At 74.9% G+C, this 57,671-nt stretch carries 53 protein-coding genes (1 of these 53 running past the window's edge); 10 read left to right on the plus strand and 43 right to left on the minus strand.

Annotation, left to right across the window (positions count from 1 at the left end):
• Positions 1-201 precede the first annotated feature (201 nt).
• From ACYVG5_RS11425 to ACYVG5_RS11510, 18 genes are all read right to left on the minus strand, one after another.
• Positions 202-1,455, minus strand: coding sequence for a PQQ-dependent sugar dehydrogenase (locus ACYVG5_RS11425; protein ID WP_246630592.1), 1,254 nt, complete (start codon positions 1,453-1,455; stop codon positions 202-204).
• A gap of 300 nt (positions 1,456-1,755) precedes the next feature.
• Positions 1,756-2,823, minus strand: a complete 1,068-nt coding sequence (locus ACYVG5_RS11430) for a polyprenyl synthetase family protein (protein ID WP_222049457.1) — start codon at positions 2,821-2,823, stop codon at positions 1,756-1,758.
• A 56-nt stretch (positions 2,824-2,879) separates the two neighbouring features.
• Positions 2,880-4,424, minus strand: coding sequence for an NADH-quinone oxidoreductase subunit NuoN (gene nuoN / locus ACYVG5_RS11435; protein WP_222049434.1), 1,545 nt, complete (start codon positions 4,422-4,424; stop codon positions 2,880-2,882).
• Positions 4,424-6,100, minus strand: a complete 1,677-nt coding sequence (locus ACYVG5_RS11440) for an NADH-quinone oxidoreductase subunit M (protein ID WP_222049433.1) — start codon at positions 6,098-6,100, stop codon at positions 4,424-4,426. The genes nuoN and ACYVG5_RS11440 overlap by 1 nt, the downstream gene beginning before the upstream one ends.
• On the minus strand, positions 6,097-8,010 hold the full coding sequence (nuoL, locus tag ACYVG5_RS11445; RefSeq protein ID WP_460683189.1) for an NADH-quinone oxidoreductase subunit L: 1,914 nt from the start codon (positions 8,008-8,010) through the stop codon (positions 6,097-6,099). Before nuoL ends, ACYVG5_RS11440 begins: the two co-directional genes overlap by 4 nt.
• A 21-nt stretch (positions 8,011-8,031) precedes the next feature.
• Positions 8,032-8,331, minus strand: a complete 300-nt coding sequence (gene nuoK, locus ACYVG5_RS11450; protein ID WP_222049432.1) for an NADH-quinone oxidoreductase subunit NuoK — start codon at positions 8,329-8,331, stop codon at positions 8,032-8,034.
• A 97-nt stretch (positions 8,332-8,428) separates the two neighbouring features.
• Positions 8,429-9,322 carry an NADH-quinone oxidoreductase subunit J gene (locus ACYVG5_RS11455; RefSeq protein ID WP_222049431.1) on the minus strand — a complete coding sequence of 298 codons (894 nt, stop codon included), beginning with the start codon at positions 9,320-9,322 and terminating at the stop codon, positions 8,429-8,431.
• On the minus strand, positions 9,319-9,945 hold the full coding sequence (gene nuoI / locus ACYVG5_RS11460) for an NADH-quinone oxidoreductase subunit NuoI (RefSeq protein WP_222049430.1): 627 nt from the start codon (positions 9,943-9,945) through the stop codon (positions 9,319-9,321). Before nuoI ends, ACYVG5_RS11455 begins: the two co-directional genes overlap by 4 nt.
• Positions 9,938-11,416, minus strand: a complete 1,479-nt coding sequence (nuoH, locus tag ACYVG5_RS11465) for an NADH-quinone oxidoreductase subunit NuoH (protein WP_222049429.1) — start codon at positions 11,414-11,416, stop codon at positions 9,938-9,940. Before nuoH ends, nuoI begins: the two co-directional genes overlap by 8 nt.
• A complete protein-coding gene (locus tag ACYVG5_RS11470; RefSeq protein ID WP_222049428.1) occupies positions 11,413-13,893 on the minus strand; it encodes an NADH-quinone oxidoreductase subunit G in 2,481 nt (826 codons plus the stop codon). Before ACYVG5_RS11470 ends, nuoH begins: the two co-directional genes overlap by 4 nt.
• A gap of 73 nt (positions 13,894-13,966) precedes the next feature.
• Positions 13,967-15,295, minus strand: a complete 1,329-nt coding sequence (gene nuoF, locus ACYVG5_RS11475; protein WP_222049427.1) for an NADH-quinone oxidoreductase subunit NuoF — start codon at positions 15,293-15,295, stop codon at positions 13,967-13,969.
• A 3-nt stretch (positions 15,296-15,298) separates the two neighbouring features.
• A complete protein-coding gene (nuoE, locus tag ACYVG5_RS11480; RefSeq protein WP_222049426.1) occupies positions 15,299-16,354 on the minus strand; it encodes an NADH-quinone oxidoreductase subunit NuoE in 1,056 nt (351 codons plus the stop codon).
• Positions 16,355-16,430: 76 nt separating this feature from the next.
• Positions 16,431-17,753, minus strand: a complete 1,323-nt coding sequence (locus tag ACYVG5_RS11485; RefSeq protein WP_222049425.1) for an NADH-quinone oxidoreductase subunit D — start codon at positions 17,751-17,753, stop codon at positions 16,431-16,433.
• Between the two features lie 16 nt (positions 17,754-17,769).
• Entirely contained in the window at positions 17,770-18,495 is a 726-nt protein-coding gene (locus ACYVG5_RS11490) for an NADH-quinone oxidoreductase subunit C (protein WP_222049424.1), read from the minus strand.
• Positions 18,492-19,166, minus strand: coding sequence for a NuoB/complex I 20 kDa subunit family protein (locus ACYVG5_RS11495; protein WP_222049423.1), 675 nt, complete (start codon positions 19,164-19,166; stop codon positions 18,492-18,494). Before ACYVG5_RS11495 ends, ACYVG5_RS11490 begins: the two co-directional genes overlap by 4 nt.
• Before the next feature lie 45 nt (positions 19,167-19,211).
• The gene (locus ACYVG5_RS11500; protein ID WP_222049422.1) at positions 19,212-19,574 is read right to left on the minus strand and encodes an NADH-quinone oxidoreductase subunit A; all 363 of its coding nucleotides are present in this window, start codon (positions 19,572-19,574) and stop codon (positions 19,212-19,214) included.
• A 73-nt stretch (positions 19,575-19,647) separates the two neighbouring features.
• On the minus strand, positions 19,648-20,937 hold the full coding sequence (locus tag ACYVG5_RS11505) for a geranylgeranyl reductase family protein (RefSeq protein ID WP_460683190.1): 1,290 nt from the start codon (positions 20,935-20,937) through the stop codon (positions 19,648-19,650).
• Between the two features lie 320 nt (positions 20,938-21,257).
• Complete coding sequence (locus tag ACYVG5_RS11510) at positions 21,258-21,974, minus strand: demethylmenaquinone methyltransferase (protein WP_460683191.1); 717 nt, start codon at positions 21,972-21,974, stop codon at positions 21,258-21,260.
• A gap of 38 nt (positions 21,975-22,012) precedes the next feature.
• Between ACYVG5_RS11510 and ACYVG5_RS11515 the strand changes: the two genes are divergently transcribed.
• Complete coding sequence (locus tag ACYVG5_RS11515) at positions 22,013-23,287, plus strand: isochorismate synthase (protein WP_460683192.1); 1,275 nt, start codon at positions 22,013-22,015, stop codon at positions 23,285-23,287.
• 70 nt (positions 23,288-23,357) lie between these two features.
• Positions 23,358-26,066 carry an EAL domain-containing protein gene (locus ACYVG5_RS11520; RefSeq protein WP_222049421.1) on the plus strand — a complete coding sequence of 903 codons (2,709 nt, stop codon included), beginning with the start codon at positions 23,358-23,360 and terminating at the stop codon, positions 26,064-26,066.
• Positions 26,067-26,076: 10 nt separating this feature from the next.
• Here ACYVG5_RS11520 and menD read toward each other — a convergent pair whose 3' ends face one another.
• A complete protein-coding gene (gene menD, locus ACYVG5_RS11525) occupies positions 26,077-27,759 on the minus strand; it encodes a 2-succinyl-5-enolpyruvyl-6-hydroxy-3-cyclohexene-1-carboxylic-acid synthase (RefSeq protein WP_222049420.1) in 1,683 nt (560 codons plus the stop codon).
• On the minus strand, positions 27,756-28,730 hold the full coding sequence (locus ACYVG5_RS11530) for an o-succinylbenzoate synthase (protein WP_222049419.1): 975 nt from the start codon (positions 28,728-28,730) through the stop codon (positions 27,756-27,758). The genes menD and ACYVG5_RS11530 overlap by 4 nt, the downstream gene beginning before the upstream one ends.
• 61 nt (positions 28,731-28,791) lie before the next feature.
• On the opposite strand from ACYVG5_RS11530, the gene menE reads away from it, so the two are divergent.
• The 3 genes from menE (at position 28,792) to ACYVG5_RS11545 (ending at position 31,578) form a co-directional block, all read left to right on the plus strand.
• Complete coding sequence (menE, locus tag ACYVG5_RS11535) at positions 28,792-29,958, plus strand: o-succinylbenzoate--CoA ligase (RefSeq protein WP_460683193.1); 1,167 nt, start codon at positions 28,792-28,794, stop codon at positions 29,956-29,958.
• Positions 29,958-30,827 carry a 1,4-dihydroxy-2-naphthoate polyprenyltransferase gene (locus ACYVG5_RS11540; protein ID WP_222049418.1) on the plus strand — a complete coding sequence of 290 codons (870 nt, stop codon included), beginning with the start codon at positions 29,958-29,960 and terminating at the stop codon, positions 30,825-30,827. Before menE ends, ACYVG5_RS11540 begins: the two co-directional genes overlap by 1 nt.
• A 118-nt stretch (positions 30,828-30,945) precedes the next feature.
• Complete coding sequence (locus ACYVG5_RS11545) at positions 30,946-31,578, plus strand: LysE family translocator (RefSeq protein WP_222049417.1); 633 nt, start codon at positions 30,946-30,948, stop codon at positions 31,576-31,578.
• Between the two features lie 66 nt (positions 31,579-31,644).
• Here ACYVG5_RS11545 and ACYVG5_RS11550 read toward each other — a convergent pair whose 3' ends face one another.
• A complete protein-coding gene (locus tag ACYVG5_RS11550; RefSeq protein WP_222049416.1) occupies positions 31,645-31,965 on the minus strand; it encodes a DUF4229 domain-containing protein in 321 nt (106 codons plus the stop codon).
• A complete protein-coding gene (locus tag ACYVG5_RS11555; protein WP_222049415.1) occupies positions 31,958-32,386 on the minus strand; it encodes an Lrp/AsnC family transcriptional regulator in 429 nt (142 codons plus the stop codon). The genes ACYVG5_RS11550 and ACYVG5_RS11555 overlap by 8 nt, the downstream gene beginning before the upstream one ends.
• A gap of 119 nt (positions 32,387-32,505) precedes the next feature.
• On the opposite strand from ACYVG5_RS11555, the gene ACYVG5_RS11560 reads away from it, so the two are divergent.
• Complete coding sequence (locus ACYVG5_RS11560; RefSeq protein ID WP_222049414.1) at positions 32,506-32,727, plus strand: hypothetical protein; 222 nt, start codon at positions 32,506-32,508, stop codon at positions 32,725-32,727.
• Between the two features lie 106 nt (positions 32,728-32,833).
• Here the strand turns inward: ACYVG5_RS11560 and ACYVG5_RS11565 are convergent, their stop codons facing one another.
• The 14 genes from ACYVG5_RS11565 to ACYVG5_RS11630 all read right to left on the minus strand — a co-directional run bounded on the left by ACYVG5_RS11565 (position 32,834) and on the right by ACYVG5_RS11630 (position 47,251).
• On the minus strand, positions 32,834-33,148 hold the full coding sequence (locus ACYVG5_RS11565) for a hypothetical protein (protein WP_460683194.1): 315 nt from the start codon (positions 33,146-33,148) through the stop codon (positions 32,834-32,836).
• Positions 33,149-33,268: 120 nt separating this feature from the next.
• The gene (ccsB, locus tag ACYVG5_RS11570) at positions 33,269-34,222 is read right to left on the minus strand and encodes a c-type cytochrome biogenesis protein CcsB (RefSeq protein ID WP_222049412.1); all 954 of its coding nucleotides are present in this window, start codon (positions 34,220-34,222) and stop codon (positions 33,269-33,271) included.
• Entirely contained in the window at positions 34,219-35,910 is a 1,692-nt protein-coding gene (gene resB, locus ACYVG5_RS11575; protein WP_460683195.1) for a cytochrome c biogenesis protein ResB, read from the minus strand. Before resB ends, ccsB begins: the two co-directional genes overlap by 4 nt.
• Positions 35,907-36,743: a cytochrome c biogenesis CcdA family protein gene (locus ACYVG5_RS11580; RefSeq protein ID WP_222049411.1), complete on the minus strand. Its 837-nt coding sequence runs from the start codon at positions 36,741-36,743 to the stop codon at positions 35,907-35,909. The genes resB and ACYVG5_RS11580 overlap by 4 nt, the downstream gene beginning before the upstream one ends.
• Before the next feature lie 3 nt (positions 36,744-36,746).
• Complete coding sequence (locus tag ACYVG5_RS11585; protein ID WP_222049410.1) at positions 36,747-37,328, minus strand: TlpA family protein disulfide reductase; 582 nt, start codon at positions 37,326-37,328, stop codon at positions 36,747-36,749.
• Entirely contained in the window at positions 37,321-37,992 is a 672-nt protein-coding gene (locus tag ACYVG5_RS11590; protein WP_460683196.1) for a histidine phosphatase family protein, read from the minus strand. The genes ACYVG5_RS11585 and ACYVG5_RS11590 overlap by 8 nt, the downstream gene beginning before the upstream one ends.
• Positions 37,989-39,353, minus strand: a complete 1,365-nt coding sequence (gene hemL, locus ACYVG5_RS11595; RefSeq protein ID WP_222049409.1) for a glutamate-1-semialdehyde 2,1-aminomutase — start codon at positions 39,351-39,353, stop codon at positions 37,989-37,991. The genes ACYVG5_RS11590 and hemL overlap by 4 nt, the downstream gene beginning before the upstream one ends.
• Before the next feature lie 45 nt (positions 39,354-39,398).
• Positions 39,399-40,421 (minus strand): porphobilinogen synthase, encoded by a 1,023-nt coding sequence (gene hemB, locus ACYVG5_RS11600; RefSeq protein WP_222049408.1) that lies wholly within the window; start codon positions 40,419-40,421, stop codon positions 39,399-39,401.
• Complete coding sequence (locus ACYVG5_RS11605) at positions 40,418-41,995, minus strand: uroporphyrinogen-III synthase (RefSeq protein ID WP_222049407.1); 1,578 nt, start codon at positions 41,993-41,995, stop codon at positions 40,418-40,420. Before ACYVG5_RS11605 ends, hemB begins: the two co-directional genes overlap by 4 nt.
• A gap of 88 nt (positions 41,996-42,083) precedes the next feature.
• On the minus strand, positions 42,084-43,055 hold the full coding sequence (gene hemC / locus ACYVG5_RS11610) for a hydroxymethylbilane synthase (protein WP_460683197.1): 972 nt from the start codon (positions 43,053-43,055) through the stop codon (positions 42,084-42,086).
• Positions 43,052-44,461 (minus strand): glutamyl-tRNA reductase, encoded by a 1,410-nt coding sequence (locus ACYVG5_RS11615; RefSeq protein ID WP_222049406.1) that lies wholly within the window; start codon positions 44,459-44,461, stop codon positions 43,052-43,054. The genes hemC and ACYVG5_RS11615 overlap by 4 nt, the downstream gene beginning before the upstream one ends.
• Positions 44,458-45,150, minus strand: a complete 693-nt coding sequence (locus ACYVG5_RS11620; RefSeq protein WP_222049405.1) for a redox-sensing transcriptional repressor Rex — start codon at positions 45,148-45,150, stop codon at positions 44,458-44,460. Before ACYVG5_RS11620 ends, ACYVG5_RS11615 begins: the two co-directional genes overlap by 4 nt.
• Before the next feature lie 204 nt (positions 45,151-45,354).
• Entirely contained in the window at positions 45,355-45,600 is a 246-nt protein-coding gene (locus ACYVG5_RS11625; protein WP_222049404.1) for a glutaredoxin family protein, read from the minus strand.
• Positions 45,593-47,251, minus strand: a complete 1,659-nt coding sequence (locus ACYVG5_RS11630) for an AMP-binding protein (protein WP_460683198.1) — start codon at positions 47,249-47,251, stop codon at positions 45,593-45,595. The genes ACYVG5_RS11625 and ACYVG5_RS11630 overlap by 8 nt, the downstream gene beginning before the upstream one ends.
• Positions 47,252-47,599: 348 nt before the next feature.
• Between ACYVG5_RS11630 and ACYVG5_RS11635 the strand changes: the two genes are divergently transcribed.
• The 3 genes from ACYVG5_RS11635 (at position 47,600) to ACYVG5_RS11645 (ending at position 50,682) form a co-directional block, all read left to right on the plus strand.
• Positions 47,600-48,184, plus strand: coding sequence for a sigma-70 family RNA polymerase sigma factor (locus tag ACYVG5_RS11635; RefSeq protein WP_460683199.1), 585 nt, complete (start codon positions 47,600-47,602; stop codon positions 48,182-48,184).
• 151 nt (positions 48,185-48,335) lie between these two features.
• Positions 48,336-49,679, plus strand: a complete 1,344-nt coding sequence (locus tag ACYVG5_RS11640) for a DUF5667 domain-containing protein (protein ID WP_222049402.1) — start codon at positions 48,336-48,338, stop codon at positions 49,677-49,679.
• 97 nt (positions 49,680-49,776) lie between these two features.
• Positions 49,777-50,682 (plus strand): HAD family hydrolase, encoded by a 906-nt coding sequence (locus tag ACYVG5_RS11645; protein WP_460683200.1) that lies wholly within the window; start codon positions 49,777-49,779, stop codon positions 50,680-50,682.
• Positions 50,683-50,867: 185 nt separating this feature from the next.
• Here the strand turns inward: ACYVG5_RS11645 and ACYVG5_RS11650 are convergent, their stop codons facing one another.
• From ACYVG5_RS11650 to ACYVG5_RS11680, 7 genes are all read right to left on the minus strand, one after another.
• Positions 50,868-51,773 (minus strand): lysophospholipid acyltransferase family protein, encoded by a 906-nt coding sequence (locus ACYVG5_RS11650; RefSeq protein ID WP_460683201.1) that lies wholly within the window; start codon positions 51,771-51,773, stop codon positions 50,868-50,870.
• 42 nt (positions 51,774-51,815) lie between these two features.
• Positions 51,816-52,946 carry an NAD-dependent epimerase/dehydratase family protein gene (locus ACYVG5_RS11655; RefSeq protein ID WP_222049400.1) on the minus strand — a complete coding sequence of 377 codons (1,131 nt, stop codon included), beginning with the start codon at positions 52,944-52,946 and terminating at the stop codon, positions 51,816-51,818.
• A gap of 10 nt (positions 52,947-52,956) precedes the next feature.
• On the minus strand, positions 52,957-53,055 hold the full coding sequence (locus ACYVG5_RS11660) for a 30S ribosomal protein bS22 (RefSeq protein ID WP_012854759.1): 99 nt from the start codon (positions 53,053-53,055) through the stop codon (positions 52,957-52,959).
• Between the two features lie 266 nt (positions 53,056-53,321).
• Complete coding sequence (locus ACYVG5_RS11665; RefSeq protein ID WP_246630591.1) at positions 53,322-53,666, minus strand: helix-turn-helix domain-containing protein; 345 nt, start codon at positions 53,664-53,666, stop codon at positions 53,322-53,324.
• Between the two features lie 361 nt (positions 53,667-54,027).
• Positions 54,028-54,858, minus strand: coding sequence for a pyrroline-5-carboxylate reductase (proC, locus tag ACYVG5_RS11670; RefSeq protein ID WP_222049399.1), 831 nt, complete (start codon positions 54,856-54,858; stop codon positions 54,028-54,030).
• 74 nt (positions 54,859-54,932) lie between these two features.
• Positions 54,933-55,295: a hypothetical protein gene (locus ACYVG5_RS11675; protein WP_460683202.1), complete on the minus strand. Its 363-nt coding sequence runs from the start codon at positions 55,293-55,295 to the stop codon at positions 54,933-54,935.
• A gap of 728 nt (positions 55,296-56,023) precedes the next feature.
• Positions 56,024-56,968 (minus strand): Ppx/GppA phosphatase family protein, encoded by a 945-nt coding sequence (locus ACYVG5_RS11680; protein ID WP_222049397.1) that lies wholly within the window; start codon positions 56,966-56,968, stop codon positions 56,024-56,026.
• Positions 56,969-57,007: 39 nt separating this feature from the next.
• Here ACYVG5_RS11680 and ACYVG5_RS11685 point away from each other — a divergent pair, with 39 nt between their 5' ends.
• Positions 57,008-57,671: the 5' portion of a hypothetical protein gene (locus ACYVG5_RS11685; protein WP_222049396.1), read on the plus strand. Its footprint extends 185 nt past the window's final position; the window shows 664 of its 849 coding nt (coding positions 1-664); the start codon lies at positions 57,008-57,010; the stop codon falls past the right edge of the window.

The following is a 57,671-nucleotide window of genomic DNA, read 5'->3' on the forward strand; positions in this document are numbered from 1 at the left end:
CCCGGCTGTCCTCCCACGACCTCCGCTACACCCCCATGGGCGTCTTCCGCTCCGTCGACAAGCCGGTCTACGACCGGATGATGGCCGACCAGCTCGACGACGCCCGCGCCCAGAACCCCGCCCACCTCGACACCCTCCTCACCGGCACCGACAGCTGGACCGTCCAGTAACCCGACCCCCTGCACCGAGAACCAACCCGGCTCAAGACGCCGGGGTCACCCGCAGCAGCTGGTCCTCGCCCCCGCCGTTGTCGGTGAGGACGTACAGCACGCCGTCCGCACCGGCCTGGGGGGTGCGGATCCGCCCGTAGCGGTCCTCCAGCTCGGGCAGGCGGAAGGCCTCGACCAGCTCGCCGGCCTCGCCCAGGCGCAGCGCGAGGACACCGGTGTCCTTCTGTACCCCGGCCAGGAGCAGGCCCTCGTAGCCGCCCCACGCCGGGCCGTCGAGGAAGGTGATCCCCGATGTGGCGATCGTGGGCTCCCCGGAGCTCCACACCGCGGGTACGGCCCCGGGCAGCTCGAGGTCGGTCATCGGCACGGATTCGTCGTAGCCGCCGTCGTCCCCCTCGGGGTCGTAGCCGTAGTTGCCGCCGGGAACCGAGACGTTGACCTCGTCGTCGCGCCGGGTGCCCTGCTCGGCGGTGTAGACGCTGCCCGTGCCGGGTTGGACGGCGATGCCCTGCACGTTGCGGTGCCCGTAGCTCAGCACGAGCCGGGTGAGCGGGTCGTCCGCCTCGAGGAACGGGTTGCCCTCGGCCGGTCCCCCGGTGTCCGCGTCGATGCGCAGCACCTTGCCGGCGAGGGTGCCGAGGTCCTGCGGGTGGCTGCCGACGGCGTTGTCGCCGGTGCCGACCAGCAGCGCTCCGGTGGGGTCGAAACGCAGCCGGCACCCGCCGTGCCGGCCCGAGGACTCGTTGACCGGGATCTCGCCGAGCAGCGGGTCGTCGACCCGGGTGGCCTCCCGCCACTGCGCATCGACGGTCCAGCTGACGACCTCGATGGCCGGTCCTCCGTCCGCGGCGCCGTCCTCGGCGCCCTGGCAGGTGTAGAGGCGACGGTTGTCGGCGAAGTCAGGGTCCAGCACCAACCCCATGAGCCCGGTCTCGCCCTCGGCGAAGAGGTCACCGAAGTCGGCCTCGAGCTCGCGGACCGTGCCGTCGGGCAGCACTGCGGTCAGCCCGCCTCCCCGCTCGTCGAGCACCAGCGTGCCGTCCGGGGCGCGGGCGACGTCCCACGGGTGGTCCAGCCCGTCGGCGAGCACCTCCACCTCGAGGGCGGGCGTCGCGGGAGCAGGCGGTGCCGGGCTGGTGGCCTCGTCCGGTACGTCGGTCGCGGCCGACCCGCCCTGCTGCCCGGGGGATGAGCTGCACCCGCCCGCCAGCAGCGCGACCAGCAGGGCGGCCGCCATGGCCCCCTTGCCGGGTCCCGCCGCGAGCTCGCGAGTGGTGGGGGGCATGGCCCCCTCGCAGGGTCCCGCCGCGAGCTCGCCAGTGGTGGGGGGCATGGCCCCCTTGCAGGGCTCCGCCACGAGCTCGCCAGTGGTGGGGGGCATGGCCCCCTTGCAGGGCTCCGCCACGAGCTCGCCAGTGGTGGGGGGCATGGCCCCCTTGCAGGGCCCCGCCACGAGCTCGCCAGTGGTGGGGGGCATGGCCCCCTTGCAGGGCCCCGCCACGAGCTCGCCAGTGGTGGGGGGCATGGCCCCCTTGCAGGGCCCCGCCACGAGCTTGCGAGTGGTGGGGGGCAAGGGGGTCCTTCCTCAGCTGGTGCGGGTGACCACGTAGGTGCACAGCGCGGACAGCGCCTCGCGCACCGGCCCGTCGGGAACCCCATCGAGCCGTGCGCGCGCCCGGTCGGCGTACTCGCCGAGGACCTCGGTGGCCCGGGCCAGCGAGGCGCTCGTGCGCAGCAGGGCCAGCGCTTCGGCGTGCTCGTCGTCGTCCACGACCGGTCGGCCGACGAGCTCCCGCAGCCGCGCCTCGGCCGGATCGTCCCCGGCCAGGGCGAACAGCGCGGGCAGGGTGGCGATCCCCTCGCGCAGGTCGGTGCCCGGCGACTTTCCCGACTCGCCGCCCTCGCTGACGATGTCCAGCAGGTCGTCGGAGAGCTGGAAGGCGACCCCCACCTCCTCACCGAACGCGGTGAGAGCGGTGACCAGCCCCGGCTCCACGCCGGCGAACGAGGCCCCGAACCGCGCGGAGGTGGCGACCAGCGACCCGGTCTTGTCGGCCAGCACCCCCAGGTAGTGGGCGACGGCGTCCTCCCCGGGGGCGGCACCGACGGTCTCCCGCAGCTGGCCGGTCACCAGCCGCTCGAAGGTGCGGGCCTGCACCCGCACGGCCTCGGGTCCCAGGTCGGCGAGCAGGTCGGATGCCCGGGCGAAGAGGAAGTCGCCGGTGAGGATGGCGACGCTGTTGCCCCACCGGCTGTTCGCGCTCGGCGCGCCACGCCGCACGGCCGCCTCGTCCATGACGTCGTCGTGGTACAGCGTCGCGAGGTGGGTCAGCTCGCAGACGACGGCGGACTCGGTGACGCCGGGGGCCTCCGGGTCGCCCAGCTGGGCGGCGAGCAGCGCCAGCATCGGCCGGAACCGCTTGCCGCCGGCGGCCATCAGGTGGCCGGCCGCCTCGCTGACGAACGGGTGGTCGCTGGTGACCGACGCCGTGAGGGCGTCCTCGACCCGGGTGAGCCCGTCGGCGAGGGACTCGCCGAGCTCACCATCGGGCAGCCAGGCGCCGATCGTCGATGCGGGCGTGGACGGCCGGTGCCACAGCTGCGTGTCGCCCCCGCCGCCGCTCCGTGCGCTGGTGGTGCCGGCTCCGGTCATCAACCGTCGAAGATAGCCGCCGCGCTGCGGCCTCCGGGCACCGGGCTCCGGACCCGTCACCCCACCAGCACCGCGGCGGACTCCGCGATGTCCAGCACCGCCCCCGGCACGACGCCCAGCACCAGCGTCGCGGCGGCGGTCACGGCCAGGACCGTGGTGGTCGGCAGCCCCGCGACGCCGACGGTGGGCCCGTCCGGCGCCGCGTCGGAGAAGTACATGAGCACGACCAGCCGCAGGTAGAAGAACGCCGCGATCGCGCTGGCGAGCACCGCCACCACCACCAGCGGCCACGCCCCGTCCTCGATGGCGGCCCGGAAGACGGCGAACTTCCCGGTGAATCCGCTGGTCAGCGGGATACCGGCGAGCGCGAGCAGGAAGAAGGTCATCAGTGCGGCGGTCAGCGGCGACCGCTGCGCCAGGCCGGCCCACTGCGACAGGTGGGTCGCCTCACCGTCGCCCTCCCGCACCAGGGTGACGACGGCGAACGCACCGAGCGTGGTGAGCCCGTAGGCGAGCAGGTAGAACATCGTCGCGGACAGCCCCGAGCCGGTGCCGCCCGGGCCCAGCCCGATGACGCCGGTGAGCAGGAACCCGGCGTGCGCGATGGAGGAGTAGGCGAGCATCCGCTTCACGTCGGTCTGGGTCAGCCCCAGCACCGCGCCCACCAGCATGGAGACGATGGCCAGGCCGTAGACGAGCGGCCGCCAGGTCCAGTCGGCGGTGCCGAAGGCGACGTAGAGCAGCCGCAGGATGGCACCGAACGCCGCGACCTTGGTCGCGGCGCCCATGAAGGCGGTGACCGCGGTGGGGGCACCCTGGTAGACGTCCGGCGTCCAGGTGTGGAACGGCGCGACGCTGGCCTTGAACATCAGCCCGACGATCAGCAGCCCCAGCCCCAGCACGAGCAGCCCGCCGGTGCCCGAGACGCTGACCGCCTCGCGGATCTCCGAGAGCCGCACGCTGCCGGTGGCGCCGTACACCAGGGCCAGCCCGTACAGGAAGAAGGCCGAGGCGAAGGCGCCGAGCAGGAAGTACTTCACCGCCGCCTCCTGCGAGAGCAGGCGGCGCCGCCGGGCCATGCCCGCCATCAGGTACAGCGGGAGGCTCAGCACCTCCAGCGCGATGAACATGACCAGCAGGTCGTTCGCCGCGGTGAACAGCATCATCCCGGCGACGGCGAAGGACGCCAGCGGGTAGATCTCGGTCTGCACGTGCTCCGACGTCGCGAGTTCGGCATCCCGGGCGCTGCCGGCCGGCACCGCCGCCGAGGCGACGAACGCCGACCGTGCCGGGTCCAGCGACCGCTCGGCGAACAGCAGCACCGACAAGGCGCCCAGCCCGGCGATGGTGGCCTGCAGGAACAGCGCGGCCCCGTCGACGGCCAGCGCTCCCGCGGCGGTGACCTCCCGGGTGCCGGCCAGCAGCAGCGTCGAGACGAAGGCCCCGACCATGCCGACCAGGGCGATGACCACCTGCACGGGATGGCGGCTGTCGCGCGGGGCGAAGGCCTCGACGAGCACACCCACCGCGGCGGCACCGAAGACGAACAGCAACGGGGTCAGCGCGGCCAGCGAGAGGTCCGGGGCCTCGATCGCACCCATCAGTCGTTCCCCTTCCGGTCGGCGGTCGGCTGGCCGGCGGACGGCGTCGTCCCGTCCGGGTCGGCACCGACGTCGCTCATCGTCGCCTCCACCGCGGGGGTGACCAACTCGATCAGCGGCTGCGGGTAGAAGCCCAGCACCAGGACCAGGGCGACCAGCGGTGCGACGACGGCGAGCTCCCGCCGGTCCAGGTCACGCACGCGGAGCGTGCGGGTCGCCGCCGGCGCCGGTGCGTCGAGGACTGCCGTGGCCCCGCCCGCGCCGGATCCCCCGGGGACCGGGTCGGCGTCGGGTGCCGGGTCGGCGTCGGATGCTGGGGCGTCGTTCTCCAGCAGCACGCCGCGGGGCGGACCGTGCATGGTGCGCTGGTACATCAGCAGGATGTACAGCGCGGCCAGCACGATGCCCACCGTGGCCAGGATCGTGAAGACCGGCCGGGTCGGGAACGAGCCGATCAGCACCATGAACTCGCTGACGAAGCTGTTGGTGCCCGGCAGGGCGAGCGTGGCCAGGGCGGCGATCAGGAAGACCCCGGCCAGCACCGGCGCCTTGGCCGCCACCCCGCCGTAGTCGCGGACCTGACGCGAGCCGCCGCGGGCGATGAGCATGCCCACGATGAGGAACAGCAGCCCGGTCGCGATGCCGTGGTTGACCATGTAGAGCACCGCGCCGGTGGCCGCCTCGGTGGTGAACGCGAAGATGCCCAGCGCGATGAAGCCGAAGTGCGCGATCGACGTGTAGGACACCAAGCGCTTCATGTCGCTCTGCCCCATCGCCAGCAGCGCGGCGTAGAGGATCCCGACGACGGCGAGCACCAGCACCCAGGGCGCGAGGTCGCGGGCGGCGTCGGGGAACAGTGGCAGGCAGTAGCGCAGGAACCCGAAGGTGCCGACCTTGTCCAGCACCCCGACCAGGAGGACGGCGCTGCCGATGGGCGCCTCGGCACCGGAGTCGGGCAGCCAGGTGTGGAAGGGCACCAGCGGCGCCTTGATGGCGAAGGCCAGGAAGAAGCCGAGGAAGAGCAGCTTCTGCACGCCCGGGTCGATGTCCAGCTGGCGGAGCGCGTCGAAGGCGAAGGTCCCCTCCCCCAGCTGGGAGTTGCTGACCACGTACAGCCCGATCACCGCGGCCAGCATGACCAGCCCGCCGAAGAGGCTGTAGAGGAAGAACTTCATCGCCGCGTACTGCCGGCGCGGTCCGCCGAAGCTGCCGATCAGGAAGTACATCGGGACGAGCATCGCCTCGAAGAACACGTAGAACAGGAAGACGTCGGTGGCGACGAAGACGCCGACCATCATCGCTTCCAGGAGCAGCAACCAGGCGACGTAGGTGCGCATCGACCGGCGGGCCGGCATGGGATCGCGCCAGGAAGCCAGCAGCACCACCGGCACGAGCACGCCGATCAGCAGCAGCATGACCAGGGCGATGCCGTCGACGCCGAGGGCGAAGGAGACCCCGAAGTCGGGGATCCAGGCGACCGAGGTGGTCAGCTGGAAGCGCTCCCCGCCGGTATCGAAGGCGACCGTGGCCAGCACGGCGAGCACCAGCACCACGATGCTGGTGCCCAGGGCGAGCTGCCTGGCCAGGTGGTCGCGGCCGCGGGGCAGCGCGGCGACCACCGCGCTGCCGACGACCGGGACGACGATCATGGCCAGCAGCCACGGGAAGGTGCTCATCCTGCGGTCACCGCCACGAGCGCCCCGGCGACCAGCACCGCGCCGCCCAGCATGCCCAGCGCGTAGCTGCGCACGAATCCGGTCTGCGCGCGGCCCAGCCGGGACGACGAGCCGCCCAGCGCCGCCGCTGCCCCGTTGACCACGCCGTCCACCCCTCGGTTGTCGACGAACACCAGTGCCCGGGTCAGCCACATCCCGGGCCGCATGAACAGCGACTCGTTGACCGTGTCGGCGTACAGCGCCCGCCGCGCGGCCCGCACCACCGGCGAGACCCGCACCGGTGCGGTCACCGGCACCTCGCGCCGGCCGACGAACAGCCAGGCGGTGAGCACGCCCAGCGCCACCACCACGGTCACGACGACGCTGACCACGATCGGGGCCACCACGTGCGCCGCCTCCGCCGGCTCGCCGAACACCGGCTCCAGCCAGCCCGACAGCGGGAAGACCTGCACCAGCAGGAAGCCGGCGGCCACCGACCCGACGGCGAGCACGATCATCGGGGCGGTCATGACCGGCGGTGACTCGTGCGGATGGACCCCATCCCCCCAGCGGGCCTGCCCGAAGAACGTCATCAGCATCAGCCGGGTCATGTAGAACGCGGTGAGCCCGGCACCGAGGACGGCGACCCCGCCGAGCACCCACCCCCACGTGCCGCCGTGGTCGAGCGCGGCCTCGATGATCGCGTCCTTCGTCCACCAGCCGGACAGGAACGGGAAGCCGATCAGGGCCAGGTAGCCCAGCCCGAAGGTCACGAAGGTGACCTTCATCCTGGTCGCGAGCGCTCCGTAGCGGCGCATGTCGGTCTCGTCGCCCATGCCGTGCATGACGGAACCCGCCCCGAGGAACAGCCCGGCCTTGAAGAAGCCGTGGGTGAGCAGGTGCGCCAGCCCCGCGACGTACCCGGCCGGACCGAGCCCGACGGCGAGGAACATGTAGCCGATCTGGCTGACCGTGGAGTAGGCCAGCACCTTCTTGATGTCGTCCTGGGCGCAGCCCACGATCGCGCCGATCAGCAGGGTCACCGCACCGATGACCAGCACGACGTTGCGGGCGGTCGGGGTGGCGTCGAAGACCGGCGCGCTGCGGGCGATCAGGTAGACGCCGGCGGTCACCATGGTCGCGGCGTGGATCAGCGCGGAGACCGGGGTGGGGCCCTCCATGGCGTCGGGCAGCCAGGCCTGCAGCGGGAACTGGCCGGACTTGCCGCACGCCCCGAGGAGCAGCAGCAGCCCGATCGCGGTGACGGTGCCGCCGGCCAGCAGCCCCACCGAGCCGTGCACGCCGGCGTAGGACGTCGTCCCCAGCTGGGCGAACATGATGAAGATGGCCAGCGCCAGGCCGACGTCCCCGATCCGGTTCATGATGAACGCCTTCTTGGCGGCGGTGGCCGCGGCCGGGCGCTGGTACCAGAACGCGATGAGCAGGTAGGACGCCAGGCCGACGCCCTCCCAGCCGACGTAGAGCGCGACGTAGTTGTCGCCGAGGACCAGCAGCAGCATCGCGGCGACGAACAGGTTGAGGTAGGCGAAGAACCGGCGCCGCGCGTTGTCGTGCGCCATGTAGCCGATCGAGTAGACGTGGATCAGCGCACCGACGCCGGTGATCAACAGGACGAACAGCGCGGACAGCGGGTCGAACAGCAGCCCGGCGCTGACGTCGAGGTTGCCGGTCTGGATGAAGGTGAAGAGTTCCACCTGGACCGACCGGCCCTCCACCCCGGTGAGCTGCACGGTGCACAGCAGCCCGATGACGAAGGCGGCCACCACCGTGGCAGTGCCCAGCAGGTGGCCCCAGCGGTCGGTGCGCCGGCCACCCAGCAGCAGGACCGCGGCGCCGGCGAGCGGCAGCGCGATCAGCAGCCAGGAGGCGGCCAGCAGACCGTCGGCGGGCAGCGTCTCAGACCCGGTCACAGTGCGGTGTCCCCGTCTCGCTCAGTACTTCAGCAGGTTGACGTCGTCGACGGAGGCCGAGCTCCGGGTCCGGTAGATCGACATGATGATCGCCAGGCCGACCACCACCTCCGCGGCGGCCACCACCATGACGAACAGGGCGATGATCTGGCCGTCGATCGTGCCGGTGGACCGGGCGAAGGTCACCAGGGTGAGATTCACCGAGTTGAGCATCAACTCGATGCACATGAAGACGACGATCGCGTTGCGGCGGACCAGCACCCCCACCGTCCCGATGGTGAAGAGGACGGCGGCCAGCACCAGGTAGTAGGTGAGGGTCACGACGCCTCCTCGGTGTCCGCAGCGAGCGGGAGACGCTCCCAGCTCGCCGGGAGCGTTCCCCGTGCCGTTCTCCTGAGGGGTGAGCCCGCACGCCGGCTCACCGCGGCGCCCCTGACCCGCTGCCGGGGGTGGGCCCGTTCGTGGCGCCGCCCAGGGTCCCGAGGGCGGCGTCGGTGCCGCCGCTGTGCCGGATACCGGCGCGTTCGGCCCCGGTGCTGCCCGTCGGGGGCAGCTCGTCGACCCGTTGCGGTTCCACCCCGGTGCTGAAGCTCGCCGGCGCGGGTGCTCCGTCGGGCAGCCGGCCGGGTGCGGCGATGGAGTTGGCCCGCGCGTACACCCCTGGCCCGGGATGGGTCTGCGGCGTGTCGCTGCCGAGGAACCGGGCCCGGGACAGCTCCTTCTGGGTCCGCCGCTCGCCCGGCTGGCGTTCGACGTGGGTGAGCACCAGGGCGCCCACCGCCGCCACGATGAGCAGTGCCCCGGTGACCTCGAAGGCCAGCAGGTACCGGCCGTAGAGCGCGGCGGCGACGGCCTCCACGTTGCCGTCGGCGGCTCCCCCGGGGCCCGCCTGGACGCCCGCCAGGCCGACGACGGGCAGGTCCCGGGTCGCCCGGGCGATGCCGGCTCCGACCAGGGCGGCGAAGCCGATCCCCAGCACCGTGGCGGCGATCCGCTGGCCGCGCAGCGTCTCCACCACCGAGTCGGCGGAGTCACGGCCCACCAGCATCAGCACGAAGAGGAAGAGGATCATGATCGCGCCGGTGTAGACGATGATCTGCACCGCCCCGAGGAAGGGCGCCTCCTGGACGACGTAGAGGACGCCCAGCGAGAGCATGGTGCTGACCAGCCACAGTGCGGAGTGCATCGCGTTGCGACTGAGGACCATGCCGAGGGCACCAGCGAGCGCGACCGGCCCCAGCACCCAGAAGACGATCGTCTCCCCGGTACCGATGACCACCTCGCTGCCCGCTGCGGCGGCGAGCACGCTCATGCGGACTCCTCGATGACCGGTTCGGCCGGCGATCCGGGCCGCGGGTCACGCAGGTAGTAGTCCTTCTCGTCCGAGCCCAGCCGCATCGGGTGCGGCGGCGCCTCCATGCCCGGCAGCAACGGGGCCATGAGCTGTTCCTTGGTGAAGATGAGGTCCTGCCGGTTGTCGTCGGCCAGCTCGAAGTCGTTGCTCATCGTCAGCGACCGGGTCGGGCACGCCTCGATGCACAACCCGCAGAAGATGCAGCGCAGGTAGTTGATCTGGTAGACGGCGCCGTACCGCTCACCCGGCGAGAACCGGGCGTCCTCGGTGTTGTCGCCGCCCTCGACGTAGATGGCATCGGCCGGGCAGGCCCAGGCGCAGAGCTCGCAGCCCACGCACTTCTCCAGCCCGTCGGGGTGCCGGTTGAGCACGTGCCGCCCGTGGTAGCGGGGCTTGGTCTGCTTGGGGACCTCCGGGTACTCCTCGGTGGTCACCTTCTTGAACATCGTGGCGAAGGTGACCCCGAAACCCTGCGCCGGGCCGGGCAACCAGCTCGCGCGCTTCTCCGGCGGTGACGCGGACGCGCCGGTGGTGCGGGCGACCGCCCCGCCGGCGCGCTCGGCCGGGGTGTTGTCAGGCATCGTCGTCCTCCTCGGGGGTGGTGCCGGTGCTGCGGCGGCCGGTGCTGACGACGCTGCCCGCCGCGACCGACTCGCGGCCGCCCAGCCGCGGGGACGGCGGCACGACCAGGTCCATCGGCGGGATGGGGAACCCGCCCTCGGCGCGGTCCGGGCCGGTGCGGTCGGCCGGTCGCCGACGCGGGCCGGCGGGTGGCAGCACCTCGGGTTCGGGCTCGGTCGGGTTCACCGCGCCGGCTGCTGCGGCCTCGGCCGCCCGGCGGGTGGTCCGGTTGCTCACCCGGGAGGCGATGAACAGCCCGGCGAGGAACAGCAGTGCGATGGGCACGCCGATGAAGACCGCGACCTCACCGCCGTCGAGGTCGGCCTCCCGCGACACCGTCCGCATCGTGGCCACCACGAGGATCCACACCAGGGCGACGGGGACGAGCACCTTCCAGCCGAAGCGCATGAACTGGTCGTAGCGCAGCCGGGGCAGCGTGCCGCGCAGCCAGACGAAGACGAACAGCGCGACGACGACCTTGCCGAAGAACCACAGCAGCGGCCACCAGCCGGTGTTGGCGCCGTCCCAGATCGAGATCGGCCAGGGCGCCCGCCAGCCGCCCAGGAACAGCGTGGCGGCCAGCGCGGAGACGGTGACGATGTTGACGTACTCGGCGAGGAAGAACAGCGCGAACTTCAGCGACGAGTACTCGGTGTGGAAGCCGCCGACCAGCTCGCTCTCGGCCTCGGGGAGGTCGAAGGGGGCCCGGTTGGTCTCACCCACCACGGCGATGAAGTAGATGACGAAGGAGACCGGCAGGAGGAGCGCGTACCAGCTGGGGCCGGTGAACTCGACGCCGAAGAAGCTCAGCTGGGTTCCGTCGGCCTGCGCCGCGACGATCTCCGAGGTGGACATGGTTCCGGCGTAGAGGAAGACCGCGACGATGGACAGCCCCATCGCGATCTCGTAGCTGACCATCTGCGCCGCGCTGCGCATCGCGCCCAGCAGCGGGTAGGTGGAGCCGGAGGCCCAACCGCCGAGCACGATGCCGTAGATGCCCATGGCCGAGCAGGCCAGCACGATGAGCACGCCGATCGGGGCGTCGATGAGCTGGAGCGGGGTGCGCTCGCCGAAGATGCTCACCGTCGGGCCCAGCGGGATCACCGAGAAGGCCAGGAACGCCGGGATCGTGGCGATCACCGGGGCCAGGAAGTACACCGGCCGGTCGGCCAGCGCCGGCATGATGTCCTCCTTGAAGGCCAGCTTCAGGCCGTCGGCGAGGCTCTGCAGGTACCCCCGCGGACCGACCCGGTTCGGGCCGATCCGCTGCTGCATCCGGGCGACGACCTTGCGCTCGAAGACGATCGCGAACAGCGTCATCAGGACCAGGACGCCGAAGACGCCGACGACCTTGATGAGCACGATCCACCAGACGTCGTTCCCGAAGTCCTCGAGGGTCGGCTGGTCGGGAGCGGCGAGCACACCCGTCACGCGGCACCTCCGGCGGCACCGACGGAGATCCGGACGACGGATCCGGGGCCGGCGCCGAGATCGGTGCGGATGGCACAGCCCGGGGACCGCGTCGGCAGCCAGACCACCCGGTCGGGCATCTCGACCACCCGCACCGGCAGGCGCACCGAGCCGGCCGGACCGGACACGACCAGCGGGTCACCGTCGGCCAGGCCGAGCCGGCGCGCGGCCTCCTTGCCCAGCCGGGCGACCGGCGGGCGGGCCGTGCCGGCGAGGGCCGGCTCGTCACGCTGGAGCGTGCCGACGTCCAGGAGCTGCCGCCAGGAGGCCAGCAGCGCCTCCTCCCCGGTGTCGTCGCCGGTCAGCACCGGAACCGGCGCCGGGCGCGCAGCCAGGCCGCGGGGGGTGGCCGCACGGCCGGCCCCACCGAGGGCGACGAGCTCGGCGCGGGCCGCCGGGATGGTCGGCAGCCGGAGGTCCACGCCCAGCTCGTCGGCGAGCCCCTGCAGCACCCGGCCGTCGGAGAGCTGTCCGGTGCCGTGCAACGTGGCGTCGAAGGGCCGGATCCGCCCCTCCCAGTCCAGGTAGGCGCCGGCCTTCTCCGGCGCGGCGGCGACCGGCAGGACGACGTCGGCCCGGGCGGTGACGGCGGTGGGGAACAGCTCGAGGCTGACCACGAAGCCGGCGGCGGCGAGCGCGGCCTCGGCCAGGGCCGGGTCGGGCAGGTCGCCGGGGTCGACCCCGCCGACGAGCAGGCCGCCGAGCACGCCGTCCCGCACGGCGGTCAGGATGCCGGTGAGGTCGCGGCCGGGCGTCTCCGGCACCGCGCTGCCCCACACCGCGGCCACCTCGGCCCGCGCGTCGGCGTCGGTGACCGTGCGGCCACCGGGCAGCAGCCCGGGCAGGGCGCCGGCCTCGAGAGCACCGCGCTCCCCTGCCCGGCGCGGCACCCAGGCGATCCGCGCCCCGGTGGCGGCGGCGAGCGCGGTCAGCGCCGAGAAGCCGCCGGGGACCTCGGCCAGCCGTTCGCCGGCCACCAGCACCGCACCGGGGCGGCGCAGCGCGGCGACGTGCGCGGAGCCGTCGTCCTCGGCGAGTGCTCTCAGCGCACGGGCCTCACCACCGGGCGGCGTGGCCAGCGTGGTGGCCTTCAGCTTCTCCGCCGCGCGGGTGACGTACGGCGCGATGTCCAGCACCTGCAATCCCCGGGTCCGGACCGCGCGGCGCAGCCGCAAGAAGACGATCGGCGACTCCTCCTCGGGCTCGAAACCGACCAGCAGCACCGTCGGGGCAGCGGTGAGGTCGTCGTAGGTGACGGCCCCGGCGCCGGGCCCGGTGCCCGCGACGGACGCGGCGAGGAAGGCCAGCTCCTCACCCGAGTGCGCGCGGGCCCGGGCGTCGACGTCGTTGGTGCCCAGCGCGACGCGGGCGAACTTGGCGTAGGCGTAGGCGTCCTCGACGGTCAGCCGGCCACCGGGCAGCACGCCCACGCCGCCGGCCGCCCGCGCGGCGCCCAGGCCGGCCGCGGCAGCGGCCCAGGCCTCCGGCCACGAGGCCGGCTGCAGCTCCCCGTCCCGCCGGACCAGCGGGCCGGTGAGCCGCTCGTTGGACGCCGGGTAGCGGAAGGCGAAGCGACCCTTGTCGCAGTTCCACTCCTCGTTGACCGCGGGGTCCTCGCCGGCCAGCCGGCGCATGACGGCACCGCGGCGGTAGTCGGTGCGCTGGGCACACCCGCTCGCGCAGTGCTCGCACACGCTGGGCTCGCTGCGCAGGTCGAAGGGCCGGGCGCGGAACCGGTACGTAGCGCTGGTGAGCGCACCGACCGGGCAGATCTGGATCGTGTTGCCGGAGAAGTAGCTCTCGAACGGGTCCTCGGGTGAGATGGCGACCTGCTCCAGGGCCCCGCGCTCGTACAGCTGGATGAACGCGTCGCCGGCCACCTGCTCGCTGAACCGGGTGCACCGGGCGCACAGCACGCAGCGCTCCCGGTCCAGCAGCACCTGGCTGCTGATCGGCAGCGGCTTGGGGTAGGTGCGCTTGACGTCGACGAACCGGGACTCGGCGCGGCCGTTGCTCATCGCCTGGTTCTGCAGCGGGCACTCGCCCCCCTTGTCGCAGACCGGGCAGTCCAGCGGGTGGTTGATCAGCAGGAACTCCATGTTGCCCTGCTGCGCCTTGTCGGCGACCGGGCTGGTCAGCTGGGTCTTCACCACCATGTCCGGGGCCACCGGGGTGGTGCAGGACGCCGCCGGCTTGCGCTGACCCTCCACCTCCACCAGGCACTGGCGGCAGGCCCCGATCGGGTCCAGCAGGGGGTGGTCGCAGAACCGCGGGATCTGGATGCCGAGCTGCTCGGCGGCCCGGATGATCAGCGTGCCCTTCGGGACGGCGACCTCGAAGCCGTCGATCGTGCAGTGGACGGCGTCGGGCGGGGTGTGCGGTCCGGGCACCGCCGGCGGCACCGCCGGCGCCGGCTCCGGGGTAGCAGGGGTGGTCACTGGTCCTCCTCGCTGGCGCTCGTCGGCTCAGTGCCGTGTCGTGCTGTGTCTCTGCGTGACCTCGCAAGCTCGCTCACGAGGCAGCTCCCACGGGCTCGAGTCGGAGGGAGCGACCCAGCCGGTCCTGCTCCTGCGGCGGGAGCAGCGCGACGTAGTCGTCCCGGAAGTACTTCAGCGAGCTGGCGATGCAGCTCGTGGCACCGTCACCGAGGGCGCAGAACGCGCGACCGAGGATGTTGTCGCAGGTGTCGGTCAGCAGGTCGAGGTCGGCGGCGCGCCCCTGCCCGTCGACCAGCCGCTGCAGGATCTGGACCAGCCAGTACGTGCCCTCCCGGCAGGGGGTGCACTTGCCGCAGCTCTCGTGGGCGTAGAACTCGGTGAACCGCAGCGTCGCCTCGACGATGGAGTCGGTCTCGTCGAACACCATCAGCGCGGTGGTGCCCAGCATCGAGCCGGCCGCGGCGACGGAGTCGAAGTCCAGCGGGACATCGAGGTGCTCCGCGGTGAAGTACGGCGTCGACGAGCCGCCCGGCGTCCAGAACTTCAGCTGGTGACCGGGGCGCACCCCACCGGCGAGCTCGAGCAGCTCGCGCATCGTCGTTCCCATCGGGGCCTCGTACTGCCCCGGCCGCACCACCCGGCCGGACAGCGAGTAGATCTTCGGGCCCGGTGACTTCTCCGGCCCGAACGCCTTGAACCAGGCGGCCCCGCCGCGCACCACGTACGGGACGCTGGCCAGGGTCTCGACGTTGTTGATCACCGTCGGGGCGCCGTAGAGGCCGGCCACGGCAGGGAACGGCGGCTTCAGCCGCGGCTGGCCGCGGTAGCCCTCCAGGGAGTCCAGCAGCGCGGTCTCCTCCCCGCAGATGTAGGCGCCCGCGCCGGCGTGGACGACCAGTTCCAGGTCGTAGCCCGAGCCGAGGACGTCGCGGCCCAGGTAGCCGGCGGCGTAGGCCTCCTGCACTGCGGCCATCAGGCGGCGGTGGGCGTGCACCGCCTCACCACGGACGTAGATCACCGCGAACTGCGAGCGGATCGCGTAGGCGGAGATGATCACGCCCTCCACCAGCGAGTGCGGGTCGGCCATCATCAGCGGCAGGTCCTTGCAGGTGCCCGGCTCCCCCTCGTCGGCGTTGACGACCAGGTACTTGGGGGCCGCGGCCGGCCCGGTGGGGGTCTCCCCGGGCTTGGGCTGCGGGATGAAGCTCCACTTCAGGCCGGTCGGGAACCCGGCGCCGCCGCGACCGCGCAGGCCGGAGTCCTTGACCAGGCCGACCAGGTCGTCGGGGGTCATGGTCAGCGCGGTGCGCAGCGCCCGGTAGCCGTCGAGCCGCTCGTAGGCCTCCAGGGTCCAGGAGCGGTCGGCGGCGAAGCGCTGGGTGAGCACAGGGGTGAGCGGCACGGGTCAGACCTCTCGCTCGACGGAGTTGTTCTGTCCGGCTCCGGTGCCGGTGGGCGGGGTGTCGGTGCCCTCGCGGCCGCGTTCGGCCGGCGCGCGGCCGGCCGGTTCGCCGGAGTCGGGGTGGTGCTGGGCGGCGCCGGCCCGCTCCGCCGGGGTGTCGGCGGAGGCGACGGCGGTGTCCGCGGCGCGCTTGGTCGGGGTCTGCCCGGTGGCCCCGTCCCGGGGCCCGCCCTGAGCTTGCGAGACGGCCTCCTTCCGGGGCCCGCCCTGAGCCTGCGAAGGGCGGGGGGAAGGAAGTCCTTCATCCATCGGCGGCGCGGTCTCCCCGCGCTCGGCGGCCAGCCGGACGCCGATCAGCGTCGGCTCGCCGACGCCGGGCCCGTCGACGGCGGCACGCTCGGTGGCGGCGTCGGCGTGCTGCGAGAAGCCGGCGAGCTGGCGGGAGATGCCGCGGAAGTCGGTCAGCGGGGCGCCGCGGGTGGGCGCCGGCCGCTCCCCGCGACGCAGCGCGGTGACCAGCGCCCGGGCGGACTCGACGTCCTGCTGATCGTAGAACTCGTAGTCGACGGTGACCACGGGGGCGTAGTCGCAGGCCGCGAGGCACTCGGCGTGCTCGAGGGTGACCGACCCGTCGGCGGCGGTCTGGTCGTGGCCCACGCCGAGGTCGGCGGAGACGGCCTCGTAGATGCGCTGCCCACCCAGCACGGCGCACAGCGTGTTGGTGCAGACGCTGACCAGGTGCCGGCCGGTGGGATGCCGCTTGTACATCGTGTAGAACGTCGCGACCGCGCCGACCTCGGCGTTGGTCAGCCCGAGCATCGTCGCGCAGAAGGCCAGCCCCTCGGGGGCGACGTAGCCCTGCACCGACTGCACCAGGTGCAGCATCGGCAGCAGCGCCGACCGCGGCTCCGGGTAGCGGGCGATGATCTCCCGCGCCTCGGCCTCGGTCTGCGCGGTGAGCGGCGGCAGTGCGGCGAGCACCTCGGGGGCGGCCTCCACCGGGCTGGAGTCCAGCCCGGTCACCGCCGTCCCTTCGTAGGAGCCGGGAAGAGCACTCACGTCGTCTCCTCGCTGACGCTCGTCGACGCCGCTCGTGCGGCACTGCTCTGCTCTCTGGATGAGCTCGCCAGCTCGCTCATCGATCAACGCCCCCCATCACCGGGTCGATGGATGCAATGGCGGCGATCACGTCGGCGATCATGCCGCCCTCGCTCATGGCCGCGGTGGCCTGCAGGTTGGTGAAGCTGGGATCGCGGACGTGCACCCGGAACGGTCGGGTGCCGCCGTCGCTGACCACGTGGAACCCCAGCTCGCCCCGGGGTGACTCGACGGCCGAGTAGACCTGGCCGGCCGGCACCCGGAAACCCTCGGTGACCAGCTTGAAGTGGTGGATGAGGGCCTCCATCGACTGGCCCATGATGTGCCGGACGTGCTCCAGGGAGTTCCCCATGCCGTCGGCCCCCAGCGAGAGCTGAGCGGGCCAGGCGATCTTCTTGTCCTCGACCATGACGGGGCCGGGCTCGAGCTTGTCCAGCGCCTGCTCGACGATCTTGAGCGACTCGGTCATCTCGGCCATCCGGACCAGGTAGCGCCCCCACGCGTCGGCGGTGTCGGTGGTCGGCACCTCGAAGTCGTAGGTCTCGTAGCCGCAGTAGGGCTCGACCTTGCGGAGATCCCAGGGCAGGCCGGCCGAGCGCAGCACCGGCCCGGTGACGCCCAGCGCCAGACACCCGGTGACGTCGAGGTAACCGGCGTCCGCGAGCCGGCGCTGCCAGATCGGCTGACCGGTGAGCAGCCGGTGCATCGCGGTGATCCGGTCGGGCATCACCTGGAGGAACTCGCGGATGCGCGCCTCCACACCCTCGGGGAGATCCTGGGCCAGGCCGCCGGGGCGGACGTAGGCATGGTTCATCCGCAGCCCGGTGATCTCCTCGAGGAGGTCCAGCACCAGCTCCCGCTCGCGGAAGCCGTTGGTCATGCCGGTGAGCGCACCCATCTCCATGCCGAAGGTGGCCAGGCCGACCAGGTGCGAGGCGATCCGGTTGAGCTCCATCACCAGCACCCGGATGGTCTGGGCCCGCGGGGGCGCCGCGATGCCCAGCAGCTTCTCCACCGCGAGGCAGTAGGCGGTCTCGTTGAACAGCGGCGCGAGGTAGTCCATCCGGGTCACGAACGTCGTGCCCTGGGTCCAGGTGCGGTACTCGCAGTTCTTCTCGATGCCGGTGTGCAGGTAGCCGATGACCACCCGCGCCTTCGTCACCGTCTCACCTTCGAGATCGAGCACCAGCCGGAGCACCCCGTGGGTCGACGGGTGCTGCGGTCCCATGTTGACGACGAGCCGCTCGGCCCCACGGAGGTCGGCGCCGAGGGTGGCGTCCCAGTCGCCACCGGTGACCGTGTAGACCCGCCCCTCGGTGGTCTGCCGGGAGCCGGCGTACGGGTCGCTCGTCGTGCTCATCGTGACACCGCCTCGGTCATCGGTAGCTCCTCCGCTCGTCCGGCGGCGGGATCTGCGCGCCGTGGTACTCGACCGGGACACCACCGAGGGGGTAGTCCTTGCGCTGCGGGAACCCCTCCCAGTCGTCGGGCATCAGGATCCGGGTCAGCGCCGGATGGCCGTCGAAGACGATGCCGAACATGTCCCAGGCTTCACGCTCGTGCCAGTCCGCGGTGGGGTAGGTGCGGGTCACCGACGGCACGTGCGGGTCCGCCGCGGAGACCGCCACCTCCAGCCGGATGCGCCGGCGGTAGGTCATCGAGGTCAGGTGGTACACCACGTGGAAACGGGGTCGGCCCGGGGCCGTGGCCGGCCCGCCGCTGTCGAGGTAGTCGACGCCCGAGACGCTGCTGCACAGCTCGAAGCGGAGGGCCTCGTCGTCCCGGAGCGCCTGCACCAGGGTCAGCAGGTGCTCGCGGAGGACGAAGTACGTGATCTCGCCGCGGTCGACCAGCACGCGCGGTACGGCCGCGGTGTAGGTCGCCTCCCCGACGGCCTCGATCAGCGCGTCGGTGACCTCGTCGAACCAGCCGCCGTAGGGCCGGTCGGTGGAGTGCAGGGCGACCGCGCCGCCGGGCTCCACGCGCACCAGGCCGCCGAACCCGGAGGTGTCGCCGCTACCGGTGACACCGAAGGCGCCCTTGCGGAAGCCGCCACCCGGCGCCGTCGCGGCATCGAACCCCGCCTCGTCTCCCGCTGTCATCGCCGGTTCCCCGCCCCCGGCAACAGCACGGCGTTCCCACCGCGCTGCTCGATGGCGAACTGGCCGGTGCGACCGGCCGCGGCCGCCTCCTCGTAGGCCTTCCGGGCGTTCTTGTCGGCGCGCACGCTGGAGGGCATCTCGACGTGCAGGTCGGGCGCCGTCCCGTCGGCGCGGGCAGCGGCGAGCTGCTCGGCCCGCTTGGGCCCGAGCGGCTCGTGCTGGATCTTGTGGTGCAGCTTGAGGATCGCGTCCATGAGCATCTCCGGCCGCGGCGGGCAGCCGGGCAGGTACATGTCCACCGGGACGACGTGGTCGACGCCCTGGACGATCGCGTAGTTGTTGAACATGCCGCCGGAGCTGGCGCAGACGCCCATGGCGAGCACCCAGCGCGGTTCGGGCATCTGGTCGTAGATCTGGCGCAGGACCGGCGCCATCTTCTGGCTCACCCGCCCGGCGACGATCATCAGGTCGGCCTGCCGCGGCGAGGCCCGGAAGACCTCCATGCCGAAGCGGGCCATGTCGTAGCGGCCGGCGCCGGAGGACATCATCTCGATGGCACAGCAGGCCAGCCCGAAGGTGGCCGGCCACAGCGAGGACTTGCGGGTCCAGTTGACCAGCTTCTCGACGGTGGTCAGCAGGACGCCGCTGGGCAGCTTCTCCTCGAGACCCATGTCAGGACCCCCCGTTCCTGTCGTTGCCCGGCGCCGGCGCGGTGGTCAGTCCCACACCAGCCCCCCACGGCGCCACTCGTAGGCGTAGGCGATGAAGATCGTGCCGATGAAGACGACCATCGCGACCAGGCCCCAGACACCCAGCGCGTCGTTGGCGACGGCCCATGGGTAGAGGAAGACGATCTCGATGTCGAAGATGATGAACAGCATCGCCGTCAGGTAGTACTTGACCGGGAACCGGCCGCCGGTGAGCGGTTGGTCGACCGGCTCGATGCCGCACTCGTAGGCCTCCAGCTTCGCCCGGTTGTACCGGCGCGGACCGATGAACGGCGCCGCCGTCACCGAGAACAGCGCGAAGGCGGCAGCCAGGACGAACAGGCCGACCAGCGGGACATAGGTCGAGAGCATCAGCGGCACCCTACGGTGATGGTGGTCACGTTCCGTGGAGCGGGTCGTGACGGTGTCGACATGTCGGTCGCCATCACGCCACCCGGGCCAGCCGGGTCAGCGCGGCGACGGTCCGGTCGACGGCGTCGCCGTCCCGGCCGTCGGTGAGGTTGCCCATCAGCCGCAGCGCGCCGCGCACCAGCGCGGGGCGCTTGAGGCCGTGCGCGGTGGCGAAGCGCACCAGCTCCGGATGCCGCATCAGCGCCAGGAAGCCGGTGCCGAGCCGGTGGTGGCCGCCGTACTCCTCGGCCAGCCGCGCGGGGTAGCGGCGGAGCGCCACCTCGCGGGCCGGACCCTCCGGAGCGGCCAGCGCCTCGACCGCGGCCTCGGCGGCCATCCGGCCGGTCTCCATGGCGTAGCTGATGCCCTCGCCGTTGAAGGGGTTCACCGCGCCCACCGAGTCACCGGCGAGCAGCAGCCCCCGGGTGTAGGCGGGCTGGCGGTGGAGGGCCATCGGGAGACCGGCGCCGCGGACCGGCGTGACGGCGTGGTCCTCGTCGAGCTCCCACTCCGGCGGGAGGCCGGCCAGCCAGTCCCGGAGCACCGCGCGGTGGTCGACGTCGACCGCCCGGCGGGTGTCCAGCAGGCCGAAGCCGACGTTCGCCGTCCCGTCGCCCATGCCGAACACCCAGCCGTAGCCGGGCATCGACGCAGCGGACGGGCCGTCGGGGGTGAGGTCGAAGGAGATGTCGAGGTAGTCGTCCTCGCTGCGCGGGCTGGCGACGTACCGGCGGACGGCGACGCCCAGGGGCCGGTCCTCCCGGCGGAGCAGGCCGAGGGACTTGGCGAGCCGGCCGGACAGCCCCTCGGCGGAGATGACCAGGCGGGCCCGCCACGTTCGCGGGGCGCGCTCGTCACCGACCGTGGCGTGCACCCCGGCCACGCGCCCGGCGTCGTCGAGCAGCGGGTCGGTCACGGTGACGCCCTCGTGGACCCGGGCGCCGGCCGCGGTGGCGTGCCGGGCGAGCAGCTGGTCGAACTCGCGGCGGGTGCGGATCAGGCCGAAGTCCGGCCAGGACGACAGCCGGGGCCAGTCGACCTCCACGACCTGCCCGCCGCCGTGCACCCGGAGGCCCCGGTGCCGAACCCAGCCGGCGGTGGCCGACGTGTCGACGCCCATCGCCTGGAGGGCGGCGACCGCGCGCGGGGTGAGCCCGTCGCCGCACACCTTCTCGCGGGGGAACGACGCCTTCTCGAGGACCGCGACATCGAGCCCGGCGGTGGCCAGCCAGTAGGCGGCCGCCGACCCGGCGGGGCCGGCGCCGACGACGAGCACGTCGGCGGAGCGGTCCGCGGCGTCCGGCACGGACGGCGCTGCGCTCACCACGGTGACGACCTCCCCTCCACTCCGGCGCCGGCGAGGCGGCGCTTGTGAACAACTTCACAAGGTCGGACGGAGGAAGCCTATGCCCGAGGGCCGGCACAGCGCGAGGACCCCCGGCGAAACGGCTCGGCGGAGGACCTCGCAGGGTGCCGACCGCCGCGGGCGACGGGCGGCGCAGGGCCCGCGTCGCGCTTCCCCGGCCCGCCGAACGGGCACGTGCGGTCGCCCGGACCGGCGGGTGTCCGCGTGTCGGCGACCACGACTGCGCACTCGACGTCGGCGGGCGGTGGTGGACCCGCGCGCGGGCTCGGCCGGGGAGTTCAGGCGCGGGTGCCGCGGTGCAGCGCCACCACACCGCCGGTGAGGTCGCGCCACTCGACCCCCGCCCAGCCCGCCTCCTGCAGCCAGCCGGCCAGTTCCGGCTGCGCCGGCCAGGCCCGGATCGACTCCGCCAGGTAGACGTAGGCCTCGGGGTTGCTGCTCACCGCCTGCGCGATCCTGGGCAGCGCGCGCATGAGGTACTCGGTGTACACGGTACGGAACGGGGACCAGGTCGGGCTGGAAAACTCGCAGACGACCAGCCGCCCGCCGGTGCGGGTCACCCGGGCGAACTCCCGGAGCGCGGCCCGCGGGTCGGCGACGTTGCGCAGCCCGAAGGAGATGACGACGCCGTCCACGCTCGCGTCGGCCAGCGGCAGGGCCATCGCGTCCCCGGCCACCTTCGGCACCGGCCGGGCGCGGCCGGCCCGCAGCATGCCCTGGGAGAAGTCGCAGGCGATCGCCAGCACGCCGTCCGCGGCGAGCTCGACGGTGGAGACCGCCGTGCCGGCCGCGACGTCGAGCACCGTCTGCCCCGGCCCCGCGCCCAGCGCCGCGCGGGTGGCCCGCCGCCAGCCGGCGTCCAGCCCGCCGGAGAGCACCGTGTTGGTCAGGTCGTAGCGGCCGGCGACCCGGTCGAACATCGCCGCGACGTCGGCCGGCCGCTTGTCCAGCCCCGCCCGCATCCCCGCCGCCTCAGGTCGTGCACCGGTCGCCACGTCGGCGACGCTACCTGCGGGCCTCCTACCCTGGAGCCGTGACCACGGCCGCGCTCCGCCCGACGCCCTCGACGGCCGGTCCGGCGGGCACCCTGGTCACCACCCCCATCGACGACGACGCCGCCCTGCTCGACCTGGTCCCCGACATCGGCGCGCTGTCCTGGGTGCGGCGCGGTGAGGGCCTCGTCGGCTGGGGCGAGGCGGCCCGGCTGGAGGTGACCGGCCCCGGCGCGCTGGCCGAGGCCGACGCCTGGTGGCAGGCCCGGGTCCGCGACCTCGCCGTCGACGACCCGCTGGGCGTGCCCGGCTCGGGCGCCGTCGTCTTCGCCAGCATCGCCTTCGATCCCGCTGCCGGGACGTCGGTGTTCGTCGTCCCCGAGGTGGTCCTGGGCCGCCGCGACGGCCAGACCTGGCTCACCGCTCCCGCCGGCTGCGATCCGGCCGGCATCCTTGGCCCCGGAGCGCCGGTCGACGGCCCGGTCGGCCAGCTCCGCTACGCCGACGGGGCGCTGGACCCGGCGACCTGGTGCGCCGCGGTGGAGGCCGCCCTCGACCGGATCGCAGCCGGTCAGCTGGACAAGGTGGTGCTCGCCCGCGACCTGCTGGTCACCGCCGAGGCGCCGATCGACCCACGCCGGCTGCTCCGCCGGCTGACCGCCCGGTTCCCCGACTGCTGGACCTTCGCCGTCGACGGCCTGCTCGGTGCCACACCCGAGCTGCTGCTGCGCCGCACCGGGCGGGCGCTGTCCGCCCGGGTGCTGGCCGGCACGGCCCCGCGCGGCGCCGGCCGCGCCGACGAGCGGCTGGCCGATGCACTGCAGGCCTCCGCCAAGGACCGCGCCGAGCACGGCTACGCCGTCGCCTCCCTGGTCGACGCCCTCCGGCCGTTCTGCAGCACGCTCGACGTCCCGGCGGACCCGGTGCTGCTCACCCTGCCCAACGTGCGGCACCTGGCCACCGACGTGCACGGCCGGCAGCACCCGGCGGACGCCACCGGGCTGCTGGGCCTCGTCGGCGCGGTGCACCCGACGGCGGCGGTCTGCGGAACGCCGACCGACCGGGCGACGGCGGTCATCGCCGAGCTCGAGGGCATGGACCGCGGCCGCTACGCCGGACCGGTCGGCTGGCTGGACGGCCGCGGCGACGGCGAGTTCGGTCTGGCGCTGCGCTGCGCCGAGCTGACCGGCGCCGAGAACGGCCGGCAGGCCCGGCTGTTCGCCGGCTGCGGCATCGTCGCCGGCTCCGACCCGGCGGCGGAGCTGGCCGAGACCCAGTCCAAGTTCGCCGCCGTGCAGGCGGCGCTGGAGGACTGACCCGGCGCCGGGTCACCCGTTCGGGGTGCCGTGATTACAGCCACCACCACCGGGTGCCGACACCCCGGGGGTGACCACTCTGCTGCCCGCCCCGACGAGCTCCCCGGCGGCCGGCCGTCCGGCGGTGCGCCGGCGGCGGGTGCGCGCCGTGGCCGTCGCCGGGGCGGTCGCGGTCGCGGCCGCGGCGGCCATCGCCGTCGTGGTGGTCACACCCGCGTCGCCGCTGGGCAGGGGCACCTACTTCGCCGCGAGCCTGGCCATCGCCCTGATCGCCTGGTCCGGGGTGCGCACCCAGGCCGGCCACCGCCGCCGCGCCCTCCGGCTGCTGGCCCTCGGCCTGGCCGCCACCACCGTCGGCGACCTGCTCTGGCAGGTGCACGTCTGGATCGCCGGTAGCGAGCCCGACATCAGCATCGCCGACATCCTCTACCTGGGCGCCTACGCCGGCCTCGGCGCGGCCCTGCTGATGCTCACCGAGGGCAGCGCGCTGACCGCCAAGGCCAGGCTGCACGCCCTCCTCGACGGCGGGGCGGCCCTGGTCATCGCCCTGCTCGTCGTCTGGCAGGCCTCGGTGCAGAGCACGCTGAGCGACGACGGCCTGCCGCTGCTGACCAAGCTCGTGTGGGCGCTCTACCCGGTGTTCGACGCCGTGCTGATCGGCCTGGTCGCGCGCTGGTTCATGCTGCAGCACCGGGTCGGCGCCACCGCCCTGCTGCTCGTCACCGGCGCCGGCTGCTGGCTGGCCGCCGACCTGGGCTGGCTGCTCCTCGCCGCCCCGGCGGGCTTCAGCGGCTGGCTCACCGCCGGCTGGCTGCTGGGCGGCGGGCTGCTGGCCGCCGTGACCTTCCAGCAGCCACCCACCCCTGCGGCGACCGCGGCCGCCGATGCCACCGCGATGAGCCGCCGACGGCTGGCGCTGGCCTTCCTGCCGATGCTGGCGCCCTCGGTCCTGGGCGTCGCCGGCTGGCTGGACGGCCGCACCGTCGACCCGCTGCCCGGAGCACTCGCCACGACGGTGCTGGTGCTGCTGGTGACCGTCCGCGCCCAGCGGCTGCTGCTGGACTCCCGGCTCGCCGGGCAACTGGTGGCGTCCCAGGCGCGCCGGTCCGAGGCGCTGGCCCGCAACTCCTCCGACGCCGTCGTCGTGGTGGCCGCCGACGGCACGCTGACCAGCGGATCCCGCTCGCTGGCCACCCTGGTCGGGGTGCCGAGCCCGGCCGGCCGGCCGCTCGCCGACCAGCTCGCCGCGCTGGCGGTCGACCCCGCCACCGTGCGTGGCGTGCTCGAACGCGCCCGGCTGCACCCCGGCGCGGTCTTCGAGCTCGAGCTGCCCGGCCGCCGCCCCACGGGTGAGCCCGTGTGGTTCGGCGGGCGCGCGGTGTCCCTCCTGGACGATCCGGACGTGCGCGGGATCGTCGTCTCGGTGCACGACATCACCCGGCGCAAGGCCGCCGAGCACGAGCTCGCCCACCAGGCCTTCCACGACGAGCTGACCGGCCTGGCCAACCGCACGCTGTTCCTCGACCGGGCGGAGCAGACCCTGCGCCGCGCCGGCCGCAGCGGCGCCGCCCCGACCGTCCTCTGCCTGGACCTCGACGGGTTCAAGGACGTCAACGACAGCCTCGGCCACCTCGCCGGGGACGAGCTGCTCCGGACCGTCGCCGTCCGCCTCGAGGGCGTCGTCCGCGCGGCCGACACCGTCGCCCGGCTGGGTGGCGACGAGTTCGCCATCCTGGTGGACGGCACCAGCGGCGGGCTCACGGAGGCCGGCGCGCTGGCCGAGCGGGTGCTCGTCGTGCTCGGCGAGCCGATCGACCTGGAGGGCAAGCGGGTGAGCATCTCGGCCAGCGTCGGCATCGTCGCCGCGGAGCCGGAGGCCACGCCGCTGTCGCTGCTGCGGGACGGCGACATCGCGATGTACCGCGCCAAGGCCGGCGGCCGGAACCGGTGGGTGGTCTTCGCCCCGGACATGCGCACCGCCGCGCTGGAGCGGATCGAGCTCGAGCGCGAGCTCGGCGGCGCCGTGGCCGCCGGCCAGCTGCGGCTGGTCTACCAACCGGTGGTGGACCTCGCCGACGAGTCCGTGGTCGGCTTCGAGGCCCTGGTCCGCTGGGACCACCCGGAGCTGGGCGTGGTCGGCCCCGACCGGTTCATCCCGATCGCCGAGGAGTCCGGGCTGATCGTCCCGATCGGCCGGTGGGTGCTCACCGAGGCGACCCGCACGGTCGCCCGCTGGCAGCAGGCCCACCCCCGCACCCCCGCGGTGTCGATGGCGGTCAACGTCTCCGCCCGCCAGCTGGCCAGCAGCGCGCTGGTCGACCACGTCCGTGAAGCGCTCGCCGACAGCGGCATCGCGCCCTCCACCCTGGTGCTGGAGGTGACCGAGACGGCACTGGTCACCGACCCGCAGGCGGTGGCCGAGCAGCTCGCCCAGGTGCGCGCCCTGGGCGTGCGGCTGGCCCTGGACGACTTCGGCACCGGCTACAGCTCGCTGAGCTATCTGCGCCAGTTCGACGTCGACATCCTCAAGATCGACCGCTCGTTCGTCGGCACGATGACCGAACCCGGCGACGACGCCGCGATCCTGCACGGACTGCTGGAGCTCGGCCGGCGGCTGCAGCTGGAGATCGTCGCCGAGGGTGTCGAGCTCGAGGTCCAGCGCGACCTGCTGCGCGCCGAACGATGCGCGCTGGCGCAGGGCTACCTGTTCGCCCGGCCGCTGGACAGCGCGGACGCCGAGCTGTTGCTGGTGGCCGAGCGGCCGTTGATCGCGGACTGACCCCCCGGCTTCAGCGCAGCGCGGCCGCGGCCACCTCGCGCAGTCGGGTGGCCAGCGCGGCCTCGGCGCGCTGGTCGGTGCGGACGACGACGACCCGCGGCCCCCCGGCCGCGAGCGCGGCGCCCAGCTGTCCGGCATCGGTGACCGAGCCCGCCGCCCAGCCCAGGGCCCGGGCCACCGCGACCAGGTCGCGGCCGTGCGGGGTGCCGAACACCCGCCGGTAACCCGCCTCGTACTGCGGTTGCCCGGGCTCGAGCTGGGCGAAGATGCCGCCGCCGTCGTTGTCCGGGACGACCACGGTCAGGTCCGGCACCGGCTCCCCCTCCCCGGTGAGCAGGCCGGTCAGGTCGTGCAGGAACGTCAGGTCGCCCATCAGCGCGAACGCCGGCCCACCGTGCACCAGGGCCGCGCCGATCGCGGTGGACAGGGTGCCGTCGATGCCGGCGACGCCGCGGTTGGCCAGCACGGTCACGTCCCCGCGGGGCACGGCCAGCCGGTCGACGTCCCGGACCGGGGACGACGACCCCAGCACGAACAGCGCGCCGGCCGGCAGCGCGGCCACCACGTCGCGGGCCAGCCGCGCGGCGGTCAGGGCCGGCTCGGCGTCGAGCACCGCGTCGACCGCCGTGCCGACCCGGGCGGCGGCGGACCGCCAGCCGGCCAGCCAGGAGCTGTCGCCGGCCCCGTCCCCGGTCGGGACGCGGAGCCCGACGGCGGCGCTGGACCGGCCGGCGTCGGACCACCGCGGGGTGGCCGCGACCGTCTCCACCTCGACCCGGGGGTCGGCGAGGAGCGCGGCGACCGGGCGGGACAGCGTCGGGCGGCCCACCACGACCACCCGGTCCGGGCGGTGCTCGGCCAGCCACTCCGGCGCGCCCAGCAGCAGCACGCCGCCGCGCACGGCATCGCGGCCCCAGGCCCCGCTGCTGGGCTCGGCGACCACCGGCAGGACGCCGGCCGCGTCGTCCGCCGCGACCCGGCCCCACCCGGCCGGCCCGTCACCGGCCACCACCAGTGTCCGGGGCCGCCGTCGCGCCGGAGCGGGGGCGGCGTCCGCCGTCGGACGCGCCGCCGTCCACGGCGCCCCGTCGGCCCGGCCCGCCCAGGGGCCCTCGAGCGCGGCGGGCGGCTCCGCGCCGGGCATCAGCGGCTCGCGCAGCGCCATGTTCAGGTGTACCGGCCCCGGGTCGGCCGACAGGTCACCGCGGGCGACGAGCAGCGCGCGGGCGACGAGCGAGCGCCAGTACCTGTTCTGCTGCTCCTCGCGGCCCGCCTCCGGCACGCCCACGTCCACGGCCCAGCGGGCCGCGCCGCCGTAGAGACCGGGCTGGTCGACGGTCTGGTTGGCGCCGGTGCCACGCAGCTCGGGCGGCCGGTCGGCGGTCAGCGCGAGGAGCGGGACGCCGCTGTGCGAGGCCTCCAGGACGGCGGCGTGCAGGTGTGCCGTCGCCGTTCCCGAGGTGGTGAGCACCGGGACCGGCCGGCCCGCGGCCTTGGCCAGGCCGAGAGCGAGGAACGCCGCGGTGCGCTCGTCGATGCGCACGTGCAGCCGCAGCCGGCCGGCCGTCTCGGCGGCGGCCAGGGCCAGCGCGACCGGCGCGGACCGGGAACCCGGGGCGAGCACCGCGTCGGTGACCCCGCCGCGGACCAGCTCGTCGACCAGCACCCGGGCGAAGGCGGTGGACGGGTTCACGCCGCTCCCCCGGCCGACCGGACGGCGGCCAGCCGCTCGCGCCAGCGACGGTCGGTGCCCGGGTCGGCCGCGACCTCGGCGAGCCGGTCGGGCGCGGGACGGCGGACCGGCAGCGCGCCGCCGACCGGCAGCAGCGGCTCGGTGCTGACGTCGTCGGTGAACAGCGCGATGGTGGCCAGCCCGCAGGCGAAGGGCAGGTCGGGCAGCGCGGCCGCGAGCGCGACCCCCGCGGCGATCCCGACCGAGCTCTCCAGGGCGGAGGAGACCACGCACGGCAGCCCGTGCGCCTCCGCCACCTCCAGCGCCGCCCGCACCCCGCCCAGCGGCTGCACCTTCAGCACCACGACGTCGGCGGCCTCGCGCAGGTCGACGCGGCGCGGGTCGGCCGAGCGGCGCACCACCTCGTCGGCGGCGATCCGGACGTCGACCCGGCGGCGCAGCGCGGCCAGGTCGGTCAGCGTCGGGCACGGCTGCTCGGCGTACTCCAGGCCCACCCGGTCGAGCTCGCGCAGCCGGGACACCGCGGTGTCGACGTCCCAGGCGGCGTTGGCGTCGACCCGGATCGCGCCGTCCGGGCCGAGCGCGTCGCGCACCGCCTCCACCCGGGCGAGGTCCTCGGCCGGCGACTGCCCGGGCTCGGCGACCTTGACCTTCGCCGTCCGGCACCCCGACGCGGTCACGATCGCGTGCGCCCGTTCCGGGCCGACCGCCGGGACGGTGACGTTGACCGGCACGCTGGTGCGCAGCGGCGCCGGCCAGCCCAGGACGGCGGCCTCGGCGGCGGCGCCCCACCAGCGGCGACTCTCGGCCACGTCGTAGTCCCAGAACGGCGAGAACTCACCCCAGCCGGCCGGGCCGTGCACCAGCACCCCGTCGCGCACGTCGATGCCGCGGAACCGGGTGCGCAGCGGCACGCGGTAGACGTGCGCCACCAGCGCCGGCTCCGCGCCGCCGGCTGCCGGGGCGATCACGGGGTCAGCGTAGTTCGGAGCCCATCGGGGCCGCCGACGGTGCGACGTACCCTGGCTCCTCGTGGCCAGGCAGATGGAGCTCGTGCCGGCTCCCGGCCCGGACGACGCCGCCGCGGTGCTCGACACCGTCTGGCCCGCGCTGCGGTCCTGCCTGGACGGCGACGCCCCGCTGGCGGTGCTGCCCGCCGGCGCCGGCCCGGCCGCCGCCGCACGGGCGGTGCTGCGGCCCGGGGAACCGCTGGAGCCGGGCGCCGACCTGGTCGTGGTCACCTCCGGCTCGACCGGCGCCGGGCCAGCAGGTGGGGGAAAGGGCGTGCTGCTGTCCGCCGCAGCGCTGCGCGCCTCGGCCACGGCGACCCTGACCCGGCTGGGCGGTCCGGGCAGCTGGCTGCTCGCCCTGCCCACCTCGGCCGTCGGCGGGCTGCAGGTGCTGTGCCGCAGCGCGCTGACCGGCCGCACCCCGGCGGTGCTCGGCCACGGCGAGCCGCTGGCCGGTGCGCTGGCCCGCCTGCCGGCCGGCGACCGGCGCTACACCTCGCTGGTGCCCACCCAGCTGCGCCGCTTCCTCGCCGCGGAGCCCGAGGCGCTGGCCGCGTTCGACGGGGTGTTGGTCGGCGGCGCGGCCACCGACACCGCCCTCCTTCAGCGGGCCCGGGACGCCGGGGTCGCGGTGCGCACCACCTACGGGATGAGCGAGACCGCCGGCGGGTGCGTGTACGACGGCGTCCCGCTCGACGGGGTCGGCGTCCGGGTGGACGAGGCCGGCGTGCGGCTGGCCGGGCCGGTGCTGGCGCTCGGGTACCGCCTCGATCCGGCCGGCACCGCCGCGGCGTTCGCCGACGGCTGGTTCCGCACCCGGGACGCGGGCAGCCTGGACGACGACGGCCGGCTCACCGTGTCCGGCCGGCTGGACGACGTGCTGATCAGCGGCGGGGTCAACGTCGTCCCGCAGGCGGTCGAGGCCGCGCTGCGCGAGCACCCCGCGGTCGCCGACGCCGTCGTCACCGGCCGCCCGGACCCGGAGTGGGGGCAGCGGGTGGTCGCCGCCGTCGTCCCCGCCGCCGGCGCGGCGCCCACCCTCGACGAGCTGCGCCGCTGGGTCGCCGGGCGGCTCGGCCCGGCCGCCGCCCCCCGCGAGCTGCACACGGTCGGCGCCGTGCCGACCCTGCACACCGGCAAGCCCGACCGCCGCGCCGTCATCGCGTGGTTGACCGAAGGAGACCAGTAGTGGCCACCGCCGCCCAGTGGCTGGAGGGCGCCCGCCCCCGGACCCTGCCCGCCGCCGTCGCGCCGGTCTTCGTCGGCACCGGCGCCGCCGCCGCGCTGGACGGCTTCCGCCTCGGCCCCGCCGTCCTGGCGCTGGTCGTCGCGCTCGCGTTGCAGGTCGCGGTCAACTACGCCAACGACTACTCCGACGGCCGCCGCGGCACCGACGCCGACCGCGTGGGGCCCATGCGGCTGGTCGGCTCCGGCGTGGCCTCGCCCCGCCAGGTGCTCGTCGCCGCGGTGCTGGCCTTCGCCGTCGCGGCGCTCGCCGGGCTGGGCCTGGCTGCGCTGTCCAGCTGGTGGCTGGTGGCGGTCGGCGCGGTCTGCATCCTGGCCGCCTGGACCTACACCGGTGGGCCGGTCCCGTACGGCTACCGGGCGCTGGGCGAGGTCTTCGTCTTCGTCTTCTTCGGCCCGGTGGCGGTGGTCGGGACGACGTTCGCCCAGACCCGCAGCCTCGACGGGCTGGCCGTCGCCGCCGCGGTGCCGATCGGATTGCTGATCGTGGCGCTGCTGGTGGTGAACAACCTGCGCGACGTGCACGGGGACGCCGCCGTCGGCAAGCGGACCCTGGCCGTGCTGATGGGTGAGCAGCCGACCCGGGTGCTCTTCACCGCGCTGGCGGTCGCCGCCTTCGTGCTCGTCGCCCTGATCGGCGCGGCCCGCCCCTGGGCGCTGCTCGGCCTGCTGGCGCTGCCCCTGGCCGTGCCGCCGGTGCGGGTGGTGCTGCGCGGCGGGACGGGCCCGGTGCTGATCGGCGCGCTGAAGGCCACCGGCCAGCTGACCCTGGTCACCGGAGTGCTGTTCGGGGCCGGCCTGGCCCTGAGCTGAGGAACAGCCCGCACCGTCGGGGTGCGGTGACCGCCGGCAGCGTGCGGGCCGTGCGCACACCCTGCCCACGGGCGGCAGTACCGCTCCGGAGGGCCGAGCCGCTGCCTACAGTGACCGGGTGCCCGCCCAGTTCCTGCCCTTCCTCGCTGTGGTGGTGGTCCTCACCCTTGCCCCGGGCCCGGACATGGCCCTCGTCCTGCGCAACGGGGTGCGGGGCGGCGCCCGGGTGGCGTGGTGGACCGGGCTGGGGTGCTGCGCGGGCATCGCGGTCTACGCCGCGGCGTCCGCGATCGGCCTGGCGGCGATCCTCGCCGCATCGGCGACGGCCTTCATGGTTCTTAAGTTCGTCGGGACTGCGTACCTGGTCTATCTGGGCGTGATGACGTTGTGGCACTCGAGGCAGCAGCCGGAGGCAGCCGCCGCGGTCACCGCCCCGGCGCCGGCGCCCGTGGTGCGGCGGCGCGCTGCCTTCCGCCAGGGCCTGGTGAGCAATCTGCTCAACCCCAAGATCGCGTTGATCTTCCTGACGCTCATCCCGCAGTTCGTGTCCCCGGGGGAGCCGGCATCCACTACCGGCGTCCTGGCGGCCGCGTTCCTCGGCCTGGCGGTCCTCTGGTGGCGGCTGTTCTCGCTCGCGGTGGGCTCGTTGGGCCGGGCGCTGTCCCGGGAGCGGGTGCGCACCGCCGTCGAGCGGGTCACCGGCGCGGTGCTCATCGGTCTGGGCGTGCGGGTGGCACTGGCCAACGACTGACCGATCGCCGGCTGGCCGGCGAGGCGCACCCCGCCATCCCGCTCCCCCACCGCGACGGGGAACAGCTCAGCTCGCGGCGTCGTCGGTGTCGCTGCCGCGCAGCCGGGCGCGCAGCGCCTCCTTCGCCTCGGCCCGCGCGACGATCGCGGCGGTCAGCCGCTCGCGTACCGGGCGCAGCGCGAAGTACGCCACCGGCATGGCCAGCAGCACCCCGAAGAGCAGGCCGGGGAGGCCCGGGAGGCCGGCGAACCAGATCACGGCCACCAGCACCGCGACGATGGCCAGCCGGCCCAGCGTGTAGGCCAGCAGCCAGGGCAGCACCTTCGGCGCGGGGGCGCCGGGTGCGGCCTGCGCCCCGGTCGGGGCAGGTACGGACTGGTCAGCCATGACGGCCCTCCCACTTGGTCGACAGCACGACGGTCGTCCGGGTGCGGGCGACGCCTCTGATCCGGTTCAACGCGCTGATGGTGTCCTCGAGTGCCGCGATGTCGGACACCCTGACCTTGAGCACGTAGCCCTCGCTGCCGGCGACCCGCCAGCAGTCCTCGACCGAGGGCAGCCGGGCCATCGCCTCCTCGAGGCCGGTGTCGTCGACGGAGTCGCTCTCGATCACCCCGACCAGCGCGGTGACGCCCACGCCGACCGCCGCCGGGTCCACGACCGCCCGGTAGCCGGTGATCACCCCGGAGGCCTCCAGCTTGCCCACCCGCTCGTGGACCGACGGCGCGGAGAGGCCCACCTGCCGGGCGAGCTCGGCGTAGCTGGCCCGGCCGTTGGCCCGCAGCAGGCTGATCAACTGGTCGTCCACCGCGTCGATGACGTTCCTCCGCTCGCTGCCCTCCCCCGCACCCGGCCCCCTCGGAACCGGATCACCGCCGCCGAGTATCGCCGCGGACGTACATTGGACCGGACGAGGGGGGTGACCGGGTGGTCTTCCTGGTGATGTTGGTGATCGCGGTGGCCGTGGTCGTGCTGGTGGTGCGCGCTGGTGCGGCGCAGGGTGGTACCGGGGCGCCGTCCCGGCCGGCGCGTCCGTCCCGGCCGCCCCGGGCCGCGCGACCCACCCGGCCGGTGGCGCCCGACGACGACCCCGAGTTCCTGCGGGAGCTGGAACGGCGGGCCCGCCGGGACGACGGCGCCCCTAGCTAGCCTGCCACCTCCGGTGCGGCGGCGGAACGGCTGCGCCGCGTTCTCAGGCCTCCCGGGGACGGGGCTACGGCCGTCCCGGTGCGCGGCTCTCCCGATCCCTGGGGGTTCAGGCCGCGCTGGTGTCCTGCCGCGCCCGCTCCGCGCCACCGAACAACCGGCGCCAGGCCGACCGCTTCGGCGCCGGGACGTCGGCGGCCTGCGCGTCCGCATCTCCCGGCCAGCCGAGGCCGTCGCCGTCGCCGGGTGACCCCGGCCAGCCCAGGTCGCCCTCGCCCTCGGGCGTCGCCCCGGCGGCCGCCGGCCGGTGCGCGCCGGTCCGCGGGCGCTGCCGCGCCTCGAGCGCGGCAGCGACGAGCGGGTGCATCCCGGCCCCATCGCCGGCGGTGTGCCTACCCACGGTGATCCCACCGCCATCATTCATGCCGCACAGGATGACATGTCCGCCGCTCACGAACACTTACCCTACGGAGCGGCGCGGCAGGACCAGCCGATGAGGTGACGCTGCGTCACCAGATCCGGAACCGCGCGCCGGTGGGTCGGGTCAGCTGACGCCGCCGTAGCTGTGCAGCCCGGTGGACACCATGTTCACGTAGAGCAGGTTGAACACCATGACGGCCAGGCCCACCACGTTGACCCAGGCCGACGGGCGGCCCCGCCACCCGGAGGTGGTGCGGGCGTGCAGGTAGGCCGCGTAGACGACCCAGGCGATGAACGCCCACGTCTCCTTCGGGTCCCAGCCCCAGAAACGGCCCCAGGCGCTCTCCGCCCAGATCGCCCCGGCGATCACCGCGAACGTCCAGATCGGAAAGCCGAAGACGACCGTGCGGTGGGCGGTGCGGTCGAGCGCGGCGGCGCTGGGCAGCCGGGCCAGCATCGAGTTCGGCGGGATCTCGCCGGCCGGCTTCTCCTCGAACCGGGACCTCACCAGGTACAGGATGCTGGCCAGCCCGCTGACGAAGAAGATGCCGAAGCCCAGGATCGCCGTGCTCACGTGCACGGCCAGCCAGCTCGAGCGCAGCGCGGCGACCAGCGGCCCGGCCTCGGCGTAGAGGAACAGCCCGATGGCCACCATCGACAGCACCACCGGACCGAGCACGAAAACCCCGATGTGCCGCAGCACCGGCGCGCGTACGGCGAGCACCGTGAAGGCGACGACGGCCACGAGCACGGTCGCGGTGGCGAACTCGTACATGTTGCCCCAGGGCAGCCGGTCGGTGGCCATCCCCCGGGTCACCAGGACCGCGGCGTGGGTGAGCGCGCCCACCGCGGTCAGGCCCATCGCGGCCAGCCCCACCCGGCGGGCGCGCGGCGTCTCGGCCGGGGGAACCGCGACCGGGGGCACCGCGGCACCGGCGCCCACCAGCTCGCGCGAGGCGGCCGACCGGCGGGCCCCGAAGGCGAGCTCGGCGCAGAAGGCCACCACGGCCAGCGAGTACAGCGCGACGGTGATGGAGAACAGGGTGTCCGACAACGAGGCCAGGGACGGGTCGATCACGAGGGTGGGATCTCCTTCTCCGGGGCCGGGCCGTCGGCGGACGGCGCGACCGGCGCAGGACCGGGGTCGGGCGTGCGGTCGGCCCGGGCGGACAGGGCCGCCCGGAGCTCGTCGGTGAGTGCGGTGAAGCGCGGCCCGGTGTCGGCGCTGCCCCGGGTCAGTGAGCCGATCGACAGCACCGTACCCCCGCCGTCCGGGCCGGGACGGACCCGGGCGAACACCCGCTCCCGGCGGACCAGGAGCATCCCGAGCAGGCCGGCGAGCAGGGCGATCGAGGACCCGAGCACCCACAACTGCCCCGGGTCGTGGGACAGCTGCAGGGCGGCGAACTCCTTGTAGCCGGAGAAGGCGACCACGGTGCCGTCGGGCAGCGTCGTCGACTCACCGACCGACAGGTTGGCCGCACCGACCCGGTTCAGCCGCTCACGGTCGATCTGGGTCTGGTCCAGCGAGTAGACCGACTGCGGCAGGCCGGAGTCCAGCCCGAGGTAGCCCCGGTAGACGAAGACGGCGACCTGGGGGTCCAGCGGCCGCGGGTCGACCGAGGTCAGCACCCCGCCCTGCAGGACGCCGGTGGGGGCGAAGAAGCCCTGCAGCGCGAGCTGGTCGGTGGCGCCGGCACCGAGGTCGGGCAGCTTGAGCGCGCCCTCGCTGGCCATCGTCGACAGGTCCGCGGGCAGGAAGGGGGCGCAGATGTCGGTGAACGGCTCGTTCCCGGGCACGGTGACGGTGAAGCAGGGGCTGAAGCCGTGGCCGGTGACGTACACCCGGTCGCCACCGGTCCGCAGCGGGTCGTTGACCCCGATGGTGGTCGCCCGGCCCTCCGCGCCCGGCGGGCCGTACTCGATGTCGGCGGTGAACGACGCCGCGGTGCGGTCCTGCTCGTACTCGGCCCGGAAGTCGGTGAGGTCCACGCACAGCGGCGAGAGGTCGGAGGTCTCGACCAGGGGCCCGGTGGAGTAGGTGTCGTACTGCTGGAAGGAGTTGCAGAACCCCTGCCCCTCGGTGACCAGGATGCTGCCCTCGTAGCCCCACAGCTTGCCGCCGGCCAGGCCGAGCAGCAGCGCCAGCAGGGACAGGTGGAACAGCAGGTTGCCGGTCTCCCGGAGGAACCCCTTCTCCGCCGACACCTCCGGCCCGTTGCCGCTGGACCCGGCGGAATGGGCACCGCGCCCCTCGCGCCGGGCCACCCGGTAGCGCCGGACCCGCAGCTCCTCCTCGGCGACGTCGAGCGCCAGGTCCGGGGCCAGCGACGTGACGATCTCACCGGATTCCGGCAGCCGGTGCAGGTGCCGCGGCGCCACCGGCGGCGGGGCCAGCGAGGCGCGGGCGTGCTCGGCCGCGCGGGGCAGCACGCAGCCGATCAGCGAGATGAACAGCAGCAGGTAGATCGCGGCGAACCACGGCGAGCTGAAGACATCGAAGGCGTACAGCCGGTCCAGGACCGGTGCCAGCGTCGGGTGCTCGGCGAAGTACCGGTTGACGCTGGCCTGCGACAGCGACCGCTGCGGCAGCAACGAGCCGGGGATGGCCGCGACCGCCAGCAGGAACAGCAGCATCAGGGCGGTGCGCATCGCGGTCAGCTGCCGCCACCAGCGCAGCAGCCGGCCGGTCACGAGGCGGTGCAGCGGGGGCCGGGGCGGCGGGGTGGGCTGTGCCTCCGGCCGGGGCGGGGCAGTCAGACTCACAGGGGCGCGCCCTCGCCCAGCCCGGTCGCGGCCAGCCAGCTGCGCAGCCACTGCATCATCTCGGTCCACGCGCCGGTCACCAGCAGCAACCCGACCAGCACCAGCATCGCGCCGCCGACCCGGGTGACCGCCGCGGCGTGCCGGCGGAGGAACGTGGTCGCCCCCATCGCCCAGCGGGCGCCCAGGGCGACGAGCACGAAGGGCACGCCCAGCCCCAGGCAGTACGCGACACCCAGCAGCGCGCCGCGGGTGGCGGTGGCCTCGGTGAACGCCAGCACGTTCACCGCCGACAGCGTGGGGCCCAGGCACGGCGTCCAGCCCAGTCCGAAGACGACGCCCAGCAGCGGGGCGCCGGCCAGCCCGGCGGCCGGCCGGGCGGTGAGCTTCCGGGTGCGCTGCAGCATCGGCAGCCAGCCGAGGAAGGCCAGCCCGACCACGACGGTCACGACGCCCATGACCCGGGTGATCACGTCCTGGTGCTCGAGCAGGAGCCGGCCCAGCCCGCCGAACAGCGCGCCGAACGCGACGAACACGGCGGTGAAGCCCAGCACGAAGAGCACCGCGCCGAGCACCATCCGGCCGCGGGGCGAGCGCTCGTCGACCGCCGCCCGGACCTGGGTGGCGGTGGCCCCGGCGGCGGCGGGCGCGGCTGCGGGAACCGGCGCCGTGGTCCGGGCGCCGGTGCCGACCAGACCGGTGACGTAGGACAGGTACCCGGGGACCAGCGGCAGCACGCACGGCGAGGCGAAGCTGATCAGCCCGGCCAGCGCGGCCACCGCGGCGGCGACCAGCAGCGGCCCGTCGGTGACCAGACCGGTGACGGTCTCCCCCACTCCTCAGCCCTCCCCGAGCACCCGGTCGAGCACCGCGCGCAGGTCGTCCTGGCGCACCTCGCCGGTGTACACCGCGGCGACCCGGCTCTGCCGGTCGAGCACGATCGTCGAGGGGATCGCCGTCGCCGGGTAGTCGCGGAACGCCAGCGCGGTCTCGCCGGTGGGGTCGAACAGCGAGGGGAACGTGATGGCCTTGCTCTCGAGGAAGGCGCCGGCCAGCTGCTCGTCGTCCTTGACGTTGAGGCCGAGGAACTGCACGCCCTCGTCCCGCACCTCCTCGTACACCTCCTGGAACTGCGGCGTCTCCACCCGGCAGGGCGCGCACCACGACCCCCAGAAGTTGAGGACGGCGACGTCCCCGACCAGTTCGGTGGAGGAGAAGTCGCCACCGCCGAGCAGGGTGCCGGAGAACTCCGGGGCGGCCGCCCGCTCGTCGACGGGGATCACCTCGCCGGCCGGGGTGCCCTGGACGAAGCGGAACTCGCCGCCGTTGGCGACGTCGACCTGACCCTCGCCGGTCGAGCAGCCGGCGAGCGCGCCGACCGCCAGCAGGGCGAGGAGGAGCGCGCGGGCCGACCTACGCACCGGGCACCACGCCCGGTGGGGTCGCCCCGGCCGGCTCGGCGTAGCCGATCCGGTCCAGCTGGTCGCCCACGTAGGTCAGCGAGGTGACGCTGGCCAGTCCGCACTGCCGGCGGCGGGGGTCGTGGACGTACCGGCGGGCCTCCAGGTGCAGCCGGAGCGTCCAGATCGGCAGCTGGTGGCTGACGCACACCGCCTCGCGCCCGCGGGCGGCGTCCCGGGCGGCCTCGGCCGCGGCGAGCATCCGGGCGGCGATCTCCACGTACGGCTCGCCCCAGGACGGGCGGAACGGGTTGCGCAGCCGCCACCAGTTGGCCGGGCGCCGCATCGCACCGTCGCCCACACCGAAGGTCTTGCCCTCGAAGTCGTTGCCGGCCTCGATCAACCGCCCGTCCGTGGCGATCGGCAGGTGCAGGGCGTCGGCGATCGGCTGCGCGGTCTGCTGGGCGCGCTCCAGCGGGCTGGCCACCAGGTGGGCGATGTCCTTGCCGGCGAACCACTCCGCCGCGGCAAGGGCCATCGCCTCCCCGGTGACCGAGAGCCGGAACCCGGGCAGCCGGCCGTAGAGCACCCCCGCCGGGTTGTGCACCTCACCGTGCCGCATCAGGTGGACGACGGTCGTCTCGCCGCCAGAATGGCCATTCTGGCGGGAACCCGGCTCGCTCACGGGGACAGTTCCTGGGCGTCGTTCGCGGCGGCGGTCTGCGCGCCGCCCCCGGCGGCAGCTGCGGCCCGGGCCGCAGCGGGCAGCGCGGCGAGCACGTGCTCGACGGCCGCGTCGTCCAGCGCGGCGTTGACGAACCACGCCTCGTACGCCGACGGTGGGAGGTAGACCCCGGCGGCCAGCATCGAGTGGAAGAAGGCGGTGTGCCGGGCGGTGTCCTGGCTGCGCGCGTCCTCGAAGTCGCGCACCTGGCGCTCGTCGGGCACGAAGAAGACGGAGAACATCGAGCCGGCCTGCTGCACCCGGTGCGGCACCCCGGCGGCGAACAGCGCCGCGCTCGCCGCGCCGCGCAGCACGGCGGCCACCTCGTCGCAGCGGGCGTAGACGTCGTCGGTGCACAACCGCAGCGTGGTCAGCCCCGCGGCCACCGCGACCGGGTTCCCGGCCAGCGTGCCGGCCTGGTAGACCGGGCCGGCCGGGGCGAGCTGCTCCATCACGTCGGCGCGGCCACCGAAGGCCGCGGCCGGCAGCCCACCACCCATCACCTTGCCGAAGGTGAACAGGTCGGCCTCGACCGGCTCGAGCCCGTACCAGCCCGAGCGGGACACCCGGAACCCGGTCATCACCTCGTCGACGACCAGTAGCGCCCCGTGCGCGGCGGTGATCCGGCGCAGGTGGGCGTTGAAGCCGTCCAGCGGCGGGACGACGCCCATGTTGCCGGGCGACGCCTCGGTGATCACGCAGGCGATCCGGTCGCCCTTCTCGGCGAACACCGCCTCGACGGCGGCGACGTCGTTGTAGGGCAGGACGACGGTGTCCGCGGCCGCCCCGGTGGTCACGCCCGGGGTGTCGGGCAGGCCCAGCGTGGCGACGCCGGAGCCGGCCGAGGCCAGCAGCGCGTCGACGTGGCCGTGGTAGCAGCCGGCGAACTTGACCACCAGCGGCCGGCCGGTGGCCCCGCGGGCCAGCCGGATCGCCGACAGCACCGCCTCGGTGCCGGAGTTGACCAGCCGCACCCGCTCCACCGGCGCGACCCGGGAGGCGATCTCCTCGGCCAGGTCGACCTCGCCCGCGGTGGGCGTGCCGAAGCTGAAGCCGCGGCGCGCGGCGGCCGTGACCGCGGCGAGCACCTCGGGGTGGGCGTGGCCCAGGATCATCGGCCCCCAGGAGGCCACCAGGTCGACGTAGCGGCGCCCGTCGACGTCGGTGAGCCAGGGCCCGCTGCCCTCGGCCATGAACCGCGGCGTGCCGCCGACGGCCCGGAAGGCCCGTACCGGTGAGTTGACGCCGCCCGGGGTCACCCGTCCGGCCCGGTCGAACAGCTGCGCCGACACGGGCGCCTCATAGGGGTATGGCTCGCTCACGGTCCCACTCTCCCAGGCTCGGCTGTGTGCCCGGCGCCCGCTCCTTCAGCGCAGCCAGCGGGCTGCCTCGACCGCCCAGTACGTCAGCACCGACCCCGCGCCCGCGCGGCGGATGGCGGTCAGCGTCTCCAGGATCGCCCGCTGCCGGTCCACCCAGCCGTTCGCCGCGGCCGCCTCGACCATCGCGTACTCCCCGCTGACCTGGTAGGCGCTGACCGGGACGTCGACGGCGTCGGCGACCCGGGCGACGATGTCCAGGTAGGGGCCGGCCGGCTTCACCATGACCGCGTCCGCGCCCTCGGCGAGGTCCTGGGCGACCTCGCGCAGCGCCTCGTCGGCGTTGGGCGGGTCCATCTGGTAGGTCGAGCGGTCACCGAACTGCGGCGCACCCTCGGCGGCCTCGCGGAACGGGCCGTAGAAGCCGGAGGCGTACTTGGCCGCGTAGGCCAGGATCGGCGTCTCGGTGTGCGCGGCGCTGTCCAGCCCGGCGCGGATGGCCGCGACCTGGCCGTCCATCATCCCGCTGGGGGCGATGACGTGGGCGCCGGCCCGGGCCTGGGCGATGGCCACGGCGGCGTAGCGGTCCAGCGTGGGGTCGTTGTCCACGACACCGGCCGGGGTGACGACGCCGCAGTGCCCGTGGTCGGTGTACTCGCACAGGCACAGGTCGGCCATCAGCACCAGCTCGTCGCCCAGGTCGGCCCGCAGCTGCTGCAGGGCGACGTTGACCACGCCGTCCGCGGCGTCGGCCTGCGACCCGACCGGGTCCTTGTCACCCGGGATGCCGAAGAGCATCAGCCCGCTGATGCCGGCCTCGGCCGCCTCGTGCGCGGCCTTCCGCAGCGAGTGCTGGGTGTGCTGCACCACGCCGGGCATCGAGGTGATCGGCACCGGCTCGGAGATGCCCTGCTTGACGAACACCGGTAGCACGAGATCGGCCGGGGACAGCCGGGTCTGCGCCGTCCAGCGGCGCATGGCCGGCGTGCCGCGCAGCCGCCGTCCCCGGGCGAAGCCGGGGGTGGCCCCGCCCTGCTGCGCTGCCCCGCCCGCCGCACCCGGGCGGCTCACTGGGGCTCCCCGGCCTCCGCCTCGGCCCGCCGGGCCTGGGCGAACTCCGCCAGGGCGTCGACCAGCGGGCCGACGGCCGCGGTCTCGGGCTGCACGTCGACCCGCAGGCCGAACTCGGTGGCGCTGGCCGCGGTGGCCGGGCCGATCACCGACACGACCGTGCGGGCGTGCGGCTTGCCGGCGATGCCGACGAGGTTGCGCACGGTGGACGACGACGTGAAGCAGACCGCGTCGAAGCCACCGCCCTTGATCGCCTCACGGACCGCCGCGGCCGGCGGCGCGGCCCGCACGGTGCGGTAGGCGGTGACGTCGTCGATCTCCCAGCCGCGCTCCTTCAGGCCCGCGGCGAGGGTCTCGGTGGCGATGTCCGCGCGGGGCAGCAGCACCCGGTCGATCGGGTCGAACACGTCGTCGTAGGGCGGGAAGTCGACCAGCAGGCCCTCGCTGGACTGCTCGCCGGAGGGCACCAGCTCGGGCACGATGCCGAAGTCGCGGACCGCCTGGGCGGTCGGCTCGCCGACGCAGGCGACCTTCACACCGGCGAAGGCCCGGGCGTCCAGGCCCAGCTCGGTGAACTTCTCCCGGACCGCCCGCACCGCGTTGGTCGAGGTGAACACGATCCAGCCGTACCGCCCGGTGACCAGGCCCTTGACCGCGCGGTCCATCTGCGCCGGGCTGCGGGGCGGCTCGACGGCGATGGTCGGGACCTCGACCGGGACGGCGCCGTAGGCGCGCAGCCGGTCGCTCATCTCGCCGGCCTGCTCCCGGGTGCGCGGCACGAGCACGCGCCAGCCGAACAGCGGCCGGCTCTCCCACCAGGAGAGCTTGCCGCGCTTGTCCACGGCCGAGCCGACGGTGGCCACGACCGCGCCGCTGAGCGAGTCGAGCCCGGCGGTCTTCTCCGCCACCGCGGACAGCTTGGCGACGACGCTCTTCTGCGCCGTCCCGGTGCCCCCGACGGTGACCACCACCGGGGTGCCGGCCGACAGGCCGCCCTCGATGAGGCCGGCCGCCGTGGCTGGGAGCTGCTCGGCGTCGGCCGTCAGCACCAGCGTGCTCCCGGTGCCGGCGGCGGCGGCCGCGAGCGCGGCCAGGTGGGCCGGGCCGTCGGCGTGCGTGTCGCTGCCGGCGACCGGACGCAGGTCGGCCTGCACCGAGGTGCCCCCGAGCGCGACGCCGGCGTACGCCGGGACGGCGGTGCCCACGGCCACGCCGGGGACCACGTCGAACGGCACGCTGGTGCGGGTGACGGCGAGCGTCTCCTTGACCACCGGGTCGCTGGTGAACGGGTCGCCGGCCACCAGCCGCACGACGGTGTTGCCGCTCTTGGCCGCGGTGACGGCGGCCTTGGCGATCTCGGTGGCCTCGCCGGTGGCGGTGCTCAGCTCGAGGCCGGGGTGCGCCTCACGGACGGCGTCCTGCACGGCCGCCGAGACGTCGGCATCGACCAGCACGAGATCGGCGGCGGCCAGGGCCGCGCTCGCCCGGGCGGTGAGCAGCCCCGGATCGCCGGGACCTGCTCCGACGAAGACGATGGTGCCCTTGCTGCCGGTCTGCTTGCGTGAGCGCGTCATCGCGTGCTCCTGTTCCTGCCCCTGGACGGGGTCGCTGCGGGTGGTACGGGACGGATGGGGGAAGCAGGCGCGGGGCCCGCGGGCACGGTCATCGACCGGCCGACATCAGGGCGGCGGCGCCCCGGTCGAGGAGCTCGGCGGCGAGCGCGCGGCCCAGTTCGGCCGCCTCGGTGGCGGGCCCGCTGGTGGAGCCGCGGACCCCGTCGCTGCCGTCGAGGGCGGTGACGGAGGCGCGCAGGTACAGCTCGGCGGTGCCGTCCTCGGCCTCGGCCAGTTCGGCGTAGGCGGCCACCGGTGCGCTGCAACCGGCCTCGAGGGCCGCCAGCACCGCGCGCTCGGCGACCACGCAGGCACGGGCGGTGGGGTCCTCCAGCACGGCGAGCAGCTCCCGGACCCGGCGGTCGTCGGTGCGGCACTCGACGGCGAGCGCGCCCTGGGCCGGCGCCGGCAGCACCTGGATCGGGTCCAGGACCTCGGTCACGGCGCCCAGCCGACCCAGCCGGGCCAGCCCGGCCCGGGCCAGGACGACGGCGTCCAGGTCACCGGGGCCGTCCTCGGGCCGGCCGGCGACCCGGCCCAGCCGGGTGTCGACGTTGCCGCGGATCGGAACGATCTCCAGCCCGAGGCCGAGGGCGCGCAGCTGGGCCATCCGCCGCGGGGCGCCCGTGCCGACGCGCGAGCCCGGCGGCAGCTCACCCAGGGTGCGGCCGTCGCGGCCGATCAGCACGTCCCGCGGATCCTCCCGCGGCGGGACGGCGGCCAGGGCGAGGTCCGGCTCCGGTGCGGTCGGCAGGTCCTTGTAGCTGTGCACCGCCAGGTCGACCGTGCCGGCGCGCAGCGCCTCGCGCAGCGCGGTGACGAACACGCCGGTGCCGCCGAGCTGGCTGATCGCGGCCTGCGAGCGGTCGCCGTAGGTGCTCACGTGCACGAGCTCGACCGGCACGCCGGTGGCTGCGGTGAGCGCGTCGGCGACGTGCTGGGACTGGGTCAGCGCGAGCCGGCTGGCGCGGGTGCCCAGCCGCAGCGCCTGCTGCTGCACCGGGGTGGGCGTGCCGCTCACGAGGTACCCCCGGGGCGGACGTCGACGTCACCCAGGCGCAGGTCCAGGGCGGACAGCCGGGTGCCGGCCGGCAGGTCCGGGTCGAGCGCGACCGCGTCGGACAGCGTGGCGGTGTCGCCGTCGACGCCGATGCCCAGCCCGAACAGGGCCCGGAGCGCGTCGGCGTAGTCGGTGCCGCCGGGCGAGCCGGCCAGCTCCTTCACCCGCACGGTGGGCTCGTGCAGCAGCTTGTCGACGACCCGGCGGACGGTCCGGGCGATCTCGTTGCGGGCCCGGGAGTCGAGGTCGGGCAGCCGGGTGGACAGCCGCAGCAGCTCGGCGTCGACGACCTCGGCGGCCTGGCTGCGCAGCGCGGAGACGGTCGGTGCCACGGCGGCGGCCTGCCGTTCGGCCCGCAGCAGCGAGGTCTCCAGCTCCACCAGGGCGTACGCGGCGGCGACGTCGTCGGCAGCGACCGAACCGGCCACCGGCCGGCCCGGGTGCGCGGCGCGCTCCCCCTGCAGCATCGCCAGGTCCACGACGTGCACGCCGGGCAGGCCCGCCACGGCGGCGTCGACGTCGCGCGGCAACGCCAGGTCGACGATCACCAGCGGCCGGCCGGCGCGCCCGGCCAGCGCCGCGCCGACGACGTCGGTGCCGACCACGGTGCCGGTGGCGCCGGTGCAGGTGACCAGCACGTCCGCGGCGGCGATCTCGTCCGGCAGCGTCTCGAGGTCGGCCGAGCGGCCGCCGATCGACTCGGCCAGCCGCGCGGCGCCCGCCGGCGTCCGGCTGCTCACGGTGACGACGGCGCCCCGGCGGGCCAGGGTGGTGGCGGCAAGCGCGCCCATCGAGCCGGCGCCGACGACGAGCACCGGCCGGCCGGCCAGGTCACCGAGGGTCGCGCCGACCCGGTCGAGGGCCACCGACACCAGCGACGCACCGGCCTTGTCGATGCCGGTCTCGGCGTGCACCCGCTTGCCGACCCGCAGCGCCCGCTGGGCGATCGGGTGCAGCTCGCGGCCCACCGTGCCCTCCTCCTGGGCGAGGGCGTAGGCGGCGCGGAGCTGGCCGAGCACCTGGGTCTCCCCGACGACCATCGAGTCCAGCCCGGCGGCGACGGTGCACAGGTGCCCGATCGCCTGGTCCTCGTAGTGCACGGTGACGTAGGGCGCCAGCTCTTCGACGGTGGTGCCGGCGTGCCGGGCGAGCACCCGGCTGACGTCGGTGACCCCGCCGTGGAAGCGGTCGACCTCGGCGAACACCTCGATGCGGTTGCACGTGGCCAGCACGAGGGCCTCGGAGACGTGGTCGGAGCCGACCAGCTCGTGCAGGGCCTTCACCCGGTCGTCGCCGGACATGCTGACCTGCTCGAGCAGGGCGACCGGCGCGGTCTGGTGGCTGATGCCGACGGCGAGCAGGCTCACCGGGCACCTCCTGCGCCGGCCGGGACCGGGACGACCACGGGCGGTGGGCCGCCGTCGCGCTGCTGGTCGAGGAAGGCCAGCACCTGGAGCTCGACGGACAGGTCGACCTTGCGGACGTCGACGCCCGCGGGGACGGACAACGCCACCGGCGCGAAGTTCAAGATGCTCCTCACCCCGGCCGCGACCAGTCGGTCGCAGACCGACTGGGCCACCTCGGCCGGTGTCGTGATGACCCCGATGGAGGCCTGCGTGCCGGCGACGACCGACTCCAGTTCCTCCACCGGACGGACCGTGCACCCGCTGACCCGGTCGCCGACCCGGGCCGGATCGGCGTCCAGCAGGCCGACGAACTCGAACCCCCGGCTGGCGAAGCCGGCGTAGTCGGCCAGCGCCGCGCCCAGCCGGCCCATCCCGACCAGCACGCACGCCCGGGACCGTTCGACGCCGAGCGCCGCGCTGAGCCGCTCCTGCAGCCCGGCCACGGAGTAGCCGACACCCCGCACGCCGCAGGGCCCGAGGTAGGAGAGGTCCTTGCGCAGGCCGGCCGGGTTCACGCCGGCGGCCGCGGCGAGCTCACCGGAGGAGACGTGGCTGCGGCCGCCGTCGGCGAGGCCGGCCAGCACCCGTAGGTACACGGCCAACCGGGCGACGGTGGCCTCCGGAACGATCCGGGGCCGCGACTGGGTCACGGGGCAGACTCCACAGCGGTCCGATCACGGTCCGGCGGTGGCCGGCGCGGTCGGGAGGACTTCGAGGGCGCGGGCACGTGGCGGCCCGGCAACGTCACGGTAACCGCTTGTGAACGCAGGTACAAAGTCGCGACGTGCGTCTGCGCAGGTCGGCGGATCCGGCTGTGGCGCATGCCACCGTAGCCGAGGGCCGCGCCGGGCCCGTCAGCCGGTGCCGAGGTCGCGACGCAGCCGTGCCACGTCGACGGTGAAGTAGCTGTGCTCACGGCCGTCGAGCAGGACGACGGGCACCCGGTCGCCGTACTCGGCGCGCAGGTCGGCGTCGGCGTCGACGTCGACCAGCCGCGGTACCAGCCCGGCCTCGTCGGCCAGCCGGTTGAGGGTCTCCGCCGCGACCTCGCACAGGTGGCACCCCGCGCGGGTCAGCAGTTCCAGGCGCGGTTCAGGCACCGCCCACCTCCTCCCGCGGGTCGATGGTCAGCCCGTCGTCGTCGTCCCGGTCCGGGCCGTCGTCGCGCCCGGCCGCCGCGGCCGCGCGCTCCAGCCCCAGCTCCCGCAGCCGCGCCCGGCTCACCTTGCCCGCCAGGGAGTGCGGCAGCTCGGGCACGAAGTGCACGCCGGTGGGCACCTTGAAGCGGGCCAGCGACGCCCGCGCGTGCTCGAGCAGCGCGGCCTCACCGACCGGCTCGCCGGGGTTCCGGACGACGACGGCGTGCACGGCCTCACCGGTGCGCGGGTCGGGCACGCCGATCACGGCGCTCTCCGCCACCCCGGGATGGGCGTCGAGGACCCGCTCCACCTCGCCGGGGTAGACGTTGAAGCCGCTGACCAGCACGAGGTCACGACGGCGGTCGACCAGCCGCAGGTCGCCGTCGGCGTCCCGGTAGGCGATGTCACCGGTGAGCAGCCAGCCCTCGGCATCGGGCCCGTCCGCGCCGTCGGGCCAGTACCCGGAGAACAGGTTGGGCCCGCGGGCGCACAGCTCGCCGGCCTCCTCCCCGGAGCTGCCGGGGGCGTCGTCGCCGTAGGGGTCACCGAAGACGCCGGCGCGGACCCGGCTGCCCGGGTCGTTCCCGGCCACCGGGCCGCCGGCGGTGTCCCGCAGGACGAGGTCGACGCCGGGCAGCGGCCCGCCGATGCACTCGGCCTTGGCCCGCCCGGTCGCCAGGGTGCTGGCCAGCACCGGCGCCGCCTCGGTGAGGCCGTAGCCCTCCCACACCGTCACGGCCGCGCGGTCCCGCATGCCGGCGAACACCCCCGCGGGCAGCGGGGCGGCGCCGCAGGAGGCGGTGCGCACCGCAGTGCAGGCGCGCCGCAGCGCGGCGTCGCCGACGGCGTCGGCCACGGTCAGCCAGGCCGCGTACATCGGTGGCGCGCCGGGGATCGCGGTGACCGCCTCGTCGACCATCAGCTGCAGCGTCGCGACCGGGTCGAACTCCGGCACCAGCACCGCGCAGGCGCCGGTCGCGGCGACCAGCCCGAAGCCGGCGTTGAGGCCGTAGACGTGGAACAGCGGCAGCACGACGAGCACCCGGTCGTCGGCCCGGACCGGCGGCGGGTCGAGAGCGAGGCACTGCTGCTGGTTGGCGAGCAGCGCGGCGTGGGTGAGCATGGCGCCGCGCGGGCGGCCCGTCGTCCCGCTCGTGTAGGCCAGCAACGCCAGCGCACCCGGGTCGTCCGGCGCCGGCGGCGGCGGGCCGTCGGCGGCCGGCGGGCCGGCGATCACCGGGACACCGGCCACCGCCGCCCCGGCCGCCCCGGCCACCAGCAGCCGCGCGCCGGAGTCGGTCAGCAGGTGGGCGGTCTCGTCCTCGGTGTAGGCGGTGTTCACCGGCACCACGACCAGGCCGGCCCGCAGCGCCCCCACCGTGGCCAGCACCCAGTCGATGCCGTTGCGCAGCTGGACGGCGACCCGGTCGCCGGCGGAGAGGCCACGAGCGGCGTACCCGGCGGCGGCCCGGTCGACGAGGGCGTCGAGTTCGGCCCAGGAGATCCGCCGGTCACCCTCCACCAGCGCCGGCGATCCGCCCCGCGCCGCGGCGGCCCGGTGCACCAGGCCGTCGAACGTGCGGGCGCCCCCAGCGGGTCCGCGAGCCGGCACCGGTACCTCCCGAGGTCGCGCGCGCACCGCCGCCGGCGACGCCGCGTGGACGCAGCGCCCCGATGTTGTCACCATGGTCGTCGGCCCGCAGCGCGCGATCTCGGCGGGAGCCCGAGCCATCCGGCTCGGCGGGGCGGACGAGGAGGTTCCACCGGCATGTCCCGCCCCCGGCCCGTGGCGTCCCGGCCTGCCGCCGGCGCCCCGGAGCAGGTGGCCGCGCGGCCGGTGCCGCGTCCCCGGACCGACCCGGCACGGCCCGCCGGCGCCGCGCCCGGTCCACGTGCGCGCCCGGCCGCCGGGGCGGGCCCGCCGCTGGCTCCCCGCCCGTCGCCGTCCGGGGTGGGGATGGTGGCATCCGCGTCCGAGCCCGCGCCCGAGCACCACGACCAGGTGGCGGTGTGGGAGCTGGTGCGCCGCGCGCAGGCCGGTGACGCCGAGGGCTTCGGCCTGCTCTACGACCGGTACGTCGACGTCGTGTTCCGGTTCCTGCTGCACCGGGTGGCCGACCGGCCCACGGCCGAGGACTTCACCAGCGAGACCTTCGTCCGGGCGCTGCGCCGGATCGACTCGCTGTCCTTCCAGGGCCGCGACGTCGGCGCCTGGCTGGTCACCATCGCGCGGAACATCGTGCTCGACCACGTGAAGAGCAGCCGGTTCCGGCTGGAGGTCACCACCGCCGACATGCGGGACGCCGACCAGGTCACCGCCGGCCCCGAGGAGTCGGTCCTCCGGTCGATGGCCGACGTCGAGCTGCTGGCCGGCGTGCGGCAGCTGTCCGTCGACCAGCGCGAGTGCGTGGAGCTGCGCTTCCTGCAGGGCCTGTCGGTCGCCGAGACCGCCGCGGCGATGGGCAAGAAGGAGGGTGCGGTCAAGGCCCTCCAGCACCGGGCCATCCGGCGGCTGGCAGCGCTGCTGCCCGAAGGCCTGCTGTGACGGGTGTTGCCCAGATCACCGGCGAGCACCCCGTAACCGCACCGGCTCCCCGCTCGTTGACCACCCGCCGGAGAAACGCTGCCACGGAGCGTCGACACGGAAGAGATCTGCTTGCGCGCACTGCGCAACGACGACCGCCGGGGGGAGAGCGATGAGTCTGTCGCGCCACGACGGCCCCGGCCGCGCTCCGCATCACTCCCCCACGCCGCGCGAGGACGCCCTGGTGGTGCGGCTGCAGTCGGTCGGCACGCGGCTCGCCGCCGCCCCGGCGGAGGAGCACCGCACCGCCACCCGCGCGCGGCTCGTCGCCATGGCCGCCGTCCGCCCGCCCGGCGGCGGCGCCGTCCGCGCGCCGGTCCCGCTGCCGCGTCTGGCCCGGCTGCTCCGTGGCGGGTCCCGTCGGCGGGGCCGCCTGAGCGCGGGCCTGGCCGGGGCGGCGCTCGCCGTCAGCGCGCTCGGTGGGGTGCTGGCCGTCTCCCAGGACGCCGCCCCCGGCGACCTGCTGTACGACGTCAAACGCGGCGGCGAGCAGACCCGGCTGGCGCTGGCCAGTGATGCCACCCGCGGGCGCACGCTGCTGCAGTTCGCCAGCACCCGGCTGACCGAACTGACCGCGCTCACCCGCGATCCGGCCACCGCGGTGCCGGCCGCCGCCCCCGGTCCGGCCGGGACGACGGCGGTGCCCGACGGCGACATCGATGGGGACACCGACGGGGACACCGACGGGGACATCGACGGCGAGGTCGTCGCCGACACGCTCGCCACGATGGACCGCCAGACCACGCAGGGCGCGTGGGAGGTGACCACCCGGTCGGTGGCAGCCGGCGACCCCGCCGCCCTCGCCGACCTCGCCACCTGGGCGGCCGGGCAGGAGACCGGGCTCGCCGCGCTCAGCGCCGCCGTGCCCGAGCCCGTCGGGCCCGCCCTCCGCAGCTCCACCGGCCTGGCCACCGCGGTGGCCGACCGGGCAGCCGCGCTGGTCACGGCGCTCGGCTGCGGCGCCGGCCCGGCGACGACCGGCACCGACGACCTGGGCCCGCTCCCCGCACCGTGCTCCCCGGCCACCACCCGCACCGCCACCCGCGAGGGCGCCGGGGGTGATGCGGAGGCCGGATCGGGCACCGGTGACGTCGCGACGGACGCCTCCGCCGACCCGCCCGGTGCGGGCACCGCCGAGCCGGGGCCCGCACCCGCGGCGTCACCGGCCCGCGCATCCGCGGTTCCCGACGTGCCTGTGCCCCCCGGAACGGCCGGCGAGGCACCGGGGTACTCCGGCGGGGCGCACGGCGGCGCCGCAGGAACGGCCGCCAACGGTGGCGACACGGCCGGCCTGCCGTCGGCGCCCACCGCCGGGAAGCCCGGTCCCGACCGGCTGCCGGTGCCCACGCCGCCGCGGGCCGCCACCCCGGCGCCGCCCCGGTCCAGCACCCCGCCGGTCATCGACCTGCCGCTGCCGCTGTGCGTCAGCGCCCTCGGGCTGCCGATCCTCTGCTGACCGGTGGCGGGGCGGACCGAGGGCCCACCGGGCTCCGCCGCTAGGGTCGGGCGCGGCGGCGGACGCTCCGCCGGAGGGGGTGAGCACGGTGGTCCGAGTGCCCTTCCGAGGCCGGTCGGCGCGGGTCGCCACGGACCTGGTCGACGAGGAAACCCGGGCTCTCGTCGCCGGCGAGGCCTCGGCCGCCGCGGCCGAGACCGAACTCCCGCCGGCGCCCCGGCAGGACCGCACCGCCGCGGCCTTCTTCGACGTCGACAACACGATGATGATGGGTGCGTCGCTGTTCTGGTTCGCCCGCGGCCTGGCCGCGCGGCAGTACTTCACCACCCGCGACGTCGCCTCGTTCGTCTGGCAGCAGGCGAAGTTCCGGATCGCCGGCACCGAGAGCAGCATCGACATGCACACCGTCCGCGACAACGCGCTCGCGTTCGTCGCCGGGCGCTCCGTCGAGGAGATCAAGCAGGCCAGCGAGGAGATCTACGACGAGTTGATGGCCGACCGGATCTGGTCGGGCACCCGGAACCTCGCCCAGCAGCACCTGGACGCCGGCCAGCGGGTCTGGCTGGTCACCGCCACCCCGGTCGAGCTGGCCTCGATCATCGCCCACCGGCTGGGCCTCACCGGCGCCCTCGGCACCGTCGCCGAGGTCGTGGACGGACGGTTCACCGGCCGGCTGGTCGGCGAGATGATGCACGGTGAGTCCAAGGCACAGGCCGTGCGTGCGCTCGCCGAGCGCGAGGGCCTCGACCTGTCCCGCTGCACCGCCTACAGCGACTCCACCAACGACCTGCCGATGCTCACCCTCGTCGGCACCGCGGTGGCGGTGAATCCCGACAGCGAGCTGCGCGCCGTCGCCCGTTCCCGCGGCTGGCTGGTCAAGGACTTCCGCACCGGGCGCAAGGCCGCGAAGATCGGCGTCCCCACGGTGGGCGCGGCAGCGCTCTCCGGCGGTGTGGTGGGCGGCCTGCTCGCGCTGCGCCGCCGCAACCGCTGGCCGTTTTGATGGTGACCCTTCGGGCCACACCGCGGCCAGCGGCCGTGCCCCACGTGCGTTGAGCCGCTGATGCCGCTCCTCGGGGAGGGCTCCGCCCTCCCGTCGTCACGGCGTGCCGGCTCCGCCGCACGTCCGTATTCCAGCCTGTTGCGTTGCTGCCCCTCCTCAGGAACCCTCCGGGCCCCTTCGTCGGGTCAGCTGAAGACGGACCTCCGCTGGAGGAGCAGGCTGTAGAGCGAGTGCTGGATGGTCTCGCGCACCTGGTCGGTCAGGTTGAACACGACCATCGGATCGTCGGCGGCGCCCGGTCCGTAGGCCGCTGTCTCGATCGGCTCACCGAAGGCGATGAACCACTTCGAGGGCAGCGGCACCGCGCCCAGCGGGCCGAGCAACGGGAACGTCGGCGTGATGGGGAAGTACGGCAGCCCGAGCACGCGCGCGGCGATCCGGGCGTTGCCGAGCATCGGGTAGATCTCCTCGGCGCCCACGATCGCGCACGGCACGATCGGCGCCCCGGTGCGCAGAGCCGCCGTGACGAAACCACCCCGGCCGAACCGCTGCAGGGTGTACCTCTCGCTGAACGGCTTGCCCACCCCCTTGAAGCCCTCCGGGAAGACGCCGACCAGCTCACCGGCACGCAGCAGCCGCTCGGCGTCCTCGTTGCAGGCCAGGGTGGCGCCCATCTTGCGGGCCATGGCGCCCATGAACGGCACCTGGAAGACGAGGTCCGCGCCCAGCAGCCGGAACCGACGGGACGCCGGGTGCTCGTCGTGCAGCGCGACCGTCGTCATCAGCGCGTCGACCGGAACGGTGCCCGAGTGGTTGGCCACCACCAGCGCGCCGCCGACGTCGGGCACGTTCTCCAGCCCCTGCGCCTCCACCCGGAACCACCGCTGGAACCACGGCCGCAGCAGCGGCAGCACCACGTGGTCGGTCAGGTCGGGGTCGAAGCCGAACTCGTCGGTGTCGTAGTTGCCGGTCATCCGGCGACGGAGGAAGTCCAGGACGTCGGCGAGCTGCGCGTCCCAGCCCGGCGGCGGAGCCGGCGTCGACGGCTCGTCGTCCCCCGGGTGCAGCGGGATCACCCTGGCCTCAGGCACGGGACGTCTCCCTTCCTCGGCAGGCGCGGGTCGGGGGCACGGTCACACGTCCCGCACGGCGCGCAGCCCGGGCACGACGGGGGCGTCCGGCTCCCGGGGCCGCCACAGCGACCGCCCGAGGGCCCCCACCGTGGTGGCGTGCCCGGCCACCCTGGACGCGACCGCGGTCGTGCCGGTGACCACGGCGTCCACCAGTTCGGGAGCCACCACCGGCACCAGGGTGCGCCCGTAGTCGGCGAGCGCGGCGGACGTGGAGAAGCGCGGCGCGTAGCCGAACTCCTCGCGGAGCACCCGGGTGTCCAGGACGCGGCCGTAGACGAGCAGGCGCATCTGCTCCGGTGACCAGTCGACCATCCCGGCGCTGCGGGTGAGCCGGGACAGCGAGCCGATGGCCGGGGCCGGTACCGGCACGGCGACCCGGCCGAGCCGGCGCAGCGCCTGCGAGAGCAGCACCGTGCCGGGCGCACCGACGTTGACCGTCCCGGTGAAATCGCCGGTCGTCGCCCGCACCAGCACGGCGAGGGCGTCGTCCTCGTGCAGCAATTGCAGCCGGGCGTCGTAGCCGAGCACGGTGGGCACGACCGGCAGCCGGAAGGCCTCCGTCAGCAGCGAGTCGATCCGCGGACCGATGAAGTGGGCGAAGCGCAGCACCGCGACGGCCACGTCCGGCCGGCGCCTCGCGAAGGACCGGACGTAGCCCTCGATGTCGAGGCTGTCCCGGGCGAAGCCGCCGCGCGGCACCCGACGGGCCTGCATGGCCTCGGTGAACACCGCCGGGTCGCGGGGGCTGGCCCCGTAGACGGCGCTGGTGGACTTCAGCACGAGGCGTCGCACCGAGGGAGCCCGCTGGCACGCAGCCAGGAGCTGCATGGTGCCGATGACGTTGAGCTCCTTCATCGGCACGCGACCACCGGCGCCCGCCGGCGTGGAGCTGATGTTCATGTGCACGACCGTGTCGACCGACGCGGACTCGATGACCTTGGCGATCAGCGGGTTGCGGATGTCGGCCCGGACGAACTCCGTGCGCCCGAGGCGGCGGAGCACCGCGGGGGACGGGGGAACGGTGTCCACCCCGATGACCCGGTCGATGGCCGGATCGGAAGCGAGCTCGGCCGCCAGCGCACCGCCGAGCCACCGGCTCACACCGGTGACGAGGACGACCGCGGGCGGCACGAGCGTCAGCTCACTTCTTGTTGCGCCGCTGGACGCGGGTCTTCTTGAGGAGCTTGCGGTGCTTCTTCTTCGCCATCCGCTTGCGGCGCTTCTTGATGACAGAACCCATGTCAGTGCTCCCGACGTCGAGGTCGCACGGCGACCGGGAGGGCGACCGGGACGGTCACGCCGGGCACCGTGCGTGGTGAACAGCTCGTGCGCGGGCTGCCCTCGCTAGGCGAGGCAGCACGCTCGGCGCCCGAGCCTACCCGGCGCGCGGCCGACGGGCTGGCACGGTCGACCTGCCGGCCTCCCGAGCCCGTGACGTGCTGGAGCGGCCACCTCGCAGGGGCCCGCCGCGAGCGGGCGAGCGGCGGGGGGCGAGGTGGTCCTTCTTCAGGCGATGTCGGTGTAGGCGTCGCGCAGGTAGTCGTGCACGGCACGCTCCGGCACGCGGAACGACCGGCCGACGCGGACGGCGGCGAGCTCGCCACCGTGGACCAGGCGGTAGACGGTCATCTTCGAGACCCGCATGAGCGCGGCGACCTCGGCGACGGTGAGGAACGCCACGGCGGCGCGCGGAGCCGGGACGGCGCTCGGGCGGCCGACCGGCATGGAGGCCGGGTGCGCGGCGGGGATCGGGCGGCCGAGCGAGGCTGCCGAGATCGGCCGGCTCATCTGCCGCGGCGCCGGGACACCCGGACGAACGGTCTGCACAGTGGCGCGCTGGGGCATGGTCATCTGATTCATCTCCGTGTCAGCACGAGTCGGGCCACCGGCTTCCCCACCGGCGGACGGGACACGCACGTGCTGTTGGAAAGAACCCTAGGGGGACCGGAGTGACAGAAGCGATGGGTGAAACGGACAGGCGGACCGGTCCGTCCTGGGCACAAGTGGACAGAGACACAGGGTGACACTCCTGTGACGGCGTGTTATCCACAAGGTGACAGGTCGACACGGGACACCGTCCACAGCTTTCTGTGGAGAACCAAGCGATTTCCGGGGACCGTCAGCCCCAGTGAGTTGCTCCTTGCTCACTGCCCGCATCGACACCCGGATCGTCGCGACGTTCAGCGAGTGTGACCTCACCGACTGTGGACAGTCAGCGGTCTTCGCCGAGCGCCACCGAGCGGTCGTGCGCGGCCTCGATGGCCGCGATCAGCGCCGCCCGCACGCCGTGCCGCTCCAGCTCGCGGATGGCGGCGATGGTGGTCCCGCCAGGGCTGGTGACGGCCTCCCGGAGTTGCACGGGGTGCTCCCCGGAGTCCCGCAGCATCACCGCTGCCCCGAGCGCGGTCTGCACGATCAGGTCGGCGGCGAGCGTGCGCGGCAGGCCCAGCAGGATCCCGGCGTCGATCATCGCCTCGACGAGGTAGAAGAAGTACGCCGGACCGCTGCCGGACAACGCCGTGACAGCGTCCTGCTGGCTCTCCGGCACCCGGCGCACCCGCCCCACGGGGGCGAGCAGGGCCTCCGCCTCGTCCAGGTGCGACTCGGTGGCGTGCGTCCCCGCGGACAGCACGCTCATGCCCTCGTCGACCAGCGCCGGGGTGTTCGGCATGACCCGCACCACCGGCGTACCGGCGGGCAGCAGCGCCTCGATCCGCCTCGTCGGCACCCCGGCGGCGACCGAGACGACCAGGTGGTCGGCCGTCACGTGCGGGGCGAGCAGGCCCAGCAGGGTGTCGATGTCCTGCGGCTTGACGGCCAGCAGGAGCACCCGGACCCGGCCGGCCGCGCCGGCGAGATCCGCGGCAGCCACGCCGTACCGGTCGGTGAGCTCGGCGGCCCGCTGCCCGCTGCGCTCCACCACCACGATGTCCCCGGGGCCCGGGCCGCTCGCGTCCGCTTGGCGGACCAGGCCGGCGAGGAGCGCCTCGCCGATCTTGCCGCCGCCGACGATGGCCAGTCCCGAGCGCCCGCCTGTGGTCACGGCGGCGACGGTAGTGCCCCGGCGGGTGCGCCGGCACGGGCCGGGGGTGCGGCGGCGGGCTCACCCGCCCCGGCTCACCCCGCGGAGAGCAGCCCGGCAGCCGGGGCGATGACCAGGAGGGTTCCGGCGAAGACGAGCACCGCGAGCAGGCGTACGCCCAGCTGCGCCTGCTCGCGGCGGTGCCGCCACGCGGCGACACCGGCGACCAGGCCGGTCAGCGCCAGGGGGGCGGCGACGAGCGCGACGTAGGGCATCAGCTCCCAGAGCAGGGTGAAGGCGAAGTACGTGCCCACGCCGACGGCCACGGCCAGCAGCAGCTCACCGGCGAACCGGGCCCAGGCGAGCGCGCTCTGGCCCGCGGTCGGGGCCTCAACATCGGGGTACCCGTCCTCGACGGCCGCGCCGGCCACCACCGCCGCGAAGGAACCCGTCGCCACCGGGTCACCGGTAGCGGGTACGCCCGAGCGCCTCGGGGAGCGGACTGCGGGCACGGCCGGGGTCGCCGGTCCACGTGTCGGGGCCTCCCCCCGCGGCGGTCGGGGCGGGCCGGTGCGGGCAGACCGAGCGGCCGGGGACGGGGCGGCCGAAGACGGGGCGGCGGATGGCCGCGCCGCCGCCGGCGGCGCGGCGGCCGCGGCTGCAGGGGCAGGCGCAGGGGCAGGGGCAGGGGGTCCCGCCCGGACCTCCTCGCGGGGCGCCTCACGGGGCCGGGCCACCCGGGCCGGCGGCCCGGTGTCGACCGGGGGCCGCAGCCTGCTCCGGGGCTGGTCCTCCGGCGCCGGCCGCGCCGGCCAGTCCGCCTTGGCGCCCTCACCGCGCCGGCGGCCGGGCCGGGTGCCGAACTCGGTCTCGAGGCCGTGCTGGCGGAGGATCTCGGCCGCCGCGGCCTCGGTGGCCGCCGGCCGGCCTTCCGGACGCGGCGGTGCGGTCGGGACCTCGCGCGGCCGGGCCGGGCGGGCGCCCGTCCCGGGCGTCGACCGCCCGCCGGGACGCAGCCTCGAGGGGGGCTGGTCCTGCGGGGCGGGGCGGGCCGGCCAGTCGGCCTTCGGTTCGCCGTCCCGCTGCCGGCGTCCGGGCCGGGTGCCGAACTCGGACTCCAGACCGTGTTCCCGGAGGATCTCCGCCAGCGAGCGGACGCTGTGTTCGCCTGTGCCAGGGTCTGACATCACGCCCCCTCCAGCTGGTCGAGGCGGCGCAGGATGACCCCTTCCCGCAGCGCCCATGGGCAGATCCGCACGAACGGTACGTCCACCGCGCGCATCGCGGCCTGCGCCACGACGGCGCCGGCCGGAACCTGGTGGGCCCGCTGGGCGGACACGCCCTGCAGCTCGGCCAGCGCGGCGGACTCGATCCGGGACACGAAGCCGATGACCTGGGCCAGCCCGGTCGCGGTCAGCTCGCGGGACACCCGCAGCCCGGCACCGTAGGGTGCCGCACCGGCCAGCCGGGCGAGGGTGCGGAAGGTCTTGGACGTCGCCACGACACAGTCGGGCGGCCCGGCGGCCCGCAGCTTCGCGCCGGCGGGCGCCAGCATCTCCTCGGCGTGCTGCCGCAGCTTGTCCAGCGCGGCGAGGTCGGGCCGGCCGCCGCGCTCGGCACGGGGCAGGTAGTGCCGGGTCATCCGGCCGGCGCCCAGCGGCAGGGAGAGCGCCACGTCGGGCTCCTCGTCCAGGCCGCTCGCCAGCTCCAGCGATCCGCCGCCGATGTCGAGCACGAGTAGTCGGCCGGCGCTCCAGCCGAACCACCGGCGCACGGCCAGGAAGGTCAGCCGCGCCTCGTCCTCGCCGGTGAGCACCTGCAGGTCGACCCCGGTCTGCTCGCGGACCCGGCGCAGCACTGCCGCGCCGTTGTCGGCCTCCCGGAGCGCCGAGGTGACGAAGGCCAGGAGGTCCTCGCAGCGCTGGTCGGCGGCCTGCTGCTTGGCCCGCTGGACAGCCGTCAGCAGCGCCTTCTCCCCCGCCTTGGACAGCTTGCCGTCGGGCCCGACGTGCTCGGACAGGCGGAGCAACGACCCGTCGTCGTGCATCGGCGTCGGGTGCGCACCGCGGTGGGCGTCGACGACGAGCAGGTGGACGGTGTTCGATCCGACGTCCAGCACACCCAGCCGCATGCCGGAGAGTGTGCCGGGTCGGACTCCTAGGCTGCTGCGGTGGCACCTGGACAACCGCCCGCGCCGCCCCCGGAGGTCGGCCTGGACTTCGCCCGGGAATGGGTGGAGTTCCCCGACCCGGCCGACGCCCACCACCGCGTGCGCGCCGACCTGACCTGGCTCACCTCGGCCTGGACCTGCGTCTACGGCCGCGGCTGCGCCGGCGTGGTGGCCGGCCGGGCGGACGACGGCTGCTGCAACCACGGCGCCTTCTTCACCGACGACGACGACCTCGGCCGGGTCGGCGCGGCCGTGGCCGAGCTGACCGACGTCGACTGGCAGCACGCGGGGCGCTGGCGGGACGACTGGACCGAGCCGGACACCCTGACCGAGCCCGAACCCGATGGTCCGGACGCACCCGGTGAACCGGCCGGGCAGGCGCTGCGGACCCGCGTGGTGGACGGCGCCTGCGTGTTCCTCAACCGGCCCGGCTGGCCGGCCGGCGCGGGCTGCGCGCTGCACGCGATGGCGCTGCGTCAGGGACGGCACCCGCTGGAGACCAAGCCGGACGTGTGCTGGCAGCTCCCGGTCCGCCGCGAGCAGGAGTGGGTGCACCGTCCCGACGGCACCCGGGTGCTGGTGTCGACGATCGGTGAGTTCGACCGGCGCGGATGGGGTCCGGGCGGCCACGACCTGCACTGGTGGTGCACCGGGTCCCCCGACG

The sequence above is a fragment of the Modestobacter lapidis genome (assembly GCF_054780755.1).

What these genes read in the sequence shown, in the direction of transcription:
- ACYVG5_RS11425 (WP_246630592.1), bottom strand. Translation starts at nt 1,455, where the DNA reads ATGCCCCCCACCACTCGCGAGCTCGCGGCGGGACCCGGCAAGGGGGCC.
- ACYVG5_RS11565 (WP_460683194.1), bottom strand. Translation starts at nt 33,148, where the DNA reads ATGAATGATGGCGGTGGGATCACCGTGGGTAGGCACACCGCCGGCGAT.
- ACYVG5_RS11660 (WP_012854759.1), bottom strand. Translation starts at nt 53,055, where the DNA reads ATGGGTTCTGTCATCAAGAAGCGCCGCAAGCGGATGGCGAAGAAGAAG.
- ACYVG5_RS11455 (WP_222049431.1), bottom strand. Translation starts at nt 9,322, where the DNA reads ATGAGCGTGCTCGCCGCCGCAGCGGGCAGCGAGGTGGTCATCGGTACC.
- ACYVG5_RS11490 (WP_222049424.1), bottom strand. Translation starts at nt 18,495, where the DNA reads ATGACAGCGGGAGACGAGGCGGGGTTCGATGCCGCGACGGCGCCGGGT.
- ACYVG5_RS11495 (WP_222049423.1), bottom strand. Translation starts at nt 19,166, where the DNA reads ATGGGTCTCGAGGAGAAGCTGCCCAGCGGCGTCCTGCTGACCACCGTC.
- ACYVG5_RS11550 (WP_222049416.1), bottom strand. Translation starts at nt 31,965, where the DNA reads ATGGCTGACCAGTCCGTACCTGCCCCGACCGGGGCGCAGGCCGCACCC.
- ACYVG5_RS11430 (WP_222049457.1), bottom strand. Translation starts at nt 2,823, where the DNA reads ATGACCGGAGCCGGCACCACCAGCGCACGGAGCGGCGGCGGGGGCGAC.
- ACYVG5_RS11680 (WP_222049397.1), bottom strand. Translation starts at nt 56,968, where the DNA reads ATGCGGCTGGGTGTGCTGGACGTCGGATCGAACACCGTCCACCTGCTC.
- ACYVG5_RS11500 (WP_222049422.1), bottom strand. Translation starts at nt 19,574, where the DNA reads ATGCTCTCGACCTATGTCCCGCTGGTCGGCCTGTTCGTCCTGGCTGCC.
- ACYVG5_RS11485 (WP_222049425.1), bottom strand. Translation starts at nt 17,753, where the DNA reads ATGAGCACGACGAGCGACCCGTACGCCGGCTCCCGGCAGACCACCGAG.
- nuoN (WP_222049434.1), bottom strand. Translation starts at nt 4,424, where the DNA reads ATGGGTGCGATCGAGGCCCCGGACCTCTCGCTGGCCGCGCTGACCCCG.
- ACYVG5_RS11440 (WP_222049433.1), bottom strand. Translation starts at nt 6,100, where the DNA reads ATGAGCACCTTCCCGTGGCTGCTGGCCATGATCGTCGTCCCGGTCGTC.
- ACYVG5_RS11605 (WP_222049407.1), bottom strand. Translation starts at nt 41,995, where the DNA reads ATGACGCGCTCACGCAAGCAGACCGGCAGCAAGGGCACCATCGTCTTC.
- nuoI (WP_222049430.1), bottom strand. Translation starts at nt 9,945, where the DNA reads ATGCCTGACAACACCCCGGCCGAGCGCGCCGGCGGGGCGGTCGCCCGC.
- ACYVG5_RS11640 (WP_222049402.1), top strand. Translation starts at nt 48,336, where the DNA reads ATGAGTCTGTCGCGCCACGACGGCCCCGGCCGCGCTCCGCATCACTCC.
- ACYVG5_RS11665 (WP_246630591.1), bottom strand. Translation starts at nt 53,666, where the DNA reads ATGACCATGCCCCAGCGCGCCACTGTGCAGACCGTTCGTCCGGGTGTC.